Annotated in this window: 41 protein-coding genes, 1 pseudogene and 1 riboswitch; of the genes and pseudogenes, 16 read left to right on the top strand and 26 right to left on the bottom strand. The window is 74.3% G+C overall.

The annotated features are described in order from the left end of the window. Positions 1-17 precede the first annotated feature (17 nt). Positions 18-1,424: an aspartate aminotransferase family protein gene (locus AB0D08_RS24795; RefSeq protein ID WP_359891634.1), complete on the bottom strand. Its 1,407-nt coding sequence runs from the start codon at positions 1,422-1,424 to the stop codon at positions 18-20. Between the two features lie 232 nt (positions 1,425-1,656). Between AB0D08_RS24795 and AB0D08_RS24790 the strand changes: the two genes are divergently transcribed. Together AB0D08_RS24790 and AB0D08_RS24785 are read left to right on the top strand one after the other, a co-directional pair. Next, positions 1,657-2,841, top strand: a complete 1,185-nt coding sequence (locus AB0D08_RS24790; protein ID WP_033821275.1) for an LLM class flavin-dependent oxidoreductase — start codon at positions 1,657-1,659, stop codon at positions 2,839-2,841. 82 nt (positions 2,842-2,923) lie between these two features. Continuing rightward, positions 2,924-3,919, top strand: coding sequence for an alpha/beta fold hydrolase (locus AB0D08_RS24785; protein ID WP_359891632.1), 996 nt, complete (start codon positions 2,924-2,926; stop codon positions 3,917-3,919). 90 nt (positions 3,920-4,009) lie between these two features. Here AB0D08_RS24785 and argJ read toward each other — a convergent pair whose 3' ends face one another. The 5 genes from argJ to AB0D08_RS24760 form a co-directional block, all read right to left on the bottom strand. After that, positions 4,010-5,191, bottom strand: a complete 1,182-nt coding sequence (argJ, locus tag AB0D08_RS24780) for a bifunctional glutamate N-acetyltransferase/amino-acid acetyltransferase ArgJ (RefSeq protein ID WP_033817551.1) — start codon at positions 5,189-5,191, stop codon at positions 4,010-4,012. 217 nt (positions 5,192-5,408) lie between these two features. After that, positions 5,409-6,383 carry a clavaminate synthase Cs1 gene (gene cs1 / locus AB0D08_RS24775; RefSeq protein ID WP_033817550.1) on the bottom strand — a complete coding sequence of 325 codons (975 nt, stop codon included), beginning with the start codon at positions 6,381-6,383 and terminating at the stop codon, positions 5,409-5,411. After that, complete coding sequence (gene speB / locus AB0D08_RS24770; protein ID WP_033817549.1) at positions 6,380-7,330, bottom strand: agmatinase; 951 nt, start codon at positions 7,328-7,330, stop codon at positions 6,380-6,382. Before speB ends, cs1 begins: the two co-directional genes overlap by 4 nt. A 57-nt stretch (positions 7,331-7,387) precedes the next feature. Continuing rightward, the gene (locus tag AB0D08_RS24765) at positions 7,388-8,917 is read right to left on the bottom strand and encodes an asparagine synthase-related protein (protein WP_033817548.1); all 1,530 of its coding nucleotides are present in this window, start codon (positions 8,915-8,917) and stop codon (positions 7,388-7,390) included. Between the two features lie 2 nt (positions 8,918-8,919). Continuing rightward, a complete protein-coding gene (locus tag AB0D08_RS24760) occupies positions 8,920-10,635 on the bottom strand; it encodes a thiamine pyrophosphate-binding protein (protein WP_033817547.1) in 1,716 nt (571 codons plus the stop codon). A 427-nt stretch (positions 10,636-11,062) separates the two neighbouring features. Between AB0D08_RS24760 and AB0D08_RS24755 the strand changes: the two genes are divergently transcribed. From AB0D08_RS24755 to AB0D08_RS24735, 5 genes are all read left to right on the top strand, one after another. Beyond that, positions 11,063-12,070 carry an aldo/keto reductase gene (locus AB0D08_RS24755; RefSeq protein WP_359891626.1) on the top strand — a complete coding sequence of 336 codons (1,008 nt, stop codon included), beginning with the start codon at positions 11,063-11,065 and terminating at the stop codon, positions 12,068-12,070. A 206-nt stretch (positions 12,071-12,276) separates the two neighbouring features. Then, a complete protein-coding gene (locus tag AB0D08_RS24750) occupies positions 12,277-12,732 on the top strand; it encodes a nuclear transport factor 2 family protein (protein WP_033817546.1) in 456 nt (151 codons plus the stop codon). A 65-nt stretch (positions 12,733-12,797) separates the two neighbouring features. Continuing rightward, positions 12,798-13,997: a serine hydroxymethyltransferase gene (locus AB0D08_RS24745; RefSeq protein WP_033817545.1), complete on the top strand. Its 1,200-nt coding sequence runs from the start codon at positions 12,798-12,800 to the stop codon at positions 13,995-13,997. Positions 13,998-14,090: 93 nt separating this feature from the next. Beyond that, positions 14,091-14,597 (top strand): flavin reductase family protein, encoded by a 507-nt coding sequence (locus AB0D08_RS24740; protein WP_359891624.1) that lies wholly within the window; start codon positions 14,091-14,093, stop codon positions 14,595-14,597. A gap of 317 nt (positions 14,598-14,914) precedes the next feature. Next, positions 14,915-17,020 (top strand): MMPL family transporter, encoded by a 2,106-nt coding sequence (locus AB0D08_RS24735; protein WP_359891621.1) that lies wholly within the window; start codon positions 14,915-14,917, stop codon positions 17,018-17,020. A gap of 54 nt (positions 17,021-17,074) precedes the next feature. On the opposite strand, the gene AB0D08_RS24730 is transcribed toward AB0D08_RS24735, so the two are convergent. Next, entirely contained in the window at positions 17,075-17,560 is a 486-nt protein-coding gene (locus AB0D08_RS24730) for a GNAT family N-acetyltransferase (RefSeq protein ID WP_033817542.1), read from the bottom strand. Positions 17,561-17,583: 23 nt separating this feature from the next. Further along, on the bottom strand, positions 17,584-17,988 hold the full coding sequence (locus AB0D08_RS24725) for an ankyrin repeat domain-containing protein (RefSeq protein ID WP_359891618.1): 405 nt from the start codon (positions 17,986-17,988) through the stop codon (positions 17,584-17,586). Positions 17,989-18,287: 299 nt separating this feature from the next. Between AB0D08_RS24725 and AB0D08_RS24720 the strand changes: the two genes are divergently transcribed. The 3 genes from AB0D08_RS24720 (at position 18,288) to AB0D08_RS24710 (ending at position 20,958) form a co-directional block, all read left to right on the top strand. Continuing rightward, on the top strand, positions 18,288-18,482 hold the full coding sequence (locus tag AB0D08_RS24720) for a hypothetical protein (protein WP_033817540.1): 195 nt from the start codon (positions 18,288-18,290) through the stop codon (positions 18,480-18,482). 119 nt (positions 18,483-18,601) lie between these two features. Next, positions 18,602-20,251, top strand: a complete 1,650-nt coding sequence (locus AB0D08_RS24715; protein ID WP_359891615.1) for an FtsK/SpoIIIE domain-containing protein — start codon at positions 18,602-18,604, stop codon at positions 20,249-20,251. Positions 20,252-20,583: 332 nt separating this feature from the next. Then, positions 20,584-20,958 carry an RNA polymerase-binding protein RbpA gene (locus AB0D08_RS24710; protein WP_033821386.1) on the top strand — a complete coding sequence of 125 codons (375 nt, stop codon included), beginning with the start codon at positions 20,584-20,586 and terminating at the stop codon, positions 20,956-20,958. A gap of 159 nt (positions 20,959-21,117) precedes the next feature. On the opposite strand, the gene fxsA is transcribed toward AB0D08_RS24710, so the two are convergent. From fxsA to AB0D08_RS24690, 4 genes are read right to left on the bottom strand one after another with little or no spacing between them, the layout of a single operon-like run. Continuing rightward, the gene (gene fxsA, locus AB0D08_RS24705; protein WP_033821385.1) at positions 21,118-21,690 is read right to left on the bottom strand and encodes an FxsA family membrane protein; all 573 of its coding nucleotides are present in this window, start codon (positions 21,688-21,690) and stop codon (positions 21,118-21,120) included. A gap of 57 nt (positions 21,691-21,747) precedes the next feature. Then, positions 21,748-23,478, bottom strand: coding sequence for an apolipoprotein N-acyltransferase (gene lnt, locus AB0D08_RS24700; RefSeq protein WP_359891612.1), 1,731 nt, complete (start codon positions 23,476-23,478; stop codon positions 21,748-21,750). Positions 23,479-23,510: 32 nt separating this feature from the next. Next, positions 23,511-25,139 (bottom strand): amidohydrolase, encoded by a 1,629-nt coding sequence (locus AB0D08_RS24695; protein ID WP_359891609.1) that lies wholly within the window; start codon positions 25,137-25,139, stop codon positions 23,511-23,513. A 30-nt stretch (positions 25,140-25,169) separates the two neighbouring features. After that, positions 25,170-25,610: an Lrp/AsnC family transcriptional regulator gene (locus AB0D08_RS24690; protein WP_199520361.1), complete on the bottom strand. Its 441-nt coding sequence runs from the start codon at positions 25,608-25,610 to the stop codon at positions 25,170-25,172. A gap of 299 nt (positions 25,611-25,909) precedes the next feature. Between AB0D08_RS24690 and AB0D08_RS24685 the strand changes: the two genes are divergently transcribed. After that, positions 25,910-26,359: a hypothetical protein gene (locus AB0D08_RS24685; protein WP_051812795.1), complete on the top strand. Its 450-nt coding sequence runs from the start codon at positions 25,910-25,912 to the stop codon at positions 26,357-26,359. Between the two features lie 28 nt (positions 26,360-26,387). Here the strand turns inward: AB0D08_RS24685 and AB0D08_RS24680 are convergent, their stop codons facing one another. After that, a complete protein-coding gene (locus tag AB0D08_RS24680) occupies positions 26,388-27,551 on the bottom strand; it encodes an acyl-CoA dehydrogenase family protein (RefSeq protein WP_033821382.1) in 1,164 nt (387 codons plus the stop codon). 219 nt (positions 27,552-27,770) lie between these two features. Here AB0D08_RS24680 and AB0D08_RS24675 point away from each other — a divergent pair, with 219 nt between their 5' ends. Then, complete coding sequence (locus AB0D08_RS24675; RefSeq protein WP_359891641.1) at positions 27,771-28,370, top strand: hypothetical protein; 600 nt, start codon at positions 27,771-27,773, stop codon at positions 28,368-28,370. 318 nt (positions 28,371-28,688) lie between these two features. Continuing rightward, positions 28,689-30,746 carry an AAA family ATPase gene (locus AB0D08_RS24670; RefSeq protein ID WP_359891638.1) on the top strand — a complete coding sequence of 686 codons (2,058 nt, stop codon included), beginning with the start codon at positions 28,689-28,691 and terminating at the stop codon, positions 30,744-30,746. A gap of 424 nt (positions 30,747-31,170) precedes the next feature. On the opposite strand, the gene AB0D08_RS24665 is transcribed toward AB0D08_RS24670, so the two are convergent. The 9 genes from AB0D08_RS24665 to AB0D08_RS24625 all read right to left on the bottom strand — a co-directional run bounded on the left by AB0D08_RS24665 (position 31,171) and on the right by AB0D08_RS24625 (position 38,677). After that, on the bottom strand, positions 31,171-32,214 hold the full coding sequence (locus AB0D08_RS24665) for a hemolysin family protein (protein ID WP_033823373.1): 1,044 nt from the start codon (positions 32,212-32,214) through the stop codon (positions 31,171-31,173). Then, positions 32,211-33,545, bottom strand: a complete 1,335-nt coding sequence (locus AB0D08_RS24660; RefSeq protein WP_033823374.1) for a hemolysin family protein — start codon at positions 33,543-33,545, stop codon at positions 32,211-32,213. The genes AB0D08_RS24665 and AB0D08_RS24660 overlap by 4 nt, the downstream gene beginning before the upstream one ends. A 203-nt stretch (positions 33,546-33,748) precedes the next feature. Further along, positions 33,749-34,186: a PH domain-containing protein gene (locus tag AB0D08_RS24655; protein ID WP_359891603.1), complete on the bottom strand. Its 438-nt coding sequence runs from the start codon at positions 34,184-34,186 to the stop codon at positions 33,749-33,751. 77 nt (positions 34,187-34,263) lie between these two features. Then, positions 34,264-35,112 (bottom strand): ATP phosphoribosyltransferase, encoded by an 849-nt coding sequence (gene hisG / locus AB0D08_RS24650; protein WP_033823376.1) that lies wholly within the window; start codon positions 35,110-35,112, stop codon positions 34,264-34,266. A 53-nt stretch (positions 35,113-35,165) separates the two neighbouring features. Then, positions 35,166-35,438: a phosphoribosyl-ATP diphosphatase gene (locus tag AB0D08_RS24645; protein ID WP_033823377.1), complete on the bottom strand. Its 273-nt coding sequence runs from the start codon at positions 35,436-35,438 to the stop codon at positions 35,166-35,168. A 122-nt stretch (positions 35,439-35,560) separates the two neighbouring features. Further along, the gene (gene ribH / locus AB0D08_RS24640) at positions 35,561-36,046 is read right to left on the bottom strand and encodes a 6,7-dimethyl-8-ribityllumazine synthase (protein ID WP_033823378.1); all 486 of its coding nucleotides are present in this window, start codon (positions 36,044-36,046) and stop codon (positions 35,561-35,563) included. A gap of 56 nt (positions 36,047-36,102) precedes the next feature. After that, a complete protein-coding gene (locus AB0D08_RS24635) occupies positions 36,103-37,368 on the bottom strand; it encodes a bifunctional 3,4-dihydroxy-2-butanone-4-phosphate synthase/GTP cyclohydrolase II (protein WP_033823379.1) in 1,266 nt (421 codons plus the stop codon). Beyond that, positions 37,365-37,958: a nicotinamide mononucleotide transporter family protein gene (locus tag AB0D08_RS24630; protein WP_082526915.1), complete on the bottom strand. Its 594-nt coding sequence runs from the start codon at positions 37,956-37,958 to the stop codon at positions 37,365-37,367. Before AB0D08_RS24630 ends, AB0D08_RS24635 begins: the two co-directional genes overlap by 4 nt. Before the next feature lie 56 nt (positions 37,959-38,014). Continuing rightward, positions 38,015-38,677, bottom strand: coding sequence for a riboflavin synthase (locus tag AB0D08_RS24625; RefSeq protein ID WP_033823381.1), 663 nt, complete (start codon positions 38,675-38,677; stop codon positions 38,015-38,017). Between the two features lie 170 nt (positions 38,678-38,847). After that, a riboswitch (FMN riboswitch) is annotated at positions 38,848-38,975 on the bottom strand. A 251-nt stretch (positions 38,976-39,226) separates the two neighbouring features. On the opposite strand from AB0D08_RS24625, the gene AB0D08_RS24620 reads away from it, so the two are divergent. Continuing rightward, positions 39,227-39,826 carry an MSMEG_1061 family FMN-dependent PPOX-type flavoprotein gene (locus AB0D08_RS24620; RefSeq protein ID WP_359891636.1) on the top strand — a complete coding sequence of 200 codons (600 nt, stop codon included), beginning with the start codon at positions 39,227-39,229 and terminating at the stop codon, positions 39,824-39,826. Between the two features lie 155 nt (positions 39,827-39,981). Here the strand turns inward: AB0D08_RS24620 and AB0D08_RS24615 are convergent, their stop codons facing one another. After that, the gene (locus AB0D08_RS24615; protein ID WP_051813699.1) at positions 39,982-40,308 is read right to left on the bottom strand and encodes a hypothetical protein; all 327 of its coding nucleotides are present in this window, start codon (positions 40,306-40,308) and stop codon (positions 39,982-39,984) included. A 499-nt stretch (positions 40,309-40,807) separates the two neighbouring features. Here AB0D08_RS24615 and AB0D08_RS24610 point away from each other — a divergent pair, with 499 nt between their 5' ends. Then, complete coding sequence (locus AB0D08_RS24610) at positions 40,808-42,088, top strand: glycosyltransferase (protein WP_033823383.1); 1,281 nt, start codon at positions 40,808-40,810, stop codon at positions 42,086-42,088. Positions 42,089-42,450: 362 nt separating this feature from the next. Beyond that, complete coding sequence (locus AB0D08_RS24605) at positions 42,451-42,930, top strand: GNAT family N-acetyltransferase (protein ID WP_051813094.1); 480 nt, start codon at positions 42,451-42,453, stop codon at positions 42,928-42,930. A 64-nt stretch (positions 42,931-42,994) separates the two neighbouring features. Here AB0D08_RS24605 and AB0D08_RS24600 read toward each other — a convergent pair whose 3' ends face one another. The 3 genes and pseudogenes from AB0D08_RS24600 to AB0D08_RS24590 all read right to left on the bottom strand — a co-directional run. After that, complete coding sequence (locus tag AB0D08_RS24600) at positions 42,995-44,065, bottom strand: S-adenosylmethionine:tRNA ribosyltransferase-isomerase (RefSeq protein WP_033822062.1); 1,071 nt, start codon at positions 44,063-44,065, stop codon at positions 42,995-42,997. A gap of 1 nt (position 44,066) precedes the next feature. Beyond that, positions 44,067-44,846, bottom strand: a complete 780-nt coding sequence (locus AB0D08_RS24595) for an SDR family oxidoreductase (RefSeq protein WP_082526751.1) — start codon at positions 44,844-44,846, stop codon at positions 44,067-44,069. A 203-nt stretch (positions 44,847-45,049) separates the two neighbouring features. After that, positions 45,050-45,137, bottom strand: a pseudogene (locus AB0D08_RS24590) (transglycosylase family protein); the annotation flags it as partial.

The raw sequence follows: 45,137 nt of genomic DNA, 5'->3' as shown, positions 1-45,137 counted from the left end.
CTGCGGGAGTTGCTGGTTCAGTTCGGAGATCCAGCGCTGGGTGTCGGCCGAGTCGCCGCCGTGGGCGGCGGCCTGGGCGAGCACACCCGGCTGAGCACCGACCGCAGGCCGTCGACGAGTTGGTCCGCGTCCTGCCGGGTGAACACCAGCGGCGGGTTGATCACCAGCGCGTACGGGTTGGTCCGCAGGATGATGCCGGCCTGCTCGCGCAGCGCGTCGGCCACCTCGGTGGTGCCGTGCGGCAGCGGTTTGCGGGCCTCCCGGTCGGCGGTCAGTTCGACGGCCAGCATCAGACCGACCCCGCGGACCTCGCCGACCACCGGCAGGTCCGTCAACTCCGCCAGCCGGCCCCGTAGATGGCCGCCGACTGCGGTGGCGTTGGCGAGCAGTCCCTCGCGTTCGATGATGTCCAGGTTGGCCAGCGCGACGGCGCACGCGGTCGGGTGCCCGGTGTAGGTGTAGCCGGCCGGGAAGCCCTGCTCGCCGGTGACCGCGTCGGCGACCTCGTCGGTGACCAGCACGGCGCCGTGCGGGATGTACCCGGAGGTGAGGCCCTTGGCGGTGACCAGGATGTCGGGTGCCACCCCGAAGTGCTCGCAGGCGAACCAGTGCCCGGTGCGGCCGTAGCCGGTGATCACCTCGTCCAGGATCAGCAGGATGCCGTAGGAGCGCAGCAGTTCGGCGACGCGCGGCCAGTAGTCGGCGGGCGGGACGACCGCGCCGATGCCGCCCATCACCGGTTCGCCGATCATCGCGGCGATCCGCTCCGGGCCGATGCGCTCGATCGACTCGCGCAGTTCGGCCAGGCAGAACTCGGTGACGTCCGTCCCGGCGAACAGCTCCCGGCGGTACGGGTGCGGCGGGGTCAGGAAGTGCACGTTCGGCATGCTGGGGCCGAACCCGGTGTGGTAGACGGGGAATCCGGAGACGCCGCCGCTGCCGTAGCCGATGCCGTGGTAGCCCATGGTGCGCGCCAGGATCCAGGTGCGCTGCGGCTCGCCGCGCCGGTGGTGGTACAGCCGCGCCATCCGCAGCGCGATCTCGTTGCCCTCCGCGCCGCCGCTGGTGAAGTAGGTCCGGCGCAGCGGGCCCGGTGCCAGGCCGGCCAGCCGGGCGGCGAGTTCCACCGCGCGGTCGTTGCTGAGGGTGCCCCAGGTGTGGAAGTACTCCAGCCGGGTCATCTGGTCGGCGGCGGCCCGGGCGAGTTCGGCGCGGCCGTGGCCGACCTGGGTCACGCCGAGGACGGCGGAGGCGTCCAGGTAGGTGCGGCCGGCGTCGTCGGTGACCCGGCAGCCCCGGCCGGAGACCAGGACGGTGCGGTCCGTCCGGTGGGCCGGCAGCGTGGGGTGGATGAGCGTCGCGCGGTCCGCGGCCGCGAGCCCGGTACCGGTCGCACCGGGGGCGCTGGCAGTTGCTGGGTTCAAGGCGGGCTCCTTCGGGTCGGGTGAGGCCCGTCACCAGGCTGGCAGCGCCTCCTTGGCGCCCGTTGGACGTCCCGCTCCGCGTCGTCGTCCGCCGGGGGCGCCGGGCCGCCGCCGGGGCGGGCCGGCCGACAGGCGGCGCGTCAAACGATTCGCAAGAAGCCGGTGCCACCGTCGACTCGCCCCTCCCCCGCAGCCGGCCGCGGCGTCGCGGCGCGGCACGAAAGGACCACCAGTGAAGTCCATCCTCTTCTACCTGCCGACCGTCGGCAGCCACGACCAGGTGCTCAAGGGCATGGCCGGGGTGAACCGGCAGAACTACCAGAACATGCTGTGGCAGCTCACCCAGCAGGCCAAGGCCGCCGACGAACTCGGCTACTGGGGGCTGTCGTTCACCGAGCACCACTTCCACGTCGAGGGCTTCGAGGTCTCCAACAACCCGATCATGCTGGGCCTGTACCTGGCCATGCAGACCAAGCACATCCGGGTCGGCCAGATGGCCAACGTGCTGCCGTTCCACAACCCGCTGCGGCTCGCCGAGGACCTGGCGATGCTCGACCACATGACCCGGGGGCGGACCTTCGTCGGGATCGCGCGCGGCTTCCAGAAGCGCTGGGCCGAGATCATGGGCCAGCCGTTCGGGGTCGGCGGGACGCTGTCCGACGCCGGTGCCAACGACGTGCGCAACCGGGCGCTGTTCGAGGAGCACTGGGAGATCCTGAAGAAGGCGTGGACCACCGAGACCTTCTCGCACTCGGGCGCCCAGTGGACGATCCCGCCGAAGGACCTGGAGTTCCCGTACGACGCGGTGCGCAGCTTCGGCCGCGGCCTGGACGAGAACGGCGTGGTGCAGGAGGTGGGCATCGCCCCGAAGCCGTACCAGCACCCGCACCCGCCGGTGTTCCAGCCGTTCAGCTTCAGCGAGGACACCTTCCGGTTCTGTGCCCGCGAGGGTGTGGTGCCGATCCTGATGAACACCGACGACCAGATCGTGCGCCGTCTGATGGACCTCTACCAGGAGGAGGCGGAGGCGGCCGGGCACGGCCGGCTGCGGCGCGGCGAGCGGGTCGGGGTGATGAAGGACGTCCTGGTGGCCAGGGACGCCGACGAGGCGCACCACTGGGCGCAGCGCGGCGGCGGCTTCATCTTCGAGAACTGGTTCGGCCCGATGGGGTTCACCGAGAGCCTGCGCCACGTCGGTGAGACCGGCCCGATCGGCGCGGACTACCGGACCCTGGTCGAGCGGGGCCTCGAATGGGTCGGCACGCCCGACGACATCAACCGCAAGATCGAGAAGCTGGTGACCCAGCACGACCCCGAGTACCTGCTGCAGTGCCAGTACTCCGGCCTGATCCCGCACGACGTGCAGATGCGCAGCCTGGAGCTCTGGGCGACCGAGATCGCGCCCAACTGGCTGTGAGCCCGGCGGCGGGCCGCCGCCCGGTACGACACCGACCGTCCGTCCGGCCCCCGGTGGGCCGTTCATCGCAGAGGAGAAGCCGGTGGACCACCGCGTCTTCGAACTGGACAGCCTCCCGCTGGCCGGCGGGGAGACCCTGCCGTCGGCCAGGATCGCCTACGCGGTCCACGGGACACTCGACGCCGAGGGCCGCAACGCCGTGCTGTGCCCGTCCTTCTTCGGCGGCGACCACACCGCGTACGACTGGCTGATCGGGGACGGCAGACCGCTGGACACCGGCCGGTACTGCGTGGTCACCGTCGGCCTGTTCGGCAACGGTGTGTCGACGTCGCCGAGCAACCACCCGCTGGGGGCGGCCTTCCCCCCGATCACCCCGCGGGACAACGTCAATGCCCAGTACCGGCTGCTCACCGAGGAGTTGGGGGTGACCGAGCTGGCGCTGGTGACCGGCTGGTCGATGGGTGCGGCGCACGCCTACCAGTGGGCGGTGTCGTACCCGGAGATGGTGCGCCGGATCGCGCCGGTCTGCGGGTCGGCGGTGACCAGTGAGCACAACCGGGTGTTCCTGGCGGCGCTGTCGGCCGCGCTGCGCGCCGACGGCGGCGGCGAGCGGGGCCGGCGGGCCGCGGGCCGGGTCTTCGCCGGGTGGGCGGCCTCGCACCCGTTCTGGGCCGAGGGCGGCTACCGGGAGCTGGGCTTCGACTCCCGGGAGGCGTATCTCACCGGCTTCTGGGAGGAGTTCTTCGTCGCCGGGCCGTCCGCCGAGGATCTGCTGACCATGGTCGGGACCTGGGAGCTGGCCGACGTCGGGGCGACGCCCGGGTTCGGCGGCCGGGTGGAGGCCGCGCTGGGTTCGGTCACGGCCGAGGCCGTGCTGCTGCCGGGCGCCCGGGACCTGTGCTTCGCGGTGGAGGACGAGGCGAGGGCCGCCGCCCTGATGCCGCGGGCCGCCCTGCGGGTGATCCCGGGGGTGTGGGGCCACCTCGCCGGTGCGGGGGCGACCGCCGCCGACCGGGAGTTCATCGGCGACGCGATCACGGCGCTGCTGGCCGGGCGGCCCGCGCCGGCCGGTGCCTGACTGCGGCGCCCTCGTACGGCCGCGGTACGGCTGCGCCCCCGGGAGGCGGACCTCCCGGGGGCGCAGCCGTGCAGGCGCCGTCCGGTACGGTCAGGTGGAGTAGTCGGCGTTGAGCCGGACGTAGCCTTCGGTGAGGTCGCAGCCGTAGACGGTGAAGGCGCCGCCGGCGATGCCGAGGTCGATGCCGATGACCACCTCGCTGCCCTGCATCTGCTTGGCGACGGCGGCCCGCAGTTCGCCCTCGCCCTCGGCGCCGCGGCCGCTCGGCGGGTAGACCTCGACGTCGCCGAAGCGGATGGTGACCTTCTCCTGGTCGATGTCGGTGTCGTCGGCGCACTTGCCGATCGCCATCGCGACCCGGCCCCAGTTCGGGTCGCCGCCGTGCACGGCGGTCTTGACCAGCGGGGAGTTGACCACGGACTTGCCGATCCGCTTGGCCTGGGCGGTGTCGCGGGCGCCCGAGACCTGGACCTCGATGAGCTTGCCGGCGCCCTCGCCGTCGCTCGCGATGTCCTTGACCAGGGCGAGTGCGACCTCGTGCAGCGCCTGTTCGAAGGCGGCCGGGTCGACGGCGCCGGCCAGTCCGTTGGCGAACAGGGCCGCGGTGTCGCTGGTGGAGGTGTCGGTGTCGATGCTGACGGCGTTGAAGGTCCGGTCCATCACCCGGCGGAAGATCCGGTCCTGCTCCTCGGGGTCGAGCAGGGCGTCGGTGGCGAAGAAGGTCAGCAGGGTGGCCATGTCGGGCTCGATCATGCCGACGCCCTTGGCGATGCCGATCACCACGGCGTCGCCGACCCGGGCGCGGGCGGTCTTGGGCCGGGTGTCGGTGGTCATGATGGCCCGCGCGGCCCGGTCGAAGCCGCCCTCGGGCAGCGGGCCGGTGACCGTCCCGATGTGGTCGAGGATCCCGGCCATCGGGTACTGGCGGCCGATCACCCCGGTGGAGGCGATCAGGAGGTCGTCCTCGGCGAGGCCGAGCGCCCGCGCGGTGGCGGCGCGCACCTCGCGGGCGTTGGCCTCGCCCTGGGCGCCGGTGGCGACGTTGGCGTTGCGGGCCAGCACGACGACGCCCCGGGCGCTGCGGTCGGCGGCGGCGGCCCGGCTCAGGGTGACGCTGGGTCCGGCGAACCGGGAGCGGGTGAAGACCGCGCTCACCACGGCCGGTCCGGTGGAGAGCAGGACGGTGAAGTCGTCCCGCCCGTCGTCGCCCAGCCCGACCGGTGCGGTGTGCACCGCGAACCCCCGTGGCTCATCTGCTGCGATTTCGGTCATGGTCCATCGTCTCCCGAGAGGCCGAGTGCCCCGGCGTGCCGACACGCCGGTGCGGTGTCCGGTCGATCCCATCATGTGCCGCCTGCCGGGTCGAGTCCGCACCGGCCCGGAGCCAGGCGGTCCGTCAACTCTCTTGCACGACAGGGCTTTACGGCCGAAGGGCCCGCAGGAGGCCGACGAGCGGTCACTCCTGCGGGCCCCGGCCGGGCGGCCGCGGTCAGGGGCGCGGGGTGAAGGCGACCACGTCGCCGGCCCGCTCGCCGCCGGACAGCTGGCCGCCGCGGTCGGTGCGGATGTAGACCCGGTGCAGCCACCGGTCCTTGCCGTCCCAGCGCGGGGTGAACGGCGTACGGGCGTGGGTGGTGCGGAAGTTGTCGATGATCAGGACGTCCCCGGGGACCAGGTGCACCGCTTCGGTGACCTCGTCCAGCGCCTTGGAGAGCGCGCCGACCGCCTCGACGTCCCGGGGGTCCTCGGGCGCGAGCAGTTCGCGGTCGTAGCCGAGGTAGGGGTCGGCCTGGTCGCCATACAGCGGACGGACGTTGGCGATCGCGCCGGGGTCCTCCTCGCCGCCGCGGAAGGCCACGTCCACGCAGCAGGGCACCGGCCGGTCGTACAGGTGGGCGCGGTACTCGGCCGGCACCAGCGGCAGGGCCTTGCGGACCGAGCCGACCAGGGTCGCGGCCTTGCGCTCGTGGTCGGCCCGGGAGCAGGCCAGCATCACGTAGTTGGGCTGCAGCACGTGGTACGCCATCTCCGTGTGGAACTCCAGCAGCGTCTCGGAGGTCTCCGAGGACAGGTGGTGGGCGCCGGGCGAGGGGTACACGTCGTGGTAGACGGTGGCGGAGCGCAGCTCCTGGTAGCCGGTGTGCAGGCCGAGCCGGCGGCCGACGATGCCGAGCATCGCCTCCATCACCAGCAGGGGGCGCTCCAGCGGCGCCGGGGTGCTGGTCGGGGTGGGCGGCAGGGCGTCGTCCGGCTCCACCGGCAGGCCGCGCAGCAGCAGGTATCCGTCGTTGCTGCCACGGGAGTTGAAGTCGTCCAGCACCGCCGCCAGGGCGGCGGGCAGGTCGGTGGCGGCGGCGTGCGCGGCCTCGAGGAAGCCGGGCAGGTCCGCGCGCGGGACCCGGGGCAGCCGGGCGGCGAGCGCGCGCAGTTCGGCCGAGTGCTCGGAGCAGTCCAGGACGGTCACGGGGTGGTCCTCTCTCGGGTGTGGGCACGGGCGTACTGGTACAGGAGTTCGGCGCCGATCTCGGTGGCCAGGACGGAGGTGATGCCGCCGTGGTCGTAGAGCGGCGAGACCTCCATGACGTCGAATCCGACGGGCGACAGGTCGCCGACCCCGCGCAGCAGCGCCAGCACCTCGCGGGAGCTGGGCCCGCCGGGGGCGGGGGTGCCGGTGCCGGGGGCGAACGCCGGGTCGACGACGTCGATGTCGACCGAGACGTACAGGGGTGCGTCCCCGACGCGTTCACGCACCAGGCGCGCGGTCCCGGCGGGCCCGAGGTCGCAGAACTCGTCGGTGGTGACGATCCGCACGCCGTGCCCGCGGGCGTAGTCCAGCGAGTCGGGCTGCGGGTTGTGCCCCCTGATCCCGATCTGGACCATGCGCTGCGGGTCGACCAGCTTCTCCTCGATGGCGTGCCGGAACGGCGTGCCGTGGTGGAACTCGCCGCCGTAGAACGCCGGGTTGGTGTCGGAGTGGGCGTCCAGGTGCAGCACCGCGACCGGTCCGTGCTTGGCGGCGACGGCGCGCAGCGCGGCGAGGGTCAGCGAGTGGTCGCCGCCGAGCATCAGGAAGGCGGCGTTGTCGTCCAGCAGTCCGGTCAGCCGCTGCTGGGCGGTCTCCATCGCGATGTGCATGTTGAACGGGGTGAGGTCGATGTCGCCCGCGTCCACGCAGCTGATCAGGTCGAAGGTGCCGGGCCCGCGGTCGATGCCGACGCCGTGGATGAGCCCGGACTCGCCCCGGATCGCGCGGGGCCCGAAGCGGGCGCCCGGACGGTAGCTGGTGCCGCCGTCGTACGGTGCGCCGATGACCACGACGTCCCGGCCGTGCGGGTCGGGGTCGTGCGGCAGGCGCATGAACGTGGGGATCTGCGCGTAGCGGGGTGAGACCTTGATGTCGATGCGTTCCACGCCTTCAGCGCTCCTTTCGGTGTCTGTTCCGTGGTCGCCGCGCCCGGTTGCCGGGCGTCACCGGCGCAGCAGCGGTGCGTCGCGTGCCGGCCCGTCGGCGACCAGCTGGACGACCTCGGCGGCCGCCACCTCGTCCGGGTGCCGGCCGTCGACCACGACCCGGTCGAACAGCTGCTGGACGACGAGCTCCTTGGCGTGGTGGACGCGGTCCGCGGGCACCCCGGCGTCCGCGAGCAGCCGGCTGAAGGAGCTGGTGGTGCCGGACCCCTCGTGCACACCGAGCTTGGGCCGGGTGACCGTCTCGTGCGGGAGCAGGTCCGTCATGGCCGCGCGCAGCACCCACTTGTCCTGGCCGTGGCGCCGTTTGAGCCCGGACTCCAGGGAGACCAGCAGGTCGAGCACCTCGCGGTCCCAGAACGGGTGGGTGGACCAGTGGCCGGCGATCCCGGACAGCACCGGCGTCATCTCGTTCAGGCCGTCGAAGGTGGCCATGTCGTGGGCGAGCGCGGTGTCCAGGGCCGGGAGCCGGTCCTCGCGGTGCATACCGCCGAGCGGGATGTCGGCCCCGTAGCCGGTGAGAATGCGCCGGCCCGGTCCGTCCAGGCCCAGGTACAGGGCGGTCAGCGGCAGCAGGTACTCGATGATGTCCGGGTCCAGCGACTCGGCGGCCCACACCGCGTGCGGGAGGCGCCGCAGCAGGTCGTCCGTGTGGACGGTGATCTCCCGGTGCGCCGAGCCGAGATGCTCGGCCACCACCCTGGCCTGCGGGAACTCGTCGGCCAGGTCGGTGCCCATCGACACGGTGTCGATCGGCCCGGACCGGTGGCCGGCGGCCAGCGCGGCGACGCTGGAGGAGTCGATGCCGCCGGAGAGCACCACCAGCGGGGTGTCCGGGCCGGTCCGGGCGCGGACCGCCCGGTCCAGGGCGCACCGGACCGCCTCGACCGCGTCCTGCTCCGGCATGATCCGGCGGGCCGGCGAGGGCGCCCAGGTGCGGTGGTCGGTGCAGCCGGCGGTGGCCACCTCGAGGTCCAGGACGGTGCCGGCCGGCACCTGGTGGGTGCCGGGCAGCCGACGGACCCGGCGGGCGGCCGCGATCCGCCGTCCGACGGGGGCGGTGCGCAGCGCCTTCGCCTCGGTCGCGGCGAGGACCGTGCCGGGCACGGCGCTGACGTACAGCGGGACGGAGCCGGCGTGGTCGGTGGCGAGCACCGCCCGGCCCTCCCCCGCGACCAGGGCGGCGAAGCGCCCGTTGAGCAGCCGGAACGCGTGCACGTCGTAGGTGTCGAACAGGGCGAGCAGCAGGTCCGCGTCGGTGACCGGCCGGGAGCGCCCCGGGAGCAGGGTGAGCAGCTCGTCCTGGTTGTACAGCTCCCCCGCGAGCACCGCCGTACGGCCCCGCGCGTGGGCGTGGGCGGCGTCGGGTGCGCCGGAGTGCAGCAGGACGGCGTCCAGGGTCAGGCCGCCGGGCCGCGCCCGCAGGGCGGCGCGGGATCCGGCGGCGGCGAAGTCCGCTTCGGGGGCCCGGCCGCCGCCGTGCTGGACGGCGGCCAGGAAGCCGGTGGCGGCGGGTAGTGTCCGCGCCATCGTCAGATGCTCAGCGCGCCGAAGCCGCCGGCCTGGAAGTCGTAGTTCACCGGTACCTCGATCAGGAACGGCCGGCCGAGTCCGGCGCCCTTGCGCAGCGCGGCGAGCAGTTCCTCCCGGGTGGCCGCCTTGACGGCCTCGACGCCGTTGGCGCGGGCGAGTTCGGTGAAGTCGACACCGGTGAACTTCACCGCCGGGTCGTGCGAGCGGTGGTGGCCGAGGTTCTGGTACAGCTCGATCAGGCCGTTGGTGTCGTTGTTGACGACGACGGTGACGATCGGCAGGTTGAGCCGGGCGATGGTCTCCAGGTCGGCGCTGTTGGAGTGGAAGCCGCCGTCGCCGGCGATCAGGAAGGTCGGCTGGCCGGGGCGGGCGAGCTGGGCGCCCATCGCCGCCGGGATGCCGTAGCCGAAGCTGGAGCAGCCGGCCGAGGTGAGGAAGCCGAACGGCTGGTCGGCGCGGGCGAACAGCACGCCGTAGTGCCGGAAGAAGCCGATGTCGGAGACGATGGTGCCCTCGCCCGGCTCGGCGGTCTCCGCCATCACGGTGTTCATCGAGTCGATGACCTGGTGGACCCGCATGCCGTCCTGGTAGTGCTCGGTGTCGGCGAGGAACTCGGCGATCCGCTCGCGCAGCGGCGTGATGTCGTGCGGGGTCTTCACCGGGACGTCGGCGGTCTGCTGGTCGAGGTACTCGACGAAGGCGAGCACGTCGGTGACGACGTCGACGTCCGGCCGGTAGACCCGCGGGATCGGGTTGACCGTGGGCGACACCCGGACGGTGGTCTTGGCCCCGCCGCGCTGCCACATCGACGGGCGCAGGTCCTCCGCGTAGTCGTAGCCGATGGTGAGGACGACGTCGGCCGGGCCGAACAGCGTCTCCAGGGCCGGGAAGGACAGGATGCCGTCCATGTAGCCGGTGACGGCGCCGTAGTTCAGCTCGTGGCCGTGCGGCAGCACGCCCTTGGCGATGTACGTGGTGATGACGGGGATGTTCAGCCGCTCGGCGAGGGCGCGAATGGCCGGGACGGCGCCGGAGCGGATCGCGGCGGCACCGACCACCAGGACGGGGTGCTGCGCCGACGCGACCAGGTCCGCGGCCTGCCGGGCGGCGGCCTGCCAGCCGTCCTGCACCGCGCCGATCGGCTTGGCGGGGGTCCGGGCGGCGGGGTGGACCAGGGTGGTGTCGATGTCGCTGCCGAGCAGGTCGACGGGGAGCGAGATGAAGCTCGGGCCGACCGGCTCGGTCATCGCGGCGGCGACCGCGGAGTCCACCAGGTCGGTGATGTCGTCGGGGCGCTGGAGCTCGACCGCGTACTTGCTCATCGGGCGCATCACCGCGACCGAGTCCAGGCACTGGTGCGTGTCGTTGGGGAAGATGTCGTGCGACTCGGACTGGGCGGCCAGCGCGATCACCGGGGAGCGGTCGAGGACCGAGGTGGCGACGCCGGTCGACAGGTTGGTCATGCCGGGGCCCAGCGTGGCCCAGCAGGCCTGCGGGCGGCCGGTGATGCGGGCCAGCACGTCGGCCGCCACCCCGGCGGTGAACTCGTGCCGGGTCAGCACGAAGTCGACGCCGTCGACCTCGTCGAACAGGATCGAGGCGGCCTCCCGGCCGACCACGCCGAACACGGTCTGCACGCCGTGGTCGCGCAGCCGCTGGAGCAGCGCGTGGGCGGTCGTCGGGTTGGTGCTCGGGCTGGTGGACACGCGGGACATGGCAGCTCCTCGGCAAGGGGATCTCGGTACGGCGCCGAAGACCCGGCGCCGGAGGGCGGCGCGCCGCCGGGACTCGGCCGGCCGGCACGCTGCGCCTTCGACTCTGCGGCCGGGTCCTTGCAGGCACATGGACGATCGCCTTGAAGCTCCGGTGCGGGCCGTCGCCGTCGGCGGCCGACGGGTGGTCAGCGAATCGTCAAGCGCCCGGCAGGGCGGTCGTTGTGGGGGTCCGGCGGTGGCGGTTACGGTGCTGGGGCGCGTCGGGCGGATCCCGCCGGGCGCGCTACTCCCCCGGCCGGTACGGCCGTTGGTGCCGGGCGCGGAGCCGGTACGAGGGCGGCCCGTCCGCCGCCCACCGCCGCCCATCGCCGCCCGGCCGGGTCCGGGGCCCGGGTCCCCCCTCTCATCCCTTCCACGGAGGTCAGCCATGCCGTCAGCCGTCCCCTCGCCCACCGGGCTCCCGATGCGTGACCTGCGCGGTCTGCGCGTCCCGGCGCAGGGCCTGGGCTGCCTGCCCACGACCGTGTTCTACGGCCGGCCGGACGAGACCGAGGCGATCGCCACGATCCGGGCCGCCATCGCGGCCGGCGTCACGCTGCTGGACACCGCCGACGTCCAAGGGCTTGGTGCCGGTGAGGAGTTGCTGGGCCGCGCGGTCGCGGGCCGCCGCGACGAGGTGGTGCTGGCGACCAAGTTCGGCATGGTCCGCTCACCGGACGGCGCGTTCCTCGGGCTGCGGGGCGACCGGGCGTACGTCCGCGCCGCCTGCGAGCGCTCGCTGCGGCGGCTCGGCGTCGACCACATCGACCTCTACTACCAGCACTGGATCGACCCGGCCGTCCCGGTGGAGGAGACCGCGGCCGCCGTGGCCGAACTGGTCGCGGAGGGGAAGGTCCGCCACTTCGGCCTCTCCGAGCCGTCGGCCGCGAGCCTGCGGCGGGCCGACGCGGTGCACCCGGTGACGGCGGTGCAGAGCGAGTGGAGCCTGTGGTCCCGCGATCCGGAGGCCGAGGTGGTGCCGGCCTGCCGGGAGCTGGGGATCGGCCTGGTGGCGTACGCGCCGCTCGGCCGCGGTTTCCTGACCGGTGCGATCCGCAGCACCGCGGACCTGGCCGCCGACGACTTCCGGCGCTCCCAGCCGCGGTTCACCCCGGCCGGCCTGGCCGGGAACCAGCTGCTGCTGCGCCGGCTGCGGCCGGTCGCCGACCGGCTCGGCCTGACGCTCGGCCAGCTGGCGCTGGCGTGGGTGCAGCACCGGGGCCGCGACGTGGTCGCCATCCCGGGCACCGGCCGCCGGGCGCACCTGGCCGAGAACCTGGCGGCGGCCACCGTCGAGCTCACCGAGCAGGACCTGGCGGCGGTGGCCGAGGCCGCGAACGTGCCGGTGCACGGCGAGCGGTACGCGCCGAACCTGCTGGCCATGACCGGGACCTGAGCCGCCCGGCGGGCCCGGGGTGGAGCTGCGCTTGAAAAGCGCTGGACGGCCGGGCGCCAAGGATGGTCCAAGCCCGCGCTGCCACGGTGGGACGCGGCCCGGCGGCGGCCCGATCGACCGCCGCCGCGGCCGGGCCCGTCCTCCCGGCGGGCGCCATCCCCTCGGCGGGCACAGGCCCGCGGGCACAGACTCTCGGAGGAGCCACCATGCCCTCGGCAGCGGCGGACATGACGGACGAACAGCGCAAGGCGCTCGTCACCGCCTATCTCAAGGCCTTCGACAACGGCGGTACCGGCCACGACGGCACCCCGGTGCTCGACTACTTCGCCGAGGACGCCGACTTCTTCTTCCCCAAGTGGGGCCTGGCGCACGGCAAGCCGGCGATCGAGAAGATGTTCGGCGACCTCGGCGGCACCATCGAGTCCGTCCAGCACCACTTCTGGACCTTCAACTGGATCCTCTCCGGGACGGACCTCGTCGCGGTCGAGGGCACCACGCACGGCGAGCACCGGGACGGCCCGTGGCGGGCCGGCCAGCCCGAGTGGGGCGCCGGCCGGTGGTGCGGCGTTTTCGAGGTCCGCGACTTCCGGATCCACCGCGCCTTCATCTACCTGGACCCCGACTACGCGGGCCGGGACACCGCCCGTTACCCCTGGCTCTGAGCCCGGCCCGCACCCCGTACCCGTACCCGCACCGCCCCCTGCCCGTACCCCGCCCGAGGAGCATCATGGACGTCCTGGCCGCCCTGGAACGCAAGCACAGCCTGAACCTGTTTCCGATCGAGAACCGGCTCTCCCCGAGAGCGGCCGCGGCGCTCGCCAGCGACGCGGTCAACCGCTACCCGTACTCCGAGACCGACGTGGCGGTCTACGGCGACGTCAGCGGCCTGAACGGCGTGTACGACTACTGCGTCTCCCTCACCAAGGAGTTCTACGGCGCCCGGCACGCCTACGTGCAGTTCCTGTCCGGCCTGCACACCATGCACACCGTGCTCACCGCGGTGACGCCGCCCGGCGGGCGGGTGATGGTGCTGGCCCCCGACGACGGCGGCCACTACGCCACCGTGACGATCTGCCGGGGCTTCGGCTACCAGGTCGAGTTCGTGCCCTTCGACCGGCAGGCGCTGGAGATCGACTACGCCGCGCTGGCCGAACGGACGGCCGAGCAGCGCGTCGACGTCATCTACCTGGACGCCTCCACGGTGCTGCGGATGCCGGACGCGCGGGCGCTGCGCGCGGCCGCCCCGGACGCGGTGCTCTGCCTGGACGCCTCGCACCTGCTCGGCCTGCTGCCCGCCGCACCCGACACGCTGGTGCTCGACGGCGGCTTCGACAGCATCTCCGGCAGCACCCACAAGACGCTGCCCGGCCCGCAGAAGGGACTGCTGGTCACCAACAGCGACGCCATAGCCGAGCAGGTCGGCGCCCGGATCCCGTTCACCGCGTCCAGTTCCCACTCGGCGAGCGTCGGCAGCCTGGCGATCACCCTGGAGGAGCTGCTGCCGTACCGGGAGGAGTACCCGCGCCAGGTGATCGCCAACGCGCGTGAGCTGGGCCGGCAGCTGGCGGCGCGCGGATTCGACGTGGCGGGCGGGAAGTTCGGCCACACCGACACCCACCAGGTCTGGGTGCACCACCCCGAGGGCAACACCCCGCACGAGTGGGGGCGGCTGCTCACGGCGACCGACATCCGCACCACCACGGTGGTGCTGCCCAGCAGCGCCCGCTCCGGACTGCGGCTCGGCACCCAGGAGTTGACCCGCTGGGGGATGAAGGAGCAGGACATGGCCACGGTGGCCGAGCTGCTGGAGCGGCTGCTGCTGCGCGGCGAGAAGTCCGCGTCGGTGGCCGCGGACGTCCAGGACCTCGCCCGGTCCTTCCCCGGGGTGGCGTTCGCCGGCCGGCCCGTGCCGCTGGCCGTGGCCTGACCCCTCGCGCGCACGCGCCGCGGGGACGCACCGCAGGGTGCCACGGCCGGACGGCCCGTCCCCGCGGCGGCGCGGGACCGAAGGAGCGCAGCCATGCCCGATCCGACCCTGCGCGGAGCGCCGGTCCGCGCCGACCGCTTCCGCTCGGTGCTGAGCCACTACCCGACCGGGGTGGTGCTGGTCACCGCGCCGCCACAGGACCCGGCGCAGCCCCCGCCCGCGATGATCGTCGGTACCTTCACCTCGGTCTCGCTCGACCCGCGCCTGGTGGGCTTCCTGCCCGCCAAGTCCTCGACCAGCTGGCCGCGGATCCGCGCGGCCGGCCGGTTCTGCGTCAATGTGCTGGCCGCGGACCAGCAGCAGGTGTGCCACAGCTTCGCGGCCCGCGACCCGGCCCGCTGGGAGGTGCCGTACCGGCTGACCCCGGCGGGCTGCCCCGCCCTGCTCGACGCGCTCGCCTGGCTGGAGTGCGAGCCGGCGGGCGAGACGGACGCGGGCGACCACTGGTTCGTCACGGCGACCGTGCGGGACCTGGCGGTGCAGCGGACCGGAGCGCCGCTGGTCTTCCTGCGGGGCGGCTACGGCCGGTGCGTGCCGTGACCCTCGCGGCCGCCGCCGCCCCGCCGGCGCGTCGTCATCCGCCGTCGTCCTCCTCGCTGCGGCTGCCCGCCCGGGCGGCGGCGAGGAACAGGACGAGGGCGGCGGCGGAGCCGCAGAGACCGATCAGCAACCAGAGCATGATCCTCCTTCTCCTGAGTTCTCGGCAGATCACCCGCCGGCCATGAGCCCGCACCCGGACGGGGTCATTCGTGCCCGCCCGGCGCAGTGCCGGGCGGGCCGGGCTGCCGGGGCCCGGGGCCGGTGGCAGGCTGGACGAGCCGTTCGTCCGTGCCGCCCGACCCTCGTGGGGACAGCAGATGACTCCGTCCGGAAAGCTGGCCTCGCTCCCCTGCGGGCGCCGCAGCAAGTGGGTCGTGCTGGCCCTGTGGCTGATCCTGGTGGTGGTGGCCGGGCCGCTGGCCGGCAAGCTGATGGACGCCGAGGACAACGAGGCCTCCAGCTGGCTGCCGGGCAGCGCCGAGTCCACCCAGGTGCTGAACGAGCAGCGGACCTTCCAGCCGGTCGACACCGCCCAGGCCGTCGTCGTCTACCAGCGCACCAGCGGCATCACCCCCGCCGACCGGGCCGCGGCCGAGCGGGACGCCGTGCAGTTCGCCACCGTGCCGCACGTGACCGGCAAGCCGGTCGGGCCGCAGCTGTCCGCCGACGGCCAGGCGATGCAGACCGTGGTGCCGGTCGCCGTCGGCAGCACCGGGTGGAACGACCTGCGCGCGGCCGTGGACGACATGCGGGCCATCGCCGCCGACGGCGCCGACGGCATGGTCACCCATGTCACCGGCCCGGCCGGGATCGGGGCGGACCAGGCGGCGGCGTTCGCCGGCATCGACGGCACCCTGCTGTTCGCCACCATCGCGGTGGTGGTGATCCTGCTGCTGCTCACCTACCGCAGTCCGACGCTGTGGCTGCTGCCGCTGCTGTCCGCGGGCGTCGCGCTGTTCGTCGCCCAGGCGGTCATCTACCTGCTGGCGGAGCACGCCGGACTGACCGTCAACGCGCAGAGCGCCGGCATCCTGATCGTGCTGGTGCTCGGCGCGGGCACCGACTACGCCCTGCTGATCACCGCCAGGTACCGGGAGGAGCTGCGCCGGCACCAGGACCGGCACGAGGCGATGGCCTTCGCCCTGCACCGGGCCGGCCCGGCCATCCTGGCCAGCTCGGCGACGGTGGTGGCGTCGATGCTCTGCCTGCTGATCGCCGAGATGAACTCGACCCGCGGCCTCGGCCCGGTCTGCGCGATCGGCGTGCTGGTGGCGCTGGCCGCCATGCTCACCCTGCTGCCGGCCCTGCTGGTGATCTGCGGCCGCTGGGTGTTCTGGCCGGTCAAGCCCGCGTTCGGGACCGCCGAGCCGACGAGCACCGGGCGGTGGGCGCACGTCGGCGGCTGGATCGGGCGCCGGCCGCGCAAGGTGTGGATCGCCACCTCGCTGGCGCTGGGCGTGTGCTGCATCGGCCTGGTGTCGCTGAACGCCTCCGGACTGTCGACCGCGGGCACCTTCACCGACAAGCCGGACTCGGTGGCGGGCCAGGAGGTGCTGGTCGCGCACTTCCCCGGCGGTACCGGCGCACCGCTGACGGTGATCAGCAACACCGTCCCGGCCGAGGCCGTCCGGGTGGCCGCCGCCACCACCCCGGGGATCTCCGCGACCACCCCGGTGGTCGTCCACGGCGACCTGGCCACCTTCCAGGCCGTACTGGCCGACCCGCCGGACAGCCAGGCCGCCAAGGACACCGTCGACCGGGTCCGCGCCTCGGTCCACGCGGTGCCGGACGCCGACGCGAAGGTCGGCGGGAGCACCGCGATCGTGCTGGACGCCGGGCGGGCCGCGTCCGCCGACAACCGGGCGATCATCCCGCTGGTGCTGGGGGTGGTGCTGGTGATCCTGGCGCTGCTGCTGCGGGCGGTGGTGGGACCGCTGGTGCTGGTGGCGACGGTGGTGCTCTCGTACGCGGCGACGATGGGCATCAGCGCGTTCGTCTTCGAGCACGTCTTCCACTTCGACGGGCAGGACAACGCGTTCCCGCTGTTCGTGTTCGTCTTCCTGGTCGCGCTGGGGATCGACTACAACATCTTCCTGATGACCCGGGTCCGCGAGGAGGCCACCCACCGCGGTACCCGGGCGGGGGCGGTGGCGGGACTCGCCGCGACCGGCGGGGTGATCACCTCGGCCGGTCTGATCCTGGCGAGCACCTTCGCGGTGCTCGGCACCCTGCCGGTGGTGGGCTTCGCCGAGATCGGCTTCGCGGTGGCGCTGGGCGTCCTGCTGGACACCCTGGTGGTGCGGTCGGTCCTGGTCACCGCGCTCACCATCGACCTGGACCGGCACATGTGGTGGCCGAGCGCGCTCTCCCGGGCCGGACGGCCCCTGGACCCGGCGCCGCGGCCGGGCCTGGACGCGGTCTGACCGACGGCCCGCGCAGGTCCCGGTCCGGGAGCCGCGCGGGCCGTCGACGGAGCGTCAGGCGAGGCTGCCCACCAGGGACTTGCCCATGCAGATGCTGTCCGGGTGGTCCTTGTAGTAGCCGAACTTGTCGATCGTCCGGTAGCCCTCGGAGGCGTACAGGGCGACCGCCTCGGGCTGCTTGTTCCCGGTCTCCAGCACCAGCCGGGTGCGGCCCGCCTCGACGGCGGCCAGCTCCAGGTGGCGCAGTACGCCACGGGCGAACCCGCGGCCGCGGGCGGTGGGCACCACGTACATCCGCTTGAGTTCGGCGTCGCCGGCGGCCAGGCCCTCCTCGTCGTTCTCGTTGACCCGCCAGCCGCCGCAGGCGACCGGTTCGTCGTCGAGGTAGACGACCACGAACAGGCCGTACGGCGGGTCGAAGTGGTCGGGGTGGATCGAGGTCTGGTCCATGTCGCCGTAGCGGCGGACGTACTCCTGCTGGACCTCGGCCGACAGCTTCGCGGCGTCCGGGTGGCCGAAGCCGGTGGTGCGAATCTCCATGCCGGCCAGCCTACGGGCGCGGGTCAGCGGCTCTCGAAGCGGGCCGCCAGGTCCTCCTTGCCGAACATCCGGGCGGTGTCCAGGGCGGAGGGGGTGCCCGCCTGCGGGTCGGCGCCGCCGGCCAGCAGGGCGTCGATGACGGCGGGCTCGCCCTTGAAGACGGCGCCGGCCAGCGGGGTCTGGCCGCGGTCGTTGACCCGGTCGGGGTCGGCGCCGTGCGCGATCAGGGTCCGCACGCTCTCGGCGTGGCCGTGGTACGCGGCCAGCATGACCAGGGTGTCGCCGAGGTCGTTGGCGAGGTCGGCGGGGGCGCCGGCGTCGAGGTAGGCGGCCAGCAGGGCGTGGTCGCCGGCGCGGGCGGCGTCGAACAGCTTGCCCGCCAGCGCGATGACGTCGGCGTCGGGCTGCTGCGGTGCGGAGTCGGTCATGACGGACCTTTCGTGGAGACCGGCGGACGGTGCGCGTGGGGCTGCACAGGCACCGTAGCGGACGGCATCGGGGCGTATGTCAACGCGTCCGTTCGAGCGAATTTCGACAGGGCGGGGAGCGGCGCGCGGCAGGGCGGGGACGCCTGTTGCGCGGCCGGGCGATGCAGGACGTACACAGCCGACCGGCCCGGCCCGGCAAGATCCACCCATTTGCCACGTTCCATCATCTATTACTTTTTGTCACGATTAGGGCACTTTCTGTAACACCTGTCCCCGTCACCTCTCCGAGGAGCAGACCCGTGATCCTCTCCATCTCCGGCATCGTCCTGTTCGGCACCATCGCCTTCCTCTTCTTCCGTCGGGACGGGCTGAAGATCTCCCATGCCCTGGTGTGCGCGCTCCTCGGCTTCTACATCGCCGGCTCCTCGATCGCCCCGAGCATCCAGGCCGGCGGCGCCAGCCTGGCCAGCCTCATCGGCGGCCTGAAGTTCTGAGCCCCGGCTCGACCCGACGGCCCGGCGCGGATCCCACCGCCCCGGGCCGTCCCCCGACCGCCGCCCGCACCGGCCGCCGTCCCGCCACCAGCCGTCCCACCCGCCCGGGGAGTCCCGCCATGTCCCTCACCCGCCACCTCAGCCGGGGTCGCGACTTCGCCCGCACGGCAGGCGACCACGCCGCCGACATGTTCGCCCCGCTCGCCCTGATCGGGCGCGGGCTGCGCCGCCACGCCGACTGGGCCAAGGGCCGCTGGGCGGCCACGCCCAAGGAGCGCCGGGGGCCGACGCTGTTCCTCACCCTGGCGGCGCTGATCGGTACCGCGCTGCTGCCGCACGGGCCGCTGTTCGCGGTGGTGGCCCTGATGGCCAGCGCCGCCTGGGTCGGCCGGCAGCCGAAGGCCGCCGCCGAGCCGGCCCCGGACGTCGCCGCCGTCAAGCTCGCCGCGCTCTACGCCGCACTGACCCCGTACCTGGCCGGGCCGGAGGAGCTCGGGTCGCCCTACCGCCCGGACGGCGAGATCAAGGACGTCTTCCACAGCTGGGAGTTCGACCCGCTGGGCCGGCTGACCGCGCTGGAGCTGTCGTACCCGGTCTGGTTCACCGACACCGAGCCGGCCGCCCGGGCCCGGATCGAGCAGGTGCTGCAGGGCAAGGCCGGCCGGGGCCGCGAGTACCGCTTCGACTGGGACGAGGAGTCCAACCGGCTGCGGCTCACCGCGCTCGCACCGCTGTCCACCGGCATCGCGGCGCAGCCCTTCGTCACCTCCCCGGGCGAGATCGTGCTCGGGTTCACCGACAGCGACGGCAGCCACCGCACCATCCCGGTGGTCCAGGACGGCGTGCCCGCCCAGCAGCCGCCGGTGGTCTGGCGGACCGGTCCGCGCTCGGCCGAACCCCACCTGCTGATCCTCGGCGGGGCCGGCACCGGCACCTCCTCGCTGCTGCGCTCGGTCGCCCTGCAGGCCCTGCCGTACGGCGACCTGGTGGTGATCGACGGGGCCGGCACCGGCGAACACGCCTGCCTGGTCAACCGGCCCGGCGTGCACACCGTGGAGACCAGCCTGCACGGCGCGCTGGCCGCGCTGGAGTGGGTGGCCAAGGAGACCGAGCGCCGGCTGACCGTGCTGAACGCCGCCCGGCACCACGGCATCGCGGCGCCCGAGGACGCCACCCGGCCGCTGTGGCTGATGCTCGACCACCCGACCGAGCTGTCCGAGCTGGCCCAGGCCGAGGGTCGGACCGACCCCCAGGACCTGCTGGAGACGCCGCTGCGGCACGGCCGGGCGGCCCGGGTGACGGTGGTCTTCGCGGACGACGCCGAGGCCAGGGACCGGGTCTCCGCCACCGTCCGCTCGACCTGCCGGGCCCGGGTGGTGCTCGGCCCGACCACCCCGGAGGCGGCCGCGGCCGCGCTCGGCGCACCGCTGGACATCGCCCCCGCCGCCCGGACCCCGGTCGGCCGCGGCTACGCCCGGGTGGGCGCCGCCGCGCCGGTGCGCCTCCAGGTGCCCGCCACCGTGGACCCGCTGGACGAGGAGGTCTCGCCGCAGCTGCGGGACGCGGTGATCGCGCTGCTCCCGCACCGGGACACCCGGATCGAGGCGCCGGCGCCGTCCGCCGCCCCGGCCGCACCCCCGGCGCCCGGCCACGCGCCCGCCGTCGCGGCGGACGGGCAGCCCGCGGACCCCGCGGCGGCCCCGCCGGCGCCGGCCGTGGTCGAGCTGGCCAAGGACCCGCAGGCGGTCCGGCCGGACCCGGTGTGGTGAGTGCGCGGCGGCCGGCGGGCGCGGGCCTGCGGGCGGGGCTCGCGGGCGGGGCTCGACCCGCTCGGGACGTCATGACCAAGCGAGCATCAAGGACATGACGATAGGCTGTCCCGACGCCGCCGCGACGGTCGCAATGTGCACAAGATGTGACACACAGGGTGATATCACCGCTGAGATGTGACAAATCGGGCGGCGATGGGTACAAACAGGGGCGGCACGACAGGCGACGCCCGTCCCGGGACGGGAATCTTCGTCGGCGGCCGAGCGTTGGACCGAACGACGAAGACAGCGACCACTAGTCCTGTGGGCCAGAAGCCCGGGAGGCACGATTCATGAGCGAGCGAGCTCTCCGCGGCACGCGACTCGGGGCGACCAGCTACGAGACCGACCGCGGCATCGACCTGGCTCCCCGCCAGACCGTCGAGTATGCATGTCAGAACGGACACCGATTCGAGGTTCCCTTCTCCGTCGAGGCGGAGATCCCCTCGGTGTGGGAATGCCGGTTCTGCGGCCAGGAGGCCATGCTGCTGGACGGCGATGAGCCGGAGGAGAAGAAGGTCAAGCCGACGCGTACCCATTGGGACATGCTGATGGAGCGTCGGACCAGGGAGGAGCTGGAGGAGGTGCTGGCCGAACGGCTGGCGGTCCTCAGGTCCGGCGGGATGAATCTCGCGATCCACCCGCGTGACACCCGCAAGAGCGCATAGCGGTACCGCACACCAGGAAGGGCCCCGGGCGATCTGCCCGGGGCCCTTCCTCATGCGCTCGGCGCCACCTCGTGCGCCCGGTGCCACTCTGCTCGGCTCGGCTCTGCTCGGCTCGGCTCTGCTCGGCTCGGCGCTTCTCAGGGCTCGGCTCGGCGCTTCTCAGTGGGCGAGCGGCGGGCGGTACGCGGTGTCGGGGCCGCCTGCGCCCGGGGCCGGCGGGTCGACCACCTCGCCCTGGATCACCTTGCCGTCGGGCCGGTGGATCCGCAGCTGCTCCTGGAGCCGCAGCGCGTCCGCGAAGCGGTCCGCCCCCACCGGCGCGGTGGAGTGCAGCGCCCGTCCGGCCAGCCGGCGGCCCAGCGCCCGCCACAGCGCGCGGGTCGGCGGGAACAGCAGGCTCAGGCCGAGCAGGTCGGACAGGAAGCCGGGCAGCATCAGCAGGACGCCCGCCAGGACGGTCAGGCTGGTGCCGGTCTGCGGCTGCTCCGAGCGGGGGTCCTTGGTCTGCTCGACGGCGGCCGCGAACGCCCGGCGGCCGGCCCGCTTGATCAGCGAGCCGCCCGCGAACATCCCGGCGATCAGCAGCAGCAGGACCGCGGGCCAGCTCAGCACCCCGGCCACCACGGTCAGCAGCCAGATCTCCAGCACCAGCCAGGCGGCGACGGCGAGCGGCAGGAGACGCCGCACTCGGCCCCGCGGGGCCGGGCGGACCTGGTCAGTTGTCTGGGCCACGGTACGAATCCACTCCATCGCGGTGCTCTTCGCACCGCCGGCGGACTCCGGCCGTGGCTACGGCACCTGTGGGGTCAACGGCTCGGAGCCGGCCGATGTTCCACCCCGGCGGCGCCGGCGCAGACCGGTGGCCGCGGCGAAGCCGCAGGCCAGCAGGCCCGTCACGGCGAGCGCCCACTCGGGCGCCGCGCCCACCCGGTCGGCCACGGTCGTCCCGTCGCGCAGCGGCACCACGGCGTTCAGCACGGCCGGGGTCAGCTCCTCGGTCCGGGAGACCACCGAGCCGTCCGGGGCGATCACCGCGCTGATCCCGCTGGTGGCGGCGATCAGCACCGCGCGGCCGTGCTCGACCGCGCGCAGCCGGGACATCGCGAGCTGCTGCTCGGGCTGGCCGCTCTCGGCGTAGGTGGCGTTGTTGGTCTGGACGACCAGCACCCGGCCGCCGTCGTTGACGGTGTCGCGGACGATCTCGTCGTAGGCGACCTCGAAGCAGATCACGTCGCCGATCCGGGCCGGGCCGAGCTGCATCACACCGTTGTGGGTGCCCGGGTAGAAGTCGCGGGCGACCCGCTGCAGGCGCTCGATCACCTGGGACAGCTCGGCGCGGAACGGCACGTACTCGCCGAACGGCACCGGGTGCTGCTTGGTGTACGAGGCCCCGGGGCCGCTCGCCGGGTCCCAGACGATGCCGTTGTTCTGCACGTGCTGGGCGTCCGGGCCGTCCACCAGGGCGCCGACCAGGGTCGGCACGCCGATGCTGCGGACCGCCTCGTCGATCCGGGCGTACGCCGCGGGGTCGGAGTAGGGGTCGAGGTCGGAGGAGTTCTCCGGCCAGATCACGATGTCCGGGCGCGGGGCGCGGCCCGCCGCGACGTCCGCGGCCAGCCGCTCGGTCTCGGCGGCGTGGTTGTTGAGCACCATCATCGGGCGGCCGAGGAAGTCCATCCCGGGCTTGGCCACGTTGCCCTGGACCAGCGCGACCTTGACGGTGTCGTCGGCGCCGGTGGGTACCGGCACCAGGTAGCCCGCCAGCAGCGCCGCCAGCGCACCGACGGCGCCCGGGGCGGCCAGCGGGAAGGAGCGCCGGGGGCCGTTGCGCAGCCGCAGTGCGGCCCAGGCCAGCAGGGCGCCGGACAGCGCCACGGCGAAGGTCACCAGCGGGGCGCCACCGAGCGCGGCCAGCGGGGTGAACGGGCTCGCCGTGTTGGCGAAGGCCAGCCGGCCCCACGGGAAGCCGCCGAGCGGCAGCCGGTCCCTGGCCCACTCCTGGGTGACCCACAGGCAGGCGGTCCACAGCGGCCAGCCGGGCAGCCGGGAGGTGAGCGCGAGCGCGCCGCCGAGCAGCGCCAGGAACAGCGCCTCCACCACGGACAGGCCGATGGTGGCGTCCCAGCCGATCACCCGCAGCCAGGACAGCAGCGCCAGGAAGAACGGCAGCCCGAACGCGAAGCCGGTCCAGGCGCCCTGCCGGACCGTGCGGCCCCGGGTCAGCAGCGAGAAGCCGGCCACCGCCAGGAAGGACAGCGGCCACAGGTCGTACGGCGGGAAGGAGGCCGCCAGCAGCAGACCGGCGAGCACGGCGAGACCGGTCCGGGGCAGGCCCGCACGGATCCGGGCGAGCCGCCCGGGCCGCTGCCGGGGCTGCCCGGCCTCGCCTGCCGACCCGGCGTCCGCCGCCGGGTGCTCCTGCTGTACGGGCAGGGCCACCTGCGTACCGCCTCTCTCGTCGGGTCCGTCCTCGATCCGGCCGCCCACGATCGAGAGCCGTCCGAAGACGGTACCCCGCACCAGTATCCGCCCGGCTCACGGGGTGTCGCGGCTCACACCGGCCGCCGCCGGGCGGGTCGGCGGACGTGCACCGTACGACCGCGGACCACGGTGCGCAGGCAGGTGGGCAGGGGTGCGCCCGGGGTGAGGTCGGGCAGGCCCGGGGTGCCGGAGCGGGGGTCGGTGGACCAGCCGGCCACCCGGTCGTCGGGGGCCTGCACGACCAGGTCGGTGGCGTCCCAGACCGCGAAGCTGGCGACCGCGCCGGGCACCAGCACGCCGTCCTGGTCGCGGCCGAGCGCCCGCCAGCCGCCGCGGGTGTGGGCGGTGAAGGCGGCGCGGACCGAGATCCGGTGCTCCGGCGTGCGGTGGAAGGCGGCGGCCCGGACGGTGCCCCAGGGGTCGAGCGGGGTGACCGGCGCATCGGAGCCGAAGGCGAGCAGGACGCCGGCCTTCAGCAGCGCGGCGAACGGGTTCAGGCCGGCCGCCCGCTCGGCGCCCAGCCGCTGGACGTACATGCCGTCCGGGCCGCCCCAGGCGGCGTCGAACGCGGGCTGCACGGAGGCGGTCAGGCCGAGCTCGGTGAAGGCCGCGATGGACTTGTCGTCGAGCGACTCGGCGTGCTCGACCCGGTGCCGGGCGGCCTTCACCCGGGCGGGGCCGACCCGGTCGGCGGCGGCCCGCACGCCGTCCAGGACGGCGGTCACGGCGGCGTCGCCGATCGCGTGGAAGCCGGCCTGCAGGCCCGCCTCGGTGCAGGCGGCGACGTGGTCGGCGATCTGCTCGGCGCTCAGGTAGGCGGCGCCGGTGTGCTCGGCGTCGGCGTACGGGGTGTGCAGGCAGGCGGTGTGCGAGCCGAGCGCCCCGTCGACGAACAGGTCGCCGCCGGCGCCGACCGCCCCGAGCCGCCGGGCGGTGTCGACGCCGCCGAGCTCGCCCCAGTAGCCGAAGACCTCGGGGCCGTCGGTGGCGGCGGCCAGCTCGAGCAGCGCCGCGAGGTCCTGCTCGGAGGAGATCTGCGGTCCCGCGCACTCGTGCAGGGCGCCGATGCCGAGCTCGGCGGCGCGCCGCAGGGTGGCCAGCTGGGCGGCGCGGCGCTGGTCCGGCGTGAGGTGGGCCAGTGCGGCAGCCCGCACGGCGTGGTGGGCGTCGCGGCTGAGCGGGCCGTCGGGGTGGTGGCCGGGGAGGGCGGCCAGGTCCTCGGTGAGGGCGCGCAGCGCGGTGGAGGCGAGCGCGGAGTGCACGTCGGTGCGCGACAGGTACAGCGCGGCGCCGCCGGCCGCCCGGTCGAGTTCGGCCTGGGTCGGCGGGCGGCCCTCGGGCCAGCCGGACTCGTCCCAGCCGTGGCCGATCAGCACGCCGCCGGCAGGGGCGTCGGCGGCGAAGCGGGCGATCCGCTCCAGTGCCTCGGCGAGCGTCGGGCAGCCGGTCAGGTCCAGGCCGGTGAGCGCCAGGCCGGTCGAGGTGGCGTGCACGTGGGCGTCGACGAAGGCCGGGGTGACCAGGGCACCGGCCAGCTCCACCACCTCGTCGGCGATGTCGGCGTAGGCCTCGGCCGCGCCGTCGCTGCCGACCCAGGCGACCTGCTCCCCCTCCACCAGCATGGCGGTGGCAAAGGGGTCGGCGGGGCTGTAGACGTTGCCGCCGCGCAGCAGCACGGTGCGGTTGGTGCGTTCGGTCATGGGCACAAGTCTGCACCCGACCGGTGCGCGTCAGAGCTTCGGGGGGCGCGCCTCGTACGGGGTGGACAGCACCACGGTGGTGCGGGTGGAGACGCCGGCGGCGGACCTGATCCGGGCCAGCAGGTCCTCCAGGTCGCCCGGTCCGGGGACCCTGACCTTGAGGATGTAGTTCTCGTCGCCGGCGACGCTGTGGCAGGCCTCGATCTCGGGCAACTGGACCAGCCGGTCCGGGGTGTCGTCCGGGGCGCTGGGGTCGAACGGCTTGACGGAGATGAAGGCGGTCAACGCCAGGTTGACGGCCTGGGGGTCGACGATCGCCGTGTAGCCGCGGATCACCCCCCGCTGTTCGAGGCGGCGCACCCGCTGGTGCACCGCCGAGGTGGACAGGCCGGTGGCCTTGCCCAGGTCCGTGTAGCTCATCCGGCCGTCTTCGAGAAGCAGCTGGACGATGCGCTGGTCGAGATCCTCCACAAGGCGCAAACCTAGCGCCCCGGGGAGCCGTACGCCGACCCGGCGGCTCATCCGCCCGGCCGCGCGGCGATCCGGCGCACCGCCCGCGGCCCGCCGGGACCGGCCGGGCGCTGCGGGGCCCCGCCCGGCCCCGATACCGAACCGGCGCATTGCAGGGGGCACATGCCACCAGAATGTGGCGAAGGACACACCCCGTGCATCATCGTGCGCCGACCTGCAGGGTTATGACGGTCCGTCGGCGGGAAGTGCTGCTGTTGGCCCGGGCTTACCGAGGCCGGCCCGATCCGAGGGGGATCCCGATGCCTGCCACTGACCAACGCTCATCCAGCGTCGAGGACGAACGCGCCGAGACCGGACGGCACGAGGACGACGGCTACGCCGACTTCGGCCCGACCCCGGGCGCGGACCCGGGCGAGGCCGAGACCTGGGAGATCGTCCGGGTGCACTGCCCGTCCTGCGACCGCCCGATCGCGCTGGTGGGCGACGAGGACCGGCTGCCGCTGCACGCCGTCCTGCCGACCGCCTGGCACCCCTTCTCGCCGGCCGTCTGCGCGGGCTCCGGCTCGCCCGCCGACGACCTGGCCGAGTGCGACGCCGCCGAGCACGCCGGCCCCGGCCTGGACGAGCTGCTCGCCCTGCCGGCCGAGCTGGACTGGCGCACCCAGCCGTTCTCGCACGCCGGCCAGCGGCGCACCGTCGAGGACGCCCCGCCGGTCCCCGCCCAGCGTGGTGCCCGGGGACGGCGCTGACCGCTGCCGCCGCACCCCGGGCCCGCGGTCACCGGCCGGTCAGGTGCCGGCCGATGACCAGGCGCTGGACCTGGTTGGTGCCCTCGACGATCTGCAGCACCTTCGCCTCGCGCATGTAGCGCTCGGCCGGGTAGTCCTGGGTGTAGCCGTAGCCGCCGAGGACCTGCACCGCGTCGGTGGTGACCCGCATCGCGGCGTCGGTGCAGAACAGCTTGGCCATCGCCGCCTCCTTGGAGAAGGCCAGACCGGCGTCCTTGAGCCGGGCGGCGGCCAGGTACAGCGCCCGGCCGGCCTCGATCTGGGTGGCCATGTCGGCGAGCATGAAGGACAGCCCCTGGAAGTCGGCGATCGGCCGGCCGAACTGCTGCCGGGTACCGGCGTAGTCGACGGCCAGGTCCAGCGCCGCCTGGGCGACGCCGATCGCGCAGGCCGCGATGCCGAGCCGGCCCGAGTCGAGGGCGGCCAGGGCGATCTGGAAGCCCTGGCCCTCCTCGCCGATCAGCCGCTCGCGGGCCACCCGGACGCCGTCGAAGTGCAGCTGCGCGGTCGGCGAGGACCGCATGCCCATCTTGTGCTCCGGCGGGGCCGCCGACAGCCCGGCCGCCCCGCCCGGCACCAGCAGGCAGCTGATGCCGCGGGCGCCGTCCTCGCCGGTGCGCACCATCGAGCTGTAGAAGTCCGCGTGGCCGCCGTGGGTGATCCACGCCTTGGTGCCGCTGACCACGTACTCCTCGCCGTCCACCACCGCGCGGGTGCGCAGCGAGGCCGCGTCGGAGCCCGACTGCGGCTCGGAGAGGCAGTACGCGCCGAGCTGCTCGCCGCTGAGCATGCCGGGCAGCCAGCGGTCGCGCTGCTCGTCGGTGCCGAAGACGGCCAGGGCGTGGCAGGAGAGGGTGTGCACGCTGACGCCGAGGCCGACGGCCAGCCAGCCGGCCGCCAGCTCCTCCAGGACCTGGAGGTACACCTCGTAGGGCTGGTCGCCGCCGCCGTACTGCTCGCCGTACGGCAGGGACAGCAGGCCGGCCCGGCCCAGGGTGCGGAACACCTCGCGGGGGAAGCGGTCACCGGCCTCGTCGGCGGCGGCGTGCGGGGCGACCTCGTTGTGTACCAGCTCGCGGGTGAGGCCCAGCAGCTCGCGGGCCTCCTCGCTGGGCAGCTGACGGTCCACGGGCTTGGCGGATACGGCGCTCATGGCTGCGTCTCCTCGATTCGGCGGGCCCTGGTGTGGCGGGCCCGGGGACGGGGCTGACGGGTCTGGGTGGACCGTCACCGGCCGAAGTGAACGGTCGTTCACAGGCGCGGCGATGCGAGTATGCCCGATATCGACCCAGGCAGTCACCGTCGACGGTCGAACGCCCATCGAACGGAGTCCTAGAGTGGCCAGGTGATTGACCCGGCCGACCCGCGCGACATTCCCGGCACCCCGGACATACCGGACGGCCTGCCGGACCGGCTCGGCGCCCTGGCGCCCTCGCTCGGGCCGGTGCGGCTGGTCGCGGTGGACGGGCACGCCGGGTCCGGCAAGACCACCTTCGCGGCCCGGGTGGCCGCCGCGCTCGGCGGGGCGCCGGTGGTGCACCTGGACGGCCTGGCGACCCACGAGGAGCCGTTCGGCTGGGTCGGGCGGCTGCGCTCGCAGGTGCTGGCACCGCTGGCGGCGGGCCGGGCGGCCGAGTACCAGGTCTACGACTGGACGCTGCGGCGCTTCGCCACGTCCCGGCGGATCCCGGCGGCGCCGGTGGTCCTGCTGGAGGGGGTCGGCGCGGGACGGCGCGCGGTGCGCCCGGCGCTCGCCGCGCTGGTGTGGATGGAGCTGGACGCGGCCGCCGCCCGGCGCCGGGGCGAGCTGCGGGACGGTCCGGAACTGGCCGAGTTCTGGGCCGGCTGGGCCCGCGCGGAGCGGGCGCACTTCGCCGCCGACCCCAGCCGCCCGTACGCCGGCCTGCGGGTCGACGGGGTCACCGGACGGATCGTCCGGGGCACCGTCGGTGACCCCGCGCACGGCCCTTGACCTGGGACGTCGCCAGGACTTAGGTTCACTTCACGCGGGAGATAGTTGATCCCGCAACATTGGACTCGGCGCCTCCGGCTTGTTCCCCCGTGAGCCGGAGGCGCCGTGCTGTCCTCCCCCACCGGCCCCGCCGGGGCCAACAGCCCGGCCACCCCTTGGATTTGAAGCGGTGCGGCACCCTTCCGGATCAGCCTCGCGCCGGTACGATTCCAGTCAGGCGCACAGGCGCTCCGGGGGTTGCGGACGGACGGGCGGGGGTTGCCTGCCGCTCGTCGACCGACTTGGCCTCGATGCACTCGGCGGGGGGCGTGAGTGACGGTGGAGACGTCCGACTTCGGTTCCGGCGGCCCGGGGGCCGCCCGGCAGGCCGACCGCGCCTGGCTGCGCGCCACCGACGCCTACGCGGCCGGTTCGTACGCGCGCGCCGAGGAGGAGTTCCGCACCGCCGTCGAACTCGACCCGGCGATGGCCGACGCCTGGCTCGGCCTGCACGCGCTGCGCAGCGACACCTCCGGCGCACTGCTCGCCATGTACCGCCACCAGGACCGGTTCGGGGAGCAGCGCAGACGCCACCGACGGCCGCTCAGTTCCTGGTACTGGCTGGGCTGGTGGGTGCAGCCGGTCCTGGAGGACACCCGCGACCTGCTGCTGGCGCACGCCTCGCACTGGCTCGACGGCCGGCACCTGACCGAGCTCGACCGGGCGCTCGCCGAGTGCCCGCCGCCCGAGCAGGACCCCTCGGTCCGCTTCCTGCACGCCTGCCGCTCCTACCTGGTGAAGGACTGGGAGCAGCTGATCCGGGACACCGACCGGCTGCTGGACGACCCGGTGCTGGGCATCGAGGCCGGGCTGTTCGGCGGGATGGCCCGGGTCCGGCTCGACATGTGCGCCCAGGCGCAGGCCCCGCTCGCCGCGTCGCTGGCCCGGTGCCGCTCCGAGCAGCCGCAGCGCAAGGAGCTGCGGTACTGGCTGGCCCGGGCGTACGAGGGCGCCGGGCGCAGCGCCGCCGCGCTGCCGCTGTACCGTGCCGTGCACCGGGCCGATCCGGCGTTCATGGACACCTCCGCGCGGCTGGCGGCGATCGCCACCGACGGGGTGCTGGAGGGGTTGCTGCTCTCCGACGAGGACCGGGCGATGCTCGAACCGGCCCTGCCCGACTCCGAGTTCGACCCGGATCCGGATCCGGATCCCGACCCCGGTGCCGGCCGAGGCCCCGGGCCGGACGCCGGACCGCAGGGCGACCAGGACCCCGGCCCGGAACCGTCCGAGCCGTCCGGTCCCGGCGGGTTCGGCGTGGTCGCACCGGCCGGCGGGGGCGGGCCGGCCGGGCGGTTCGGCTCCCCCGGTGCCGGTGCCGGTGGCGAGTCGGCGGGCGACGCCGCCGGCGAGCCTTCCCCGGCCGACCGCTCGGCCTGCGCCGCCGGTCCCGCGTCCGCGGCCGTGGCCGCCGGGCCGCAGGACCGGCCGGCGGCCGGCGCGGTGTACCCGCGCGGCGCGGGCGGGGCGGCGGGCGACGACGGCCAGTTGGCCGAGGCGCTCGCCGCGCTGGAGCGGATGGTGGGCCTGGATCCGGTGAAGCGGCAGGTCAGGGCGTTGTCGGCGCAGCTGCGGATGGCCCGGCTACGGGCCGACCAGGGGCTGCCGGTACAGCCGCCGAAACGTCACTTCGTCTTCTCCGGGCCCTCCGGCACCGGCAAGACCACGGTCGCCCGGATCCTCGGCCGGGTCTTCCACGCGCTCGGCCTGCTCTCCGGCGACCACCTGGTCGAGGCGCAGCGGGCGGACCTGGTGGGCGAGTTCCTCGGCCAGACCGCCGTCAAGGCCAACGAGCTGATCGACTCGGCGCTGGACGGCGTGCTGTTCATCGACGAGGCCTACAGCCTGTCCAACTCGGGCTACACCAAGGGCGACGCGTACGGCGACGAGGCGCTGCAGGTGCTGCTCAAGCGCGCCGAGGACAACCGCGACCGGCTGGTGGTGATCCTGGCCGGCTACCCGGCCGGGATGAACCGGCTGCTGGCCGCCAACCCCGGCCTCAACTCCCGGTTCACCACCCGGGTCGACTTCCCCAGCTACCGGCCCGCCGAGCTGGCCGAGATCGGCCGCACGCTGGCCGCCGCCGACGGCGACGGCTGGGACCAGGACGCCAGCGAGGAGCTGGCCTCGATCTGCGCCCACGTGGTCGGCGAGGGCTGGATCGACGACCTCGGCAACGGCCGCTTCGTGCGGACCCTGTACGAGAAGTCCTGCGCCTACCGGGACCTGCGGCTGTCCGCGCAGGGCGGACTGCCCAGCCGGGAGGACCTGGCGGCCCTGCGGCTGCCCGACCTGCTCCAGGCCTACGGCGAGCTGATCGACGGCCGGGGCGGCGGCTAGGGCGGCTTGCGAAGTCGCGTCGGACAAGGCCGCGGCGTCGGGCGCCCGGAATCGCCCTCGTACCGGGCCGGCCGTACGCGGGTGATCCGGGCGTGCGTCCAGCCGGGGGTACCTCCCGGCCGAAGGCTGGGGAGCGTCGCGGACCCGGCGGGGCTTTGCAGACGCGCCCCAGGCCGTGTCCGGCAGTCCCCGCCGGGCGCCCGGTGCTCTTTCGGGCCCCGACCGGGAGGCGCCCCCGGCCGGACGCACCGGCGACTCGCCCCTGCACGGCCCGGTACGAGGGGGTTTCGCCGGCACGCCCCGCCGGGCGCCCGACGCCGCGCGCCGATCCGACGGGACCTGTCGGACACGGCCCGGCCCGCGCCGGACGGCGACCGCCCCCGGCCTCGGGGGGCTCGGGGGCGGTACGGGGCCGGGCGGGGTGTCAGGCGCGGGCCGCCGGGCGGTGGTCCGGGTCGTGGACCTCGCCGACCAGCTCCTCCAGGACGTCCTCCAGCGCGACCAGGCCGAGCTGGCGGCCGTCCGGGCCGGCCGCCACGGCGAGGTGGGCGGCGTCCCGGCGCATCGCGCCGAGGGCGTCGTCCAGGCGCATGCTGCCCGGGAGCACGGTGACCGGACGCCACAGCCGGGCGGGCACCGCCGCGTCCGGGTCCTCGACCTCCAGGCTGTCCTTGACGTGCAGGTACCCGCGGACGGTGCCGTCGGCGCCGACCACCGGGAAGCGGGAGAAGCCGGTCCGTACCGCGAGCCGCTCGATCTCCCGGGCGGTCACGTCGGTGCCGACCGAGACCAGCTGCTCGGGCGGCAGCAGGACCTCGGTGATCGGCCGGTCGCCGAGCTCCAGCGCGTCCTCCAGCCGCTCCTGGCGGCTGCGGTCCAGCAGGCCCGCGTCCCGGGAGTCGGTGAGCAGCAGGACCAGTTGCTCGGTGGTGAAGACCGACGCCACCTCGTCCCGGCCCTGCACCTTGAACAGCCGCAGCACGGCGTTGGCGAAGGCGTTCAGGAAGCGGATCACCGGGGCGATCCAGCGGGCCAGCCGGTCGAGCGGCGGGCCGAGCCACAGCGCGGCCTTCTCCGGGCCGGCCAGCGCGATGTTCTTGGGCACCATCTCGCCGAGCACCATGTGCAGGAAGACCACCAGCGCCAGTGCCAGCGCGTAGCTGAGCGGGTGCATCAGCGACTCCGGCACGCCGATCGCGTGGAACGGCCCCTCCACCAGGTCGGCGATGGTCGGCTCGGCGAGCGCGCCGAGCAGCAGTGAGCAGACGGTGATGCCGAGTTGGGCGGCAGCCAGCATGGCGGAGACGTTGGACAGCGCGTGCAGCACGGTCCGGGCCCGCCGGTCGCCGGCCTCGGCGAGCGGTTCGATCTGGCTGCGCCGGACCGAGATGACCGCGAACTCGGCGCCGACGAAGAAGGCATTGCCGACCAGCAGCAGGATCGAGGCGGCCAGCAGGAGCACGGTCATCGGGTCTGGTCCTCGTCGTACCGGTCGGCTCGGGTGCGCCGGATCTCCACCCGGCTGGTGCGGTGCCGCTCCACGGCGAGCACGGTGAAGTGCCAGCCGGGCAGCTCGGCCTGCTCGCCGACCTCGGGGAGCTTGCCGAGCAGGTCGGCGAGCAGCCCGCCGAGGGTCTCGTAAGGGCCCTCCGGGGCGTGCAGGCCGATGGCCTCCAGCTGGTCGGTCCTGGCCCGGCCGTCGGCCTCCCAGACCGGCAGGCCGTCGGCGGCGGGCAGCGGGCGCAGTTCGGGGACGTCGGCGGGGTCGTGCTCGTCCTGGACCTCGCCGACCACCTCCTCGACGATGTCCTCGATGGTGACCACGCCGGCGGTGCCGCCGTACTCGTCGACCACGATGGCCATCGGCTGCTGCCGGCGCAGCAGGTCGAGCAGGCGCTCGGCGGGCAGCGTCTCGGGGACCAGCAGCGGGGTGACCGCGAGCGGGCCGACCCGGGTGGCGGCGCGGTGCTCGGCCGGGACGGCGAGCGCGTCCTTGAGCGTGACCGTGCCGCTGACCTCGTCCAGGCTGTGGCCGTAGACCGGGAAGCGGGACAGGCCGGTGGCCCTGGTCAGGTTGATCACGTCGGCGGCGCTGGCGTCCTGCTGGAGGGCGGCGACGGCGACGCGGGGGGTCATCACGCTCTCCGCGGTCAGCTGGCCGAGGCCGAGCGTGCGCACGAACAGGGTGGCGGACTCCTCGTCTATCGCGCCCTCGCGGGCCGAGTGCCGGGCCAGCGCGACCAGTTCGGCGGGGGTGCGGGCGTGGCCGAGCTCCTCCTGGGGCTCCAGGCCGATGGCCCGGACCAGCCGGTCGGCGGCGCCGTTCAGGACGGTGATCAGCGGCCGGCAGACGGTGGAGAAGGCCCGTTGCGGACCGACCACCGCGTAGGCGACCTGGACCGGCCGGGCGATCGCCCAGTTCTTCGGGACCAGCTCGCCGATCACCATCTGGACCACGGTGGCGAGCACCAGGCCGGTGATGACGGCGACGGTGCTCGCGGCGGAGGCGGGGACGCCCACGGCGGTCAGCACCGGGGTGAGCAGGTCGGAGAGCGCGGGCGCGGCAAGCATACCGACCACCAGCGAGGTGACGGTGATGCCGAGCTGGGCGCCGGAGAGCTGGAAGGAGAGCTTGCGCAGGGCCTTCAGCAGGCCCTTGGCGCGGCGGTCGCCGCCGGCGGCGGCCCGTTCGACCTCACCGCGCTCGACGGTGACGAAGGCGAACTCGGCGGCCACGAAGAGGCCGTTGGCGAGGATGAGCAGCACGGCGGCCGCGAGCATGAGCCAGGCGGTGGTCACGGGGCCGCCTGCCTTCCGTGCGTGCGTGGCGAGGCGGCGCTGGTACTACCGGACGGATCGTCCATCGAGGGGAGGTGTCACTCCTCTGGTCGGGATGGGCTCGAAGGCGGCCGGGTGCTTTGCCCCGGCTTTACCAGCGTAGACGATACCCGAACGAGTGTAGGGATCCCGGTCGGTGGGCCTCGGAGGCACGCCGGGGGCGGTCAGGACGCGTGGTGTCCGTCGACCAGGTCGCGCAGGGTGCGGGCGGCCGCGATGGCCCGGTCCCGGCCGCCGCCGGCCTGGATGCCCACGGCCGCCAGCGCGGTGCCGTCGGCCAGGTCCAGCACCACCCAGGGGTCGCCCGCCCGGAAGTTGACCCGGACGATCTCCGCCCAGGCCAGCCGGCGGCTGCGGACGAAGTTGACCACGGTCACGCCCTCGGCGTCGGCCCGCACCCGCGGCCGGGCCAGCATCAGCGCGACGCCGGCGAACAGCAGGCCGCTGACCACCATCGCCACCCGGTCGTTGAGGTGCCAGTTGGCGGGCAGCGCGAAGGCGATCACGGTGAAGACGATCACCAGCAGCACGGACATCGGCACCAGCACGGCCCGGGTGCGGCGGGGGGCCCAGGTGACGGGAAGGGCGTCGGCGGTGGACACGTCGGGGCTCCAGGGAGAACGGGCGGAGGCCGCCAGGCCCCCGCCCGCGTCGGGTCGGTCGGGTTGCTCGGAGGAGGTCAGAGGCGGCAGGCGTGGATGTTGGTCACCAGGATCGCCCGGGCGCCGATGCCCCACAGGTCGTCCATGATCCGCTGGGCCTCCTTGCGGAGCACCATCGAACGGACCGCCACCCAGCCCTCGGTGTGCAGCGGCGAGACGGTCGGCGACTCCAGACCGGGGGTGAGGGCGACCGCCTCGCTCACCTTCTCGACCCGGATGTCGTAGTCCATCAGCACGTAGCGGCGCGCCACCAGCACGCCCTGGAGCCGGCGCATGAACTGCTCGACGCCCGCGTCCTCGCCCGCGCCCTTGGGGCGGATCACCACGGCGTCGGAGACCAGGATCGGCTCGCCGAACACCTCCAGGCCCGCGTTGCGCAGGCTGGTGCCGGTCTCCACCACGTCCGCGATCACGTCCGCGACGCCGAGCTGCACCGCGGTCTCCACCGCGCCGTCCAGCTTGGTCACGGTCGCCTTGACGCCCTGCTCGGCCAGGTGCTGCTCGACCAGGCCGGTGTACGAGGTGGCGATCCGCAGGCCCTCCAGGCTCTGCACGTCCGTGACGTCCAGGCCGACCGGCTTGGCGAACCGGAAGGTGGAGCCGCTGAACCCGAGGGACAGCACCTCCTCGGCGTCGGACGCGGAATCCAGCAGCAGGTCGCGGCCGGTGATGCCGACGTCCAGCCGGCCGGAGCCGACGTAGACGGCGATGTCGCGGGGGCGCAGGAAGAAGAACTCCACCTGGTTGTCCGGGTCGACCAGCACCAGTTCCTTGGGGTCCTTGCGCTGCCGGTACCCGGCCTCATGGAGCATCTCCGCCGCGGGACCCGAGAGCGAACCCTTGTTGGGGACGGCGATGCGCAGCATGAGAGGCGGGTTCCTTCGCTGGGGGGCGGTTCGGTACGGAGCTGGGGTGCGGATCAGAGGTGCGCGTAGACGTCGTCGAGCGTCAGCCCGCGCGCGACCATCATCACCTGAAGGTGGTACAGGAGCTGGGAGATCTCCTCGGCCGTCCGCTCGTCGGACTCGTGCTCGGCGGCCATCCAGACCTCGGCGGCCTCCTCGACGACCTTCTTGCCGATCGCATGGACGCCCTGCTGGACGAGCTGCGCGGTACGGGAGGACGAGGGGTCGCCGGCGGCGGCCTTCTGCTGGAGCTCGGAGAAGAGCTCCTCGAATGTCTTGGAAGCCATGATGGACTCACCTTACGGCCTGCCGGCGAGGGCCCGGTAAACAGTTCCGCAACGTGGACAGTCCGCTGGACACCCCCGCGGGGCCCGCCGGCCGCGGTCGTCCGGGCCGGCGGGCGGGTACCTCAGTGCCAGGGCTCGGAGACCGCGCGCAGCGCGGCGACGGTGGCCAGCGCGGCGGTCACGGCCTCGTGCCCCTTGTCCTCGGCCGAGCCGGGCAGGCCCGCACGGTCCAGCGCCTGCTCCTCGTTGTCGCAGGTCAGCACGCCGAAGCCGACCGGTACGCCGGTCTGCACGGCGACCTCGGTGAGGCCGAGGGTGGCGGCCTGGCAGACGTAGTCGAAGTGCGGGGTGCCGCCGCGGATCACCACGCCGAGGGCGACCACGGCGTCGTAGCCGCGGCCGGCCAGCTGCTTGGCGGCGACCGGCAGTTCGAAGGTGCCCGGGACGCGGACCACGGTGGGCTCGTCGATGCCGAGTTCCTTGAGCGCCCGGTGGGCGCCGTCCAGCAGGCCGTTCATGACCTGGTCGTGCCACTGCGCGGCGATCACCGCGACCCGCAGGTCGGCGCAGTTCTTCAGGGTCAGCTCGGGGGCTCCGTGGCCGCTCACGTCTCTACTTCCTGTTCGCTGGATGGGGGTCGGGCGTGGTCGGGATGGGGTACGGGTCAGGCGCCGTCGTCGTCGAGCCAGGGCAGCTGGTGGCCCATCCGGTCGCGCTTGGTGCGCAGGTAGCCGAGGTTGTGCTCGCTGGTGCGGACGGCGAGCGGCAGCCGGCCCTTGACCTTCAGGCCGTGCTCGGTGAGCGCGGCGTGCTTGTCCGGGTTGTTGGTGAGCAGGGTCAGCGAGCGCACGCCGAGGTCGGCGAGCATCTGGGCGCCGATGCTGTAGTCCCGGCCGTCGGCGGGCAGCCCCAGCTCCAGGTTGGCGTCGACGGTGTCGCGGCCCTGCTCCTGGAGCTCGTACGCGCGCAGCTTGTGGGCCAGGCCGATGCCGCGGCCCTCGTGGCCGCGCAGGTAGAGCACCACGCCGCGGCCGGCCTCGGCGACCTGCTGCAGCGAGGCCTGCAGCTGCGGCCCGCAGTCGCAGCGCAGCGAGCCGAACACGTCGCCGGTCAGGCACTCCGAGTGCAGCCGGACCAGGACGTCCTCGCCCTCGGGCAGCCGTCCGTCGGCGTCCAGGCCGCCGGCCACCAGGGCCAGGTGCTCGACGCCGTCGATGGTGCCGCGGTAGGCGACCGCGGTGAACCCGCCGTGCTCGGTGGGCAGCGCGGTGACGGCGGCCCGGTCCACGTGCAGCTCGGTGCGGCGGCGGTAGGCGATCAGGTCCTCGATCGAGATGATCGCCAGACCGTGCTCGCGGGCGAAGGCCACCAGCTCGGGCAGCCGGGCCATGGTGCCGTCGTCGTTGACCACCTCGGCGATGGCGCCGGCCGGGGCCAGACCGGCCAGCCGGGCCAGGTCGACGGCGGCCTCGGTGTGGCCGGGGCGCACCAGCACCCCGCCCTCGACGGCGCGCAGCGGGAAGACGTGGCCGGGCCGGGTCAGGTCGCCCGGCTCGGTGGCGGCCGCGGCGAGCAGCCGGACGGTGCGGGCCCGGTCGGCGGCCGAGATGCCGGTGGAGACGCCGTCGCGGGCGTCCACCGAGACGGCGTAGGCGGTGCCCTTGCGGTCCTCGTTGACCCGGGTCATCGGGGGCAGGTCGAGCCGGTCCAGCTCGTCGCCGGTCATCGGGACGCAGATCACGCCGGAGCTGTAGCGGATGGTGAAGGCCATCAGCTCGGGAGTGGCGGCCGAGGCGGCGAAGACGATGTCGCCCTCGTTCTCGCGGTCCTCGTCGTCCACCACGATCACCGGGCGGCCGAGGGCGATGTCGGCGATGGCTCGCTCGACCGGGTCGAGCACCGGCTCGTCGACGATCTGATCGGTGGTCATGCCGTCACTCCCTGGGGGATGGTGGTGTGCCCGGGGCGCGGGGCGCGGCTGCGCAGCCACCAGGAGCGCAGGCCGAGCAGCACCAGGACGAAGTAGATGCTGTAGGTGAGGCCGGAGAAGGCGTAGCCGCTGTTGAAGGCGAGCGGGACGCCGACCACGTCGACCGCGATCCAGGCGAACCAGAACTCCACCCAGCCGCGTGCCTGGGCGTACATCGCGGCCAGCGTGCCGACGAAGATGTAGGCGTCCGCCCACGGGCTCCAGGACCAGGACGGGTTGGCGAAGTAGAGCCCCGCGAGGGCGAGCGTGCCGAGCGCCAGCGCGGCGGTGAGCGCGGCCCGTTCACGCCAGGAGGCGAACCGGACGGCGATCTCGCCGGCGCTCCGCCGCCCCTGCCGCCAGCGGGTCCAGCCCCAGGCGGCCGCGGCGATCACGATCACCTGCTTGCCGATCAGGCCGGGGTTGGGCGAGTCGCCGCCGAGGTACGCGGTGATCAGCACCGCACCGGAGAGCAGCTGGACGGGCCAGCTCCACACCGAGCGGCGCCAGCCGAGCGCGAGGCCGGCGAAGCCGAGCAGGTTGCCCAGCATGTCGGACCAGATCACGTGCTGGCCGAAGGCGGTGAAGGCGGTGCCGCCGAGCCAGTTCACTTCGGCTCCCCGGCGATGGTGGCGGGCAGGGTACGGGTCTCGAGCAGCCGCTCGACGTACTTGGCGAGGACGTCGACCTCGAGGTTGACCGGGTCGCCGACGGCCTTGGCGCCGAGCGTGGTCAGTTCGAGGGTCGCGGGGATGAGCGAGACGGTGAAGGAGTCGAGGGCGGCCTCGACCACGGTCAGGCTGACGCCGTCGACGGTGATCGAGCCCTTCTCGACCAGGTAGCGGGTGATGCCCTGGGGCAGTGAGAAGCGCAGCACCTCCCAGCGGGGGGTGCCGTCGGCGTCAAGGTCGCCGCTCTCGCGGGAGAGCAGGGTGCCGGTCGCGTCGACGTGGCCCTGGACCAGGTGGCCGCCGAGCCGGGCGCCGAGCGACATGGCGCGCTCCAGGTTGACCCGGGAGCCGGGCCGCAGCGCGCCGAGGCTGGAGCGGTGCAGCGTCTCGGCCATCACGTCGGCGCTGAACTCGCCGGTGCGGGCCGCCAGTTGCTCGGGCTTGTCGAGTACGGTCAGGCAGACGCCGTTGACCGCGATGGAGTCGCCGTGGCGGGCGTCCGAACAGACCACCGGGCCACGCAGGCGGATACGCGAGGAGTCGCCGATCTCCTCGATGGAGACGACCTCGCCGAGCTCTTCGATGATGCCGGTGAACACCCGGGTTCTCCTCGCGCTTGGGGCGCGGACTCCGGGGCGGCACATGGGAGATGACGCGGACAGCCGGTACGGACGGTGGCACCCCGCGCCCGGCGCCGTCGCCGGACGGGAGCTCTCCCGTCGCACCTGCGCCACGGCTCGCGGGGCAAGCCGTGGTCCAACTGATCCGCCGCGCACGCCTCCCATCCGGACTTTAACCGTCGGTCCAGGAATTTCACCTGGTCAACCGGCCGCTGGCTGCGGACGGGTCGCGGACTGTAACCGCCGGTTCGGATTTTCACCGACCCCGGAGTGCGCTGAACGTCACTGCTACTACACCTGTCATTCTGCCATGGCCGCCGAGCGGGCAGCAGACCCCCGGCATGTGGCCTGCTTCACTCCGCCACCGTCCGGTCACGGGAATAACGGCGGGCCCGCGACGGCCGGCCGCCGCACCCGAAATGGCTTCCCCCTCAGGTCGGCGACGGGCTAGGTTCCCGGTACGTGAACACACCGCCCGCACCCCGCAGCCCCGTCTTCGCCGCCCTCGCCTCCGCCGCCGTCCGGGAGGTGGCCGGGCTGCGCGAGCTGTACGAGATACCGAGCGACCTGGTCCGGCGCAAGGAGGTCGACCGGATCCACGAAGCGGCACGGAGCGTGATCGACCGCTCGCCCCTGGTGTTCCTGGCCAGCGCCGGCGCCGACGGGCGCTGCGACGTGACACCGCGCGGCGGCCCGCCCGGATTCGTCTCGGTACTGGACGAGTACACGCTCGCCCTGCCGGACGCCACCGGCAACCGGCGGCTGGACTCGCTGCACAACATCGTGGAGACCGGCCGGGCCGGCCTGATCTTCGTGATCCCCGGCCGCGAGGCCACCCTGCGGGTCAACGGGCGGGCCTGCGTCTCCACCGACCCGCGGCTGCTGGAGCGGCTGACGCCGGTCGGCAAGCCGCCGCGCAGCGCGATCGTCGTCGAGGCCGAGGAGGTCTACGGGCACTGCCCCAAGGCACTCCTGCGCAGCTCCGCCTGGAAGCCGGAGCACTGGCCGGCCCCGGACGCCGCCCCGAGCTCCGCCGAGGTCACCCTCTCCCACCTGGGCGACCCGACGCTGACCCTGGCGGACATCCTCCGGTCGGAGGCGGAGTCGCTGCTGTACCGCTACGAGTGACGGCCGCAGACGCGGTGGCGGCGGTGGAGCCCGGCGAGGGATGGGCAAGGGTGCGGCGGTGAGCGGGCGGAGCGATGGCCGGTGGAAATCCAAATGCCGGGCGTACAGGGAAGCTTCCCTGTCCACCCGGCATTTCGCGTGATACGCGCGGAGTCTCAGTTCGCGGCGTCGGCCGGCGGCTGCACCGGGGCCGGGGCCTGCGCCCGGTTGCTGCGCTCGGTGAAGTTCTTGACGGCGGCGGCGATCAGCACGACCGGCAGAATGAACACCTTGAAGAAGATGATGTAGTCGCCGCCCTCGAAAATGAACCCGAGGTAGACGCCGTAACCGAGGAAACCGGCGCCGAAGAGGCCGTTCAGGGCCCGCATACCGGCGCTCTGGCCCAGGCCGGCGGCGGCAATGCCGATCAGGGCCAGACCGCTGACGAGCAGCAGGACGACGTACCAGGAGAAGAGCGGCTCGGCGGAGAAGTCGAGGTTCAAGAAGAATTCCCAGGTGAGGTGAGGTGGGGCGACGGTCCGCGACCATAGCGGATCCAGGTGACATCCGCTCCGTCGCAGCCCGGCACGGAAGACAGCCCGCCGAACCGGGCGGGGGCCCGATCGCGTGGCGGCGCCAGAATGCCATGCGGACATCCGGGTTGACCACGGATTATCCACGCTCGTGGGTCGGCCGGGAAATCCCCGAATGCCTTTCGGCATCAATTCGGGCAATACCGGGCGAGAGGCCCATGAACGGGCCAAGGAGTTGCAAGGTCGGCCCAATGCCCCGCACGGCCGGACGGGCGGTCCGCCCGCCCGGCGCGCTCCCCCGTACCGGTGAATCCCGGCCGGCGCCTCAAAGCCGCCGCCCGAGCGCCCGACCGGCGCCAACTCCGCTGGCGGACGGCCGAGCACGGGTCCCGCGGCGGACCGCCGCAGGCACCGACAGACAGCCCGCGGGCGCACGGCACCGGGCTGCCGGGCGGGGATACTCGCTCCCGTGCGCATTCTGATCGCGACCGCCGGTTCGCGCGGCGACGTGTCCCCGTTCCTCGGTCTCGGGAGCCGGCTGACCGCCGCAGGGTTCACCGTCGCACTGGCCACCCACACCGCCTTCGAGGGCCAAGTCCGTTCGGCAGGGCTGGAGTTCCGTCCGCTGCCGGTCGACCCCCGGGCCGAACTCGCCTCCGAGCACGGCCAGCGGCTGCTGCGGGCGGGCAACGGCCCGGCAACGGTCGGGCGGCTGATCCGAATGGCCCGGCGGTTCATGCCGGAGCTGGCGTCGGGCGTGCTGGACGCCATACGGCAGGGCACCGACCTGGTGCTGCTGTCCGCGCCGACGGCGCCGCTGGGGCAGGTCGCGGCCGAGGCGCACGGGGTGCCCAGCGCGGGCCTTTACCTCCAACCGCTGCGGCCGACCCGCGCGTTCCCCCCGGTCGTGGGCGGCAGCGCCCGCTCGCTCGGGCGGCGGGGCAACCTGCTGGCGGGCCGGGCGGCCGACCTGGCCGTCGACCGGCTGTACGCACCGACGGTCCGCACCCTGCGCGCCCACCTCGGGCTGCCGCCCCTCCCGCGCGGCCCGGGCCGGCGGGCCCGCGAGGACTGGCCGGTCTTCCACGGTTTCTCCCCCTCCGTGGTCCCGCGGCCCGCGGACTGGACGGCCTCCGCCCGGATCAGCGGCTACTGGTGGCCGTACGACGACGGCGACTGGCAGCCACCCGCCCGGCTGACCGAGTTCCTCGCCGCGGGACCGCCCCCGGTGTACGTGGGCTTCGGCAGTCTGGTGGTGGCCGACGCCCAGCGGCTGGGCCGGACCGTCGCCGCCGCGCTGCGCGCGGCCCGGGTCCGCGCGGTGGTCCAACGCGGCTGGACCGGGCTCCAGTTGGACCACCCCGACGTGCTCACCGTGGACGAGGTCCCGCACTCCTGGCTGTTCCCCCGGATGGCGGCGGTGGTGCACCACTCCGGCGCGGGCACCACCGGCGCCGGGCTCCGTGCGGGCGTGCCCGCCGTGCCCGTACCCGCACAGCTCGACGGGGCCTTCTGGGCGGCCCGGCTGACGGCCCTCCGGGTCAGCCCGGGGCCCGTCCCGCTGGCCCGGCTGACCCCCGGCCGGCTGGCGGACGCCCTGCACCGGGCGGTGCACGACCCCCTGTACCGGGCGCGCGCCCAGCAGTTGGCCGGCCGGCTGGCGACCGAGGACGGCGCGGCGGACGTCCTGCGGTTCGCCCGCCGGGTCGCCGACGGTGGCGGCGGACCGCACCCGGCAGCGGCCGAGTGACGCCACCGGACGGGCCGGGACGGACCGGCTGGGCGGGCTGGGACGGACCGGCTGGGCGGGCTGGGCGCAACAGGAACGCCGAACGGGCAGCGGGCAGGCGAGCCGGACGGCCGGGGCTGGGCGCACCGGGCGGTCCGGACCGGGGCCCGGCTCCCCCGGCCTCCGGCCGAGAGGTGCTCGCGTACGGCGATCGGCGACCGGTTACCGGCCGGGCCGCGGGCGTGCCCGGGCCGGCCCTACGGGCGTCCGCCGGGTCGTCGACGCCAGGCGGCCCCCCGGCCCCGGCCGGGCGGGCGGTGGCCGCGCCCGACACGACTCCGCAGACCGCGCCGGCCTTGCGGCACGCGCTCTAGGGTGGCGCCATGACCCCGGAGATCTCCCGAGTGTCGGAGGCGACCGACGAGCTCGTCACCGCGCTGCGGCAGCTCGTGCCGCAACTGTCCTCCTCCGCGGCACCGGTGAGCCGCGAGTCGGTCGCCGAGGTGATCGGCTGCCCGGCCAACACCGTGCTGACCGCCCGGCTGGACGGGCGGATCGTGGGCACCCTGACGCTGGTGGTGTTCCCGCTGCCGAGCGGTCTGCGGGCCTGGATCGAGGACGTGGTGGTGGACGCCTCCGCGCGGGGCCACGGGGTCGGCCGGGCGCTGACCCGTGACGCACTGCGGCGGGCGGCCGAGCTGGGCGTCCGGACGGTCGACCTCACCTCCCGCCCGTCCCGGGTGGCGGCCAACCGGCTGTACCGCACGCTCGGTTTCGAGGTGCGCGATTCGAACGTCCTCAGGTACGCGGTGGACCCGGCCGGGGAGCCGCCCACCCCCGTGGGGCAGGTCCCCGGCCGGTGATCGAGGTGCCTCCGGGGCCTCCGCGAGTAGGTGGCCCGGTACAGCGCGGGGCGGGGAGCCCCTGTCATTCCGGCAGCAGCAGATTCACGTCGCCGAACTCGTGCCAGAGGTAGCGGCCTGCCACCGCCTCGGCGTAGCAGCGCTCCAGCAGCGGCCGGCCGGCCACCGCCTCCAGCATCTGCAGGTGCGACGCCTGCGGCTCGTGCCAGCCGGTGAGCAGGCCGTCCACCGCGCGGACCCCGCGCTCGGGTGTGATCACCAGTTCGGTCCAGCCCTCGGCCGGGTGCAGCCGCCCGTCCGGGTCCGCCACCGTTTCGAGCGCCCGGACCACGGTGGTGCCGACCGCGACCACCCGCCCGCCGCCGGAGCGGACGTGCTCCACCAGGCCGGCGGTGCTCGGCGGGACCCGGAACCGTTCGGCGTACGGCGCTTCGTGGGCCTCCGGCGAGGCGACCCCGGTGTGCAGCGTGACCGGCGCGACCAGGACCCCGCGGGCGGCCAGCCGGGCCACCGTGGTGGCGGTGAACGGCCTTGCCGCGCTGGGCATTTCGCTGCTGCCCGGCTCGGTCGCGAAGACCGTCTGGTAGGCCTCGATCGGCCAGTCGCGGTCGACGTAGCCGTAGCGGATCGCCCGGCCGTACCGGCCGAGGTACTCGATCGGCGGGCCCGGCAGGACCAGCCTGGCGTGCCAGAGCCGGTGGGTGTGCGGGGCGGTGAGTTCCGCCGACGCGCCGCCCGGCAGGTCGATCCGCAGCCCGGCCCGGGCGGGTGAGCTGCCCGGCGGGTAGTACACGGCGGCGCCGGCGGTGGGACGGCGCAGCTCGACCAGGTGGTGGCCGAGCGGGTCGGGCCGGGCGGTGGACAGGTGCAGGGCGATCTCCGTGCCGTCCGGGAGGCGGCCGGGCAGGGCGGCGGGCAGGGTGGCCGAGTTGTTGACCACCAGCAGGTCGCCCGGGCGCAGCAGTTCGGGCAGTTCGTGGAAGTGCCGGTGTTCGGTGGTGAGGGTGTCGCGCCGGCCGACCAGCATCCGGATGCCGTCGCGGGTGAGGCCCCGGGCCTCGGCCGGGGCGCGGGCGGACAGCTCGGGCGGGACGGTGACGGCGAGCCGGCCGTCCGGTACGTGACTCACCGTCATCTCACTCACCGTCCGCGAGCAGGGCCGCGGCGCTGTAGCGGCCGGAGGCGGGACGGTCGCGCAGCAGGGCACGGAAGGCGGGGACGACGGTGACGGGCAGCGGCCGGTCGGAGATGTCCTCACCGGGGAAGGCCTCCTGGTGCATCCGGGTCCGCAGGTCGCCGGGGTCCACGGCCCAGACCCGCAGCTCCGGCTCCTCGCGGGCGAGTACGGCGGAGATCTGGTCGAGCGCCGCCTTGCTGGCGCCGTACGCGCCCCAGCCCGGGTACGGCTCGACGGCCGCGTCGGAGCTGATGTTGAGGACGGCGCCGCTCCGGACGCGCAGTTGGTGCAGCAGCAACTGGGTGAGGACGGTCGGGCCGAGCACGTTGACCTCGAAGGTCTCCAGCAGGCCGGGCCGGGGGTGCTCGGCGAGGGTGGGCAGCGGGGCGCCGTCCAGGTCGTAACCGGTGAGCGTGGAGGCGTTGTTGACCAGGAGGTCGGCACCGCCGAGCGCGGCCGCGGCCTCGGCGAGGCGTACCCGGTGATCGTCGTCGACGACGGAGCCGGGCAGGGCCACCACCTCGGTGACGGCGGCGAGTTCGGTCTCGGCCTCGGCGAGGGCGGCGGGGTCGCGGGCGGTGATCACCAGGTGCCAGCCGTCGGCGGCCAGCGCGCGGGCCAGTTCGCGGCCGAGGCCGCGGGAGGCGCCGGTGAGGACGGCGACGGGCGCCCGGCCGGGCCGGCGGCCCTGCGGGTCGTGGTGGTGGAGGTGGTGCGGCTCGCGCTGCGTTTCGGTCATGCCCCGAGCCTGCCTCCCGGACCGCCCCCGGCAGATCGGGCGGCGGCCGGGAGCCCGGCGGGCCCTTCGGCGTAGGCCGCCCGGACCAGGACGGCAGGACCAGGACCGAGGCCGGGACCGGCTCTGGGTGGGGCCGGACGCGCCGGCGCCCCGCGCACCCTGGTCGGGTGGGCGGGGCGTCGGTGTGTGGTGCGGGGGCCTTACTTGGTGAGGCCGGCCTTGACGGAGCAGACCGGCCAGGCGCCGGGGCCCTGGGAGGCGAGGACCTTCTCGGCGACGTTGATCTGCTGG

The sequence above is a fragment of the Kitasatospora sp. NPDC048540 genome, from assembly GCF_040651175.1.
In the GTDB taxonomy this organism is placed as follows: Bacteria; Actinomycetota; Actinomycetes; order Streptomycetales; family Streptomycetaceae; genus Kitasatospora.
Note: the sequence above shows the minus strand (reverse complement) of the source record. Positions and strands in the feature narration are given on the sequence as shown.

Excerpts from the sequence above, each read along its gene's own strand:
- argJ (WP_033817551.1), bottom strand. The coding sequence starts at position 5,191 with ATGACCGAAATCGCAGCAGATGAGCCACGGGGGTTCGCGGTGCACACC.
- AB0D08_RS24765 (WP_033817548.1), bottom strand. The coding sequence starts at position 8,917 with ATGGCGCGGACACTACCCGCCGCCACCGGCTTCCTGGCCGCCGTCCAG.
- AB0D08_RS24760 (WP_033817547.1), bottom strand. The coding sequence starts at position 10,635 with ATGTCCCGCGTGTCCACCAGCCCGAGCACCAACCCGACGACCGCCCAC.
- AB0D08_RS24755 (WP_359891626.1), top strand. The coding sequence starts at position 11,063 with ATGCCGTCAGCCGTCCCCTCGCCCACCGGGCTCCCGATGCGTGACCTG.
- AB0D08_RS24750 (WP_033817546.1), top strand. The coding sequence starts at position 12,277 with ATGCCCTCGGCAGCGGCGGACATGACGGACGAACAGCGCAAGGCGCTC.
- AB0D08_RS24745 (WP_033817545.1), top strand. The coding sequence starts at position 12,798 with ATGGACGTCCTGGCCGCCCTGGAACGCAAGCACAGCCTGAACCTGTTT.
- AB0D08_RS24740 (WP_359891624.1), top strand. The coding sequence starts at position 14,091 with ATGCCCGATCCGACCCTGCGCGGAGCGCCGGTCCGCGCCGACCGCTTC.
- AB0D08_RS24735 (WP_359891621.1), top strand. The coding sequence starts at position 14,915 with ATGACTCCGTCCGGAAAGCTGGCCTCGCTCCCCTGCGGGCGCCGCAGC.
- AB0D08_RS24730 (WP_033817542.1), bottom strand. The coding sequence starts at position 17,560 with ATGGAGATTCGCACCACCGGCTTCGGCCACCCGGACGCCGCGAAGCTG.
- AB0D08_RS24725 (WP_359891618.1), bottom strand. The coding sequence starts at position 17,988 with ATGACCGACTCCGCACCGCAGCAGCCCGACGCCGACGTCATCGCGCTG.
- AB0D08_RS24715 (WP_359891615.1), top strand. The coding sequence starts at position 18,602 with ATGTCCCTCACCCGCCACCTCAGCCGGGGTCGCGACTTCGCCCGCACG.
- AB0D08_RS24710 (WP_033821386.1), top strand. The coding sequence starts at position 20,584 with ATGAGCGAGCGAGCTCTCCGCGGCACGCGACTCGGGGCGACCAGCTAC.
- AB0D08_RS24695 (WP_359891609.1), bottom strand. The coding sequence starts at position 25,139 with ATGACCGAACGCACCAACCGCACCGTGCTGCTGCGCGGCGGCAACGTC.
- AB0D08_RS24685 (WP_051812795.1), top strand. The coding sequence starts at position 25,910 with ATGCCTGCCACTGACCAACGCTCATCCAGCGTCGAGGACGAACGCGCC.
- AB0D08_RS24680 (WP_033821382.1), bottom strand. The coding sequence starts at position 27,551 with ATGAGCGCCGTATCCGCCAAGCCCGTGGACCGTCAGCTGCCCAGCGAG.
- AB0D08_RS24665 (WP_033823373.1), bottom strand. The coding sequence starts at position 32,214 with ATGACCGTGCTCCTGCTGGCCGCCTCGATCCTGCTGCTGGTCGGCAAT.
- hisG (WP_033823376.1), bottom strand. The coding sequence starts at position 35,112 with ATGCTGCGCATCGCCGTCCCCAACAAGGGTTCGCTCTCGGGTCCCGCG.
- AB0D08_RS24645 (WP_033823377.1), bottom strand. The coding sequence starts at position 35,438 with ATGGCTTCCAAGACATTCGAGGAGCTCTTCTCCGAGCTCCAGCAGAAG.
- AB0D08_RS24635 (WP_033823379.1), bottom strand. The coding sequence starts at position 37,368 with ATGACCACCGATCAGATCGTCGACGAGCCGGTGCTCGACCCGGTCGAG.
- AB0D08_RS24630 (WP_082526915.1), bottom strand. The coding sequence starts at position 37,958 with ATGCTGGGCAACCTGCTCGGCTTCGCCGGCCTCGCGCTCGGCTGGCGC.
- AB0D08_RS24605 (WP_051813094.1), top strand. The coding sequence starts at position 42,451 with ATGACCCCGGAGATCTCCCGAGTGTCGGAGGCGACCGACGAGCTCGTC.
- AB0D08_RS24600 (WP_033822062.1), bottom strand. The coding sequence starts at position 44,065 with ATGACGGTGAGTCACGTACCGGACGGCCGGCTCGCCGTCACCGTCCCG.
- AB0D08_RS24595 (WP_082526751.1), bottom strand. The coding sequence starts at position 44,846 with ATGACCGAAACGCAGCGCGAGCCGCACCACCTCCACCACCACGACCCG.